Here is a 46,589-nt window from a genome sequence, read left to right as displayed (position 1 = left end):
GACTCTTCATCGAACGTCGTTCGATTATTCGCCGCGAGCGGGAATCCCGGGTGCACTGCGCTTACCTGAGCGGTTGCCCTTCGGCCAGCGCTCTCGCTCAAAAGGGCCGAAAGACTTTTTTATCCCGCACTTACGTCTGGTAACGATCATCCCCTCCCCCTTGCTGGAGCTCCCCCTGTGCAGCACCTATACTGCGGTCATGCTTTAACCATCCCTCTAAAGCTTATGACAACCCAAACGCTTACCCGTCAATGGCGTCTGCCTGGCGCCATCGTGGCAGTGATGCTGTTGCTGGCCGCAGCATTCGCTCTGCATACACACTGGAACGCCTTTATCCAGTGGTGTCTGGCAGCCCAGATCACGCTGCACCGCTATCTGGTGATGTATCTGCTGCAACTGAATAACCATCAGTATGCCGGGGGAATGTGGCTGCTGATCGGTTCGTTCTTTTATGGCGTGTTACATGCGGTTGGACCAGGCCACGGAAAGTTTATCGTCACAACCTACCTCAGTACCAACCAGGAGAGCCAAACCGCCGCGCGCGTCGTCCCTTTTCTTGGCAGTCTGATGCAGGGCGTGAGTGCGATCCTTTTTGTCTTTATCCTCGCAGTAGGTTTTAACCTCGCAGCCGGCGATCTCAGTGAGAGCCGCTGGTATGTCGAGAAAATCAGCGCAGTCATGATTGGCGGGTTTGGCGTCTGGCTAATCGTCAAAGCGATAAAAAACATCAAACCGCAGAGAATGAAAATCACTGCCATAAGGTCTCTGCATCATACGCATGATAACGGCTGCGGCTGCGGGAATCACGGCGTGGGAATCAGTATGCAAGGCGACTGGAAAACGCGGCTGGGCGTCATACTTGCCATTGGCGCTCGGCCCTGTAGTGGCGCAATCATGATTTTGCTCTTTTCAAACGCGCTGGGCATTGTGAGCTGGGGGATCGCGGCAGTCATGACCATGGCCTTCGGTACCGCTTTGTCGATTATGGGGCTGTCGCTGGCAGTGCGCTATGCCCGTAACCGAACTGCCGCCTTTTTCGGTCAGGAGAGCGGCAACATGCCATGGCTGCTGCCAGCGCTGAACATTGCCGGAGGCCTGGCGCTGATTTTGTTTGCCGTGGTGTTGTTCCTGACAGTCGTTCCGGTCAGCCCTGGCGGTGATTATATTGCGGCGGGTTGCTGATACAAAAAGCCCGGTACGCGACCGGGCTGTATCTGTTACTCGTTAATCCGTGGGTGCTGATCGACAAGGCGTGAGCGTTTCGCCTGTAGTTCAGCAATTTCCGCATCAATATCTTCGATTTTCTGTTCGATATTATCGTGATGCTCGCGCAGAATTTCTTTCGCCTCCTGAATATCGGAAGCCGCAGGCGTCGCACCTTTTAATGGACGGTTCGCCGTCTCCTTCATCGTAATACCTGTAATCAGGCCAATTATCGCAACCACCATCAGATAATAAGCTGGCATCATCAGGTTCTGAGTACTTTCCACCAACCAGGCGGCCAGCGTCGGGGTCAGACCCGCAATCAGTACCGAAATGTTAAATGCGCTGGCGAGTGCACTATAACGAATATGGGTCGGGAACATCGCCGGCAAGGTCGATGCCATCACGCCAATGAAACAGTTGAGGATCACGGCCAGCATCAGCAGCCCCGCGAAAATCAGCCCCGTCACGTTGCTGTTGATCAAGATAAACGCCGGGATAGACAGCACAAACAGCGCCACACTCCCCAGAATAACAAACGGACGGCGGCCAAAACGGTCGCTGAGTAAGCCCATGACAGGCTGCACAAACAGCATACCGACCATAATCGCGATAATAATCAGCACGCCATGGTCTTCTGAATAGTTCAGGTTATGCGAGAGATAGCTCGGCATGTACGTCAGCAACATGTAATAGGTCACGTTGGTCGCAATGACCATACCGATACAGATCAGCAAACTACGCCAGTGCTTTGTCGCAATCTCTTTGAAAGAGACTTTGGGACCGTTTTGTAGGCCTTCGCGGTCGCCCTGCTCCAGTTTATCCACATGCTGTTGAAACGCAGGGGTCTCTTCCAGCGCATGACGTAAATAAAGACCAATTATCCCCAGTGGCAATGCCAGAAAGAAGGGAATACGCCAGCCCCAGCTGAGGAAATTTTCTTCACCAACGACCGTAGATATCAGCACGACAACACCCGCACCGATAACGAAGCCCGCGATAGACCCAAAATCAAGCCAGCTGCCGAGAAAGCCGCGTCGACGATCCGGGGAGTATTCCGCTACAAAAATTGATGCGCCAGTGTATTCTCCGCCCACAGAGAACCCTTGTGCCATTTTACACAGCAAGAGCAGGACAGGCGCCCAAATACCAATAGAAGCATACGAGGGAATAAGCCCAATACAGAATGTACTGACGGACATAATCACTATGGTGATAGCGAGGATTTTTTGCCGTCCATATTTATCGCCAAGCATCCCGAAAAACAAACCACCCAGCGGGCGAATAAGAAACGGGACGGAGAAAGTTGCCAGTGCGGCAATCATCTGCACGCCAGGATCGGCATCTGGAAAAAACACTTTACCCAGCGCGTAAGCCACGAAGCCATATACGCCAAAATCAAACCATTCCATCGCGTTACCGAGCGAAGCGGCAGTTATCGCTTTTCGCAACTTACCGTCATCAATGATGGTTACATCGCGCAGTGTAATAGGTTTAACTTTCTTCCTTTTTAACATGATGTCCTCTTTTGACTTTCGCCCTGAACCGCGCAATAGATTGCCAAAGCAGGCGTGCGCGTATTAAGCCGTACATACCGACTTACCTTGTTCAAGCGTAGCAGGTTTACTTACACTGGCTGGTTACAGCCTGTACAACCGAACCTGTTGACGCCTGGCAGGGCGTTGTTTAACCGCCTTTTACCCTAACAGGGTTTAAAAACGTGATCAACTTCACACAAAATTACCGTGTGATGACAAACACAATTTTAGCAATCCGCATCGCTTTTCTCCGAAACTGCGTTTTACTTAACGAGAAAATGCGTTTTTAGCTTATAGAATGTCCGCAGTCGTTATTCATAAACATACGCCATAACCCCCGTGATTATTATTCTGCTAGCTGTATCCATTCACCTTTTTACAGAAAGTATGTAACGCAAAGTTATTTAATTGTTCACATATAAATCTTTACACAGAATATGTGATGAAGATAACTAAAACACTGTTTTATTTTCATTGAATCATTATTCCAATGATCGCATCATACGCCCAGACACAAAACAGATAAGGATAGTGACGGTGCTTCCAGGAAAGGATTAACAGCGCCGGGTATTGAACAAAGTCGAACCATGAGCGTTTAACTTCTTGAATATCAAGTTTTTACTTTCTCGTTCATAGCACATGATGAGATATGAGGATTCATAATGAAAATCAAATCCACCATTGAACGCATCCCCGGTGGGATGATGTTAATACCTTTGCTGCTCGGGGCAATTTTAAATACGCTGGCACCCAATACAGGCGCTTATTTCGGCTCTTTTACCAAAGGCATGATCACGGGTACGGTACCTATTCTCGCCGTTTGGTTCTTCTGTATCGGCGCATCAATTGATTTACGCGCCACCGGCACTGTCTTACGCAAATCAGGTACTCTGGTACTGACAAAAATCGCCGTTGCCTGGGTTGTGGCGATGATCGCCGCCACGTTTATTCCGGAAGGTGGTATTCAGACCGGTTTCTTCGCCGGGATCTCTGTCCTGGCTATCGTTTCGGCGATGGATATGACCAACGGCGGCCTGTATGCCAGCCTGATGAACCAGTACGGCACGAAAGAAGAATCTGGCGCATTCGTGTTGATGTCGCTGGAATCCGGCCCACTGATGACCATGGTCATTCTGGGATCTGCGGGCCTGGCATCCTTTGAACCGCACCACTTTATCGGGGCTGTACTGCCGTTTCTGATTGGCTTTGCGCTGGGTAACCTCGATCACGACCTGCGTGCGTTCTTTAGTAAAGCCACACCGGTACTGATCCCGTTCTTTGGCTTCGCGCTGGGTAATACCATCAACCTGAAAGTCATCCTTGATACCGGTCTGCTGGGCATCGTACTGGGTATCGCGGTTATCATCATCACAGGTATCCCGCTGATTATTGCCGACAAAGTCATTGGCGGTGGTAATGGTACGGCAGGTGTTGCCGCCTCTTCTGCGGCAGGGGCAGCGGTAGCAAATCCGGTGATCATTGCCCAAATCAACCCGGCGTTTGAACCGGTAGCCGCCTCCGCAACGGCGCTGGTGGCAGCGAGCGTGATTGTGACGGCGATTCTGGTCCCCATCATCACCGCACTCTACGCCAGACGGTTTGGCGAAGTTCCTGAGGTGACAAAAGCGGTAGACAAACCCGCCGCCTCGCTCAATCATTAAAAAAAGTCCCCGACGTTATACGCCGGGGGCTTCTCTTTACCTGTTTGTAGCTATGTCCTGCAATTAGCCATCAACATTGGTTAATTGCAGGGCACATCTTTTTAATCACCGAAAATCTCATCCACCATGGCACTGGCTAAGCGCGACGCCGAACATAATCTTGGCATTCCTAACGCTACCGTCTGCCAGCTTTGGGTCACCGACCAGCAAATGGGGTGACGCTCCGCATCGCACCAGTCGCCAAGCCAGCCCAACAGATCTTTATAATCCATCAGGCCCGGTGTCGCCGGTGTTGTCAGCCACTGGTGATAAAAATGACGGGTGGCAGGCGCAGCATTAATACCCTGCGCCAGAAAATCGGAAGCCATCGCGCGCAGGTTATCTTTCAGCATAGAAGCCACCTCACTACTCGCCAGGCGACAGGCATCGCCAAAAGCGCCCCAGCGCAACTCTTCCAGCGCGACATAGCAGCGGCCCGCCATCGACCAGCCGTTGTAATTCCCGGCCCGCCAGCGGGTAAAAATTTGCTCGCTGTGATTTCCCGCCTGTACCGTTAAGCCACGCTGGCCGAGCGCTTTCTCTTTCCAGTTTGCTCGCTGGCTAAAATGCTCAATTAATTCATCGTATTGCTGTTGATTACCCGCCGTATTGAGCGCGGAACGACGCTGCTCCGCCTGCTGCAGTGCGACCAGGCGCTGGGTGATACGCGTTAGCGCGAGATGGCCGGGATCGAGCATACTGGCGAGCTTTTCCGCCAGCCCCAGACGTAACGAGTCATTCTCATTTAATACGCCGGACATGGCCCACGGACGCAGTTGGGTTTGCGCCATCACTTCCTGGGTCAGTCTTTCACGAAACAACTGCTGTTGGGGCACAATCTGACTCTGGCGAGGCGCATCAGCACCCTGCACTAAATCCACAATGAACTTCGGATGAATGCACTCAAGCGTTCGCCCTGGCCCTTCCAGTAGTCGATTTTTCATAATTACTCTGCTGCGAATAGTGTTTGTATATCATCGCGTAAAAGACGTGCATCTTCCTGAATCCAGTTTGCAGTCTTGATGCAGTGCTTCAGGTGCTGCCGCAATGCTAACACTGACGATTCGTTTTGCTGACGAATCGCCAGACTGTCACGCAAACTATCTTGTAGCCCTGCCAGGCTGAGTGAGAACTCGGCAAAGAACGTAGCCATACCCGCCGTAACAGAAACATCGACCTGTGCGGCCAAAGCTTTACGAATTTGTTCACAAAAATTAGCAACATGCTGGATAAGCTTGTTATGCAATGACGCCACATCAATAACATAGCGTGTCCGGGTCACCACGTAATCATCCCATCCCCAGCTCGGATTATTTAACCAGCGCGAAACCGTTTCACGTACGCTTCCGCTACGCGGCGCCTGTCCTGCCGGGGTATCTTCCGGCGCGATGGCATTGGTAAAAAGCTGGCGGGTATTAAAATTCAGCGTGCTTGCCTGGAAGGCCGGGAAACTGATACGCGCCCGGAAACCGGCATGGCTGAGCTCTTCTTTAATGCGCATCTCAATCGGTCGCATCGCATCATTGAGTGAGCGGGCCAGGGTGTTTTCCAGTTGGTCAAAACGCATCGCCAGTTCGCGACTGATCTTCTCCTGCGCGGTGACAAAAATCGCTTCGCAGGAGGAGCGCATTTTGCTCAGGACAATCTGCGCCTGTCCCTCATCTTCCAGCACCAGTTGGCCTGGCGAAAATCCTGAATCAAGACGCAGGTCGGCCTGACTTTCGCTGGCCATCTCCATCATCTTGCCGTCGCGAAACCAGGCGTTAATGGCTTCAACAATTTCCAGTTGCTGGCTATGAATGAAGATATCCGCCGCCGCCAGCGCTTCATCCACCTCATGATCAATCTCATCGCTGACGCGCTCCTGACAACTTTTCAGTAGCGTCATATCTTCTTCAAGGCGTGTGATGTTGTGCTCAAGGTTCTCAAACGCAACCGTCAGCCCCTGGTAGCGGAAATCCAGATATTCCCGGGCGCTCTGTGCGTAATTAAGCAGCTTATGCGACGCCGAACGCAGCGCATACAGCGACGCGTTGGCGTGCGCAGCATGCAGCAACTTGCGAATAGGCTGCTCAAACAGCGAGTCTTCCCACAACAGGTCGGCGGCGTGATGAATATGCTCAACATCATCCAGGTCGGCCATTCGCCATCGTCTTCCCAGCGCCGCTTCGGCAAAATCCTGTACCCAACGCTGCTCTTCCGGGTCGGGTAATTTTCCCTGCTGTTTGATTTCATGGCGGGCGCGGTTCGCCAGATAGCCCCACATCGAAGAGACGGGGAAAATCTGCGTTGGATTGATATACCCTTTCATTAACGTCCCGGCGATCAGCGCCCGTACCTGCTCTTCGTCATCGCTATTACGGTCTTTCTGATCGAATTTATTAACCAGCGCATACAGCGGGACAGAGCGCCCAACAGCGGAAATCGCGTGGCGAACCTCTTCATCAGAGATCGACTTAAGCTGGGTGTAATCCATCACCGCCAGTACCGCAGACGCTCGCGCCAGTTGCTCATTAAGCATCTTGTGCAGATGCGGTTGTCCCGCTTCGTTTGGCCCGGGAGTATCAAGAAGCGTCAATTGGCCCAGATCGTTTTCAAGGCCCGCCAGGTGAACAAACTCAACTTCAATAACCGGGATATTCTCTATAGAGGCATAAGCCGAGAAGGGAAAATCAACATCCAGCGCTTTCGACAGACGCACCAGGTCGTTAAGACTTTTTAAACAATGGAAAATGGGCTGTGCGCCCAGATAATGTTTGTCGAACGCATCTCCTTTAGCGATGCGTTCGAGCAGGGCGCTCATGTCCTTATCAATTTCGAGCTTTTGCGCCAGCTTTTCACGGTCATATGTATAAAGCCGCGTCTGGAGTTGCTGGGTCAGCGCATCAATTGGCCCGACATGAGCGAAATGCAGTACAGGCTCTTTCTGGCCCGGTGTGTGGCGAATCAGCGTCGGTAGTGCCGTCATAGGACGGTTGCGATTAGGCAAAACCTCAGTGCCCACAATCGCGTTGATTGTGGTCGATTTACCCGCTTTCATCGTCCCGACAATCGCTAATACCATCTCCAGTCGGGTGATTTTCCGTAATTCGTTATGCAGAGTGGCTTGCTGCGTCTCAATGCCGCGAGCACTAAAATGTAATGGCAGTACATTTGCGTTATCTGCTTTGCCGGAAGCCGCCTCATCAAGCGTTGCAATCGGCAGGGTTTTGAGCGCCTGCAGATTATGCAAGGAGAGCTGTAACAACCTCTCTGCTTCCTGGCTTAATTCGAAAATTGTCTGTGTGTGCATGATAAAAGTCTTTCCTTAACGCAAATTTCTTACTTTTATTAAGCCGCGATGTTTATATTTGTGAAGTTTCGGCTTTTATAATTACGTGTGGAAAATATCTTATAGAAGATAAATGCCTGATGGGAATCAGGAAAAATGTAATTTCTCGGTAGAGACTGACAGAGCGCGCCGTCCCGGACATAAAATGCCTGGGAGATAGAGAGCGTAGCTCATTTTCAAGAACGACCAGGATATATCGTCATTTATTTACCCCCCCAATTTGCGAGGTAATTAACTGTCTTCGGTAGAAGACGCTGCAGACATGGCTGTTTGCTGATTATTAGCACCGGTTGCGTCATCTCACCTTATCTGAATTGGCAATGGGTAGCAATTTCCCGGCGAAAATATTCTAAATAACATACATAAGCATTTTCCCTTAATCACCAGGGCTTAGCATCGCTTAAGGGAATGACAGGTTATGTCACCTGCATCACCTTTTTTATGTTTTCCTGAAAAAAAGAATAGCAACAGTAATTATACGGACATGATGTATAATCGCGGGCTTTTATGGCATAAACCGCCTTTTTCGCTGGCCTGTTTCCAGCATCATATGTAATTTTTTTGAGGATACCCCCATGCAACTGCCAAACTGCCCGAAATGCAATTCCGAATACGCTTATGAAGATAATGGCATGTTCATCTGCCCGGAATGCGCCCATGAATGGAACGACAACGAAGCAGTTGCCGAAAGTGACGAGCTGATTGTCAAAGATGCCAACGGCAATTTACTGGCCGACGGCGACAGCGTCACTGTTATTAAGGATCTGAAAGTAAAAGGGAGTTCTTCCATGCTGAAAATCGGCACGAAAGTGAAGAATATCCGTCTGGTCGAAGGCGATCATAACATTGACTGCAAAATCGACGGATTTGGCCCAATGAAGTTGAAATCCGAATTCGTGAAAAAGAGCTGATTTCCGTTCAACAGGCCTTTAGAACTCCTCTTCCAGTCGGCGCTCTTCGTCGTCCAGTTGGCGACGCTCCTGATCGAGCTGGCGCTGACGGTCATCTAACTGGCGGCGCCTGTCTTCAAGCTGCCTGCGCCGATCTTCATAGCGTCTGCTCTGTTCGTCACTACGGCGGCGATCGTCATCATACTGACGATCATCATCGTTACGGCTATCGCTGGGGTGATAGGCGTCATTGATGGCCCGCTGAATATTGCCGATGGCGTCATCGACAACATCAGCGTGGGCCATATGGCTGGTTATAGAGAGTGCGCTGATAAACAGCAGGGTTGCGTAACGTTTCATAAAGCCAGTCTCAATAGTGGGCTGGCTTTACGTTAATCAAGCGCCATTCTCACGAGTAGCGGAGGAATCTCAAACTACGTCGGGTAACAGTTTACAAACCATAGCGGTCAATGATCTGCCGATGGCGCTGTTCATCCAGCCCGCCTTTAGCGGCGACGCTAAGCCAGTGCACCGGATGCGGCCAGTCACGTGTGAGCGTGAGCAACATGCTGTCCACTTCCTGCGGCTGCATTGATAGCGGCGTAGCCAGATTAAAGTACACGCCAGGCAGCGGCTCCTCAGGATGTTCGCGATCGGTTACTTCATAATCGGCCTCGCTACTCACCCAAACTTGCCCGCCGAATTCGCGCACTTTATTCTCAAACTGACTAAACATCTCCTCACCGGGGTAAACGCCATCAACAAACCATGATGGGGCATATCCCCCCTCTTCGATGATTTCGACAACATCATAGAGACCGATAAAATATTCCCGCTCGGCTTCATCTTCCGGAGGGGTATTGAGCAGTTCGACATCAAAGACCACGCTGTCGCCTAAATGCTGCTGCGCTTTCGGCCACGCCGGCTGGAAGACTCTGGCTGTTGCTGGCCCGGTACGCTGAGCAAGATAGTAAACATAGTCGTGCTCTTCCCGGAAACGTAGCCGCACGGCTCCCCAGTTTTCCTCGATGGGGCCGTCTTCGCTTTCGAATTTCATTCCCAGCTTCGTTCCGGCCTCACGCACCAGCGCCCACTCTCCCTGAATACTCGCCGCGGTGATCAGATCCCACAGAACATTGTTAGTCTCTTGTTCTTGCGCCTCAAGCATTGCAATAGCACGCTCAAGACGTGGGATAGCACGCTCGCTGGCGCGCAGTTTCATTGCCGCACGGCTCGCCATCAACAGCGGTGCGACCTTACTGCTGCCTTCTGGCGTATTGAGCATCGACTCACTCAGGGTTTCCAGCGCCGCCCAATCTTCATTGCCAAAGGCGACCTGCATTTCGAACCAGTACGCGACATGCGGAAGCGTCTCGCGATAGTCCTTAGCGAGGGTTAAAATCTCATCGAACCGCCGCGTACGTAGCAGCACGCCCAGTAACTCGAACAGCAGAGGAGACTCACTCTGCGGATGACGTAACCGCCAGGTTTGCAACAGTGCGATGGCTTCATCAGCGGCATGGCAAGCCTCCAGTGCAGATGACGCCAGCGAAACCAGTTGTTCATTATCAGGCAACTGCATGGCCGCCAGTTTCAGCCATTCCGCTTCCTGTTCCGGGTCACGCCCCTCGTTTTGTTTACTGCGCTCTTCAAGCCACTCATACAGTTCATGTGCAGGAACCGGGAGCAGCACCTCTTGTTCTTTGCCAGCAATCTCGCGTTCAAGTTCCGCCAGAGCGCGATCGGCCCCCATCTGTTTACGTAAACGTGGCAAACAGGCTTTTGCCTGCCCTAACGCCCGGCGGGCAATCCAGGTCGCATTGCGTGCCAGCGCCAGGCGAATGTGCACTATGGCGGTATCTATTGCTGCCCTCCAGGCCTGCCTGGCGATACGCTGTTCAAGGATTTGCTGTAACGACACGCCCGTCTGCCAGTTGTTAAAAGACGCATCATGGCGGCAAAGCTGGTCAATGATCCTCACCCAGCGGACAACGCCGCGCGTTTGCAGTTGCTTCCAGTGGATCAGACTGTTGCAGGCCTCATCCAGTCTCCCCATACAGGCATATGCCTCAGCGCGGATCATCGTTCGCGTCAGCCGTATCTGTTCGGCGCAACCTTCCAGTTCTTCAGGCTCGCAGAGGGGTTCAATCACCGCCAGCGCTTCTTCATAGCGCCCTAAATAAATCAACGCTTCAGCTTCGTTTTCTTGCAGGCCAGTGACATCAGGTTCCCCTGCATCACGCACTTTCTTTATCTGTCCCCGAATGTAATCCAGCGCCTGCTGCGTCTCGCCTTTATCGACCATGGCGCAGAATTGCTCGTCCGACAAACACTGGAAACAGCTCCACAAGGGCGTAATACGCTCCATCGTTTCCTGACACACGGCAATACGTTCATCCGCCCAGCCCGGGCCGTCGATATTGCCGTAGCAATCGCTGAGATCCTGAGTAACACAAACGGATTGAGGGCACTCAATAGCATCCGGTTGATGGGCACGCTCAAAGAAGGTCACCGCATCACCCAGCGCGGTCTCGCCCTCTCCCATGCCCAGCCGGTGGCGCATCTCCCAGTGGCCAATAAACACATCAAGCCAGGGATTCCCTGCCGTTTTCTTAAATGACCGTGCTTCCGGCAGTAACGCTTCGCTCACATCAGGCTTAACGTCACAAATGGCGTTAATTAATTTATTCAAATGATCGGTAATATAGGGTTGGCCTGCAGCATGAAGATCCCTTTCATATTGGTTGTACCATTGCCATATATCCATTTTATTATTCCCCTTTATTTGCAAGAAATTGAGTCATTATTATCTGGTTAATATTATCTAGCGCCTGATGAAAATCATTAGGGCCCGAACGTTGCAGCTGAAAAGATAAAATGACCTTCAGGCTTTTCAATAACTGACAGGCGACATCGGTGTGTTTTCCGTTTTGCCAGGAAGCAGAAAGCGCCTTGATGGTCGGATTATTAAAATTAATATAGAGCTGTTTATCGGACTGCTCGCTGATCCGTTGAGTAAACTGCCGTGCCAGCATCAGTGCCGCAGTACTCATTCGTCGATCGGCATCATCCTGTTCCAGCCGCTGTTTCAATTCGACTTCGCGATTCGGCACTACCACAAAGGGGAGCACTGCGGGCTCAAAGCGTGAAATAACGCACTCTTCATCATCAGCCAGTTGCTCACGCCACCACTGTTCTTCTTGCTGGCTAATTTCATGGCAGGAGAACAATGACTGATTGCCGCCCGAGGTGCCAATTTCAATGAGCCGCGCTGAATAGAGCGTTGCCCAACGGCGAAGAAACGGTATAACGGCATAGCGATGCCCCAGCGCAACGGGCCGCCCGGAGAGACGAAATAACATCTCTTCAAAGGAGCTCTCTTCTCCCGGCATCACCAGTAGCGTATTTTGCTGGCGCAGATGGCTGACCGGAATATCACCTTTAGATGTCGGGATGAGCAGGTCATCTTTGAGCAGATCAAACAGCCTTTCGTCGCAAATCGCCGCCCCTAACAAGGCTTCGTTATGACGTAGCAGCACACGCCGCCAGATTGCCGGCTGGTTTTTAGCCAGCTCGCCCAGACCTTTAATTAGCCCCTCGGCTAACGCATGCTGCGTGGCGAAATAGGCGTCATCACGCTGTAAATCTTCCCGATTCGCCGTGGGCGTCAGGATATTGGACTCCACCACACCGCCAACAAAACCGGCCCACAGCGGCAACAGGTCATGCGCCTGATCGTCAAGCAGCATGCCGCGCAAAAAGAGCGAAAGATTACGGTTATCGCTGGTGCCGTAGGTCGCGCCATCCTGAATCCAGAGAATGCCGACCACATCGCTTTTGCCAGAAGGGGTGATATCAATGGTGCAAATAGGGGTAAAAGTACGTTCAAAACGGCTGGCAAACTCAATGTTCTGCTTCTGACGAAGCCCCGGATGGAGGATGACCGCCGAGTCGTGGTCCCTGCGCCAGGGTGGTGAAAGATGGTTGACCGCCGTCTCCGATTGACCCACAAACAGCGGTTCACGCATCAACACGCAGTAGCGGCCAAGCAACGTTTCCAGCAACGGATTATCCGCCAGGTAGCTGAACTCATCTTTAAGGCTGAGAGTGACCGTAAAGCCGGGCTCTCTGGGGAGGGCAGATTCTATTCGGTACGTTTCTCCATTATCGGAACGATAAACCCAACCTTCCTGCGGCGTTTTCCAGGAGGTGGTATGGACAGTAACCTGCTCTGCCAGCACGAAGGAAGATAAGAAGCCCAGCCCGAACATACCGATGAGACCGGTGTCATCATCTTCCTGACGCAACTGCCGCGTATAGCCTATTCCGACCGTGGCCAGGAATTCATGGATTTCATGTTTTGTCAGACCCGCGCCCGAGTCATAAATCGTAATCGTTTTATTCTGCGGGTTGCCGGTAACACGAATTTCAGGCGTGAAGGCAGAATTAATTTCCTCCAGCCTGCGCCGGACTATCGCATCATGCGCATTTTGCACAAGCTCACGTAACGCGACAATTGGCGTTGAGTAAAGGTGTTTACTTAACACCTGCATAAGGCCATGCAGATTTACCGCTGTATCATGCTGCTCAATGGCGACGATCTTATTATCCATAATTTTTTCAGATCTCTGATTTTTCAATTACATTGCAAACAGGTAAGTATAGGTGCACCTACAAAAAATTCGCGTCTACATATTATTATTTTCGTCCAGGGAGAATAAGCCGATAAAAATCTTAAAGGCTATTGATTAATAGAATATGAATAATTGCGCAAGATATTGTTTACTCCGTAACGTCGCGCAACATATATCAGTGAGATGACAAGGTTATTATTTGCTGGCACAGGGCATAACGAAATGGAATAGAATTCCGCTATCTGCTCTCTTCGTATTATCGGCTGCTAAAGCCAGTCAATCGAAGTGAGAAAACATGCGAGATCGTTTCCCCGCAACAGGCCGCGTCAGTGACGACTGCCCATAGCCTCCGTGTTCAGAAACGCATCCACATTTCGTATTGCTGCTCTGTTGCTTCAATGGCCGTAGTCGCTTTACGCCGCAATCCGTCGCAACGCCTGTGCCAGTTGCACTCGGGTAAAAGGTTTTCGTAATAGCTCAACGTCAGGTAACGCCGGATTATGCGCCGGACGTAAATCCTGGCCGCTAATCAGTAATAACGGCAAATGCGGGTAGTGCTGACGGGCAAAATTAATCACCTCCGCGCCGCTCATCTGTCCTGGCAACATCAGATCGCTAATCAGCATGCCAATATCCTCCGACGCTGCCAGCAACGCCAGCGCCTGTTCTCCGCACTCCGCCTCCAGTGTTAAGTACCCCAGCCCATGTAACTGTTCACAGAGGGTCTGTCGTACATCCGCCTCATCTTCCAGCACCAGGATTAATTTATCAGTGCGGTCAGCTTCCTGAGCCGGCAACTGCTCAACCGGGCTGACGACCTGCACCGACGCGCGAGGGAGCTGCAAACGCACTGTGGTTCCCTGACCTGGCGCGCTATCAATAGCCACCCGTCCACCGGACTGGCGCACAAAGCCGTATACCATCGACAGCCCCAGGCCACTGCCGCTGCCGGTCTGCTTGGTGGTGAAGAACGGCTCGAAAACGCGCGCCTTCACTTCTTGTGACATACCGCAACCGCGATCGATGACTTCCAGCGCAACCATATCCTGCCTGCGGCCGTCGCTGCGCGTCACACGCTGATTCCAGGTACGGATCTTGATTGTGCCTTTTTGCCCTTCCATCGCATCGCGCGCGTTCATCACCAGATTGATAATGGCGTTTTCCAGTTGACCAACGTCGATCCATGCAGGCCAGGCAGGCTGCTGAGCTTCAATCTCCAGCGTCAGCGTGGCAGGAAGAGAGTGACGCATCAGTTCGCTTAAATTCTCCAGCAGCGGCTGCATCTCTACGGCATGGGGGTGCAGAGATTGCTTGCGTGAAAAGGCCAGCAAACGCTGGGTCAGCATCGCTCCGCGCTCGGCTGCTTTCAGTGCGCGGGAAATACGCGGTGCATCCGGCGATTGCGGGTTCACCAGCTCCAGACTACCAATAATGACCGCCAGTAAGTTATTGAAATCATGCGCCAGCCCGCCCGTAAGCTGACCAACGGCTTTCATTTTCTGGCTGTGCAGCAACGCCTCTTCCAGCCCCTTACGCTCCGTTCTGTCCAGGACCACATTGACCATCCCGCGCCCCGGCACCGGGCTAAATCGCAGCTCAATGGTGCGGTTATCCGCCAGGCGAAGCTCCTGTGGTTTCGGCATGGGTCGCGCCAGGTTCTCCTGCACATGGTCCGGTAGCTCACTCACCTCACGCAGCAGGCTCTGATAGTGCTGCCCGCGTTGCAGCGCATCGGCAGAGAGGCCAAGCAGCAACGGGTATTGCGGGTTCCACACGACCAGGCACCCCTGACTGTCGAACAGGGCAAACCCGTCACGCATGGCATGGAAAGTGGTCTCCAGCTGGGTGCTCTTCTCTTTGAGCAGCTTTGAGGTGTGTTCAAGCGAGGCGGTATTACGGGCGAACACGTTAAAGGCACGCGCCAGTTCGCCCAGCTCATCGCGCCGTTGCAGCGCCGGAACGGGGACATCCGGCTCACCGCGCGCCAGACGGGACATCGCACGGGAAATTGCCGTTAAATTCGACCCCAGATTACGGTAGATATACCAGCCAGCAAACCCGGTAATCACCAACGCCAGCAGGGCAAAAGCGCTGATAAAGATAATGATCGAGCGCATTTCACTGTGACTTTGCGCGGTCCGCTGCTCAGAGGCTTGCGCCACCTGGGCAACGTACTGATTGATATCGGTATTAAGAATGGCGACCAGTGCTTTGATATGAAACATAAACCAGCTTATCGCCAGATCGCTCTCATCCAGTTGCGCCGCCAGAGGGCCGAGTTTTGCCAGCTCATTGTTGTAATCCTGCAGAATGCCATTCACCACCGGGTTGTCAGTATGGTCTGGCAACTGCGCGCGGATCTCCGTCAGTTGCTGTATCGTCGGGCGCGGCGAGGGGGTGCGAATGGCAGCGGCCAGCAGCCGATCCATTTCGCCGAGTAAACGGGGATCGCCGATGGCGATGCCATCACGCAGGTTAATTTCCTGCAAATGGCGCAGATAACTTTGGTTCTGATACAACGAACTGAGTAGCGCATTACGTTCAAGATGGCGGCGCTGGCCACGCTCCAGCATCTGCGTCACGCTCTGTTCCAGTTCATTGCTGCGCCAGGTAATGCGCTCCACCAGTTGTGGTTCCAGTTGGGCCAGCGGTGCACGGGCCAGTTGCTCCAGCGAGTGTTGCAACGCCATCTGGGTCGCCTTAAGCCGTTCCGCCTCGCTTTTATATTCCAGCGCCCCCACAACCTGCGAAAGGCGTACCGCCGCCGTAGCGACATTCGCCGTATCACGCGCAAGGTTCATGCTACCGGTCATGTCATCCAGCGTCTGTTGCTGTACCTGCTCCTGGATTTGACTGGCATGGCGAAATCCCAGGACTGCAACGCCGCAAACCATCAGGGTCACGGCCATCACCAGCAAATTGAAGAACAGTAACCGCCCGCGCGCGCTGGCGAAAAACGAGTTGTGCCGATAGGGCATAGCGGGCTCCGTTGTCTTTTTCCCCTCACCGTCTCCCTCATGAGGAAAAGGGGCGGTTCAGTGCGGTCCGGTTTTCCCCCTCTCCCTTCCAGGGTGAGGGTGAAGGAAGTTATGTTGCGTAACTGTGATCTGTATTAACTATTCAGCAATATGACAAATATGAACGGCGACTGACATTTTGCATTTATTTTGCCGTGATGGACTGGCGCAATCGAAACCCTTGCAGGAGCAAGCCATGAGCAAGACGCCGGTTCTGGAGATGCGCAATATTGCCAAAGCGTTTGGCAAGTTTTATGCGCTCAAAGGGGTGGATCTGACGGTATATCCTGGCGAAATCCACGCTCTGATGGGAGAAAACGGCGCGGGTAAAAGCACCCTGATGAAGATCCTCGCGGGGGCATACACCGCCACCAGCGGCGAGATTTTAATTGATGGACAGCCCTTTAATATCAAAGGGCCAAAAGACGCGCTGGCGGCTGGCATCACGCTGATATATCAGGAGATGCAGTTAGCCCCTAATCTGACCGTCGCCGAAAACATCTTTCTCGGCAGTGAGATTTCCCGCGGTGGGCTGATTCAGCGCCGGGATATGGTTGCCCAGGCGCAAACTGTGATTGACCGCCTCGGCGCTCAGTTCAAAGCCAGCGACCTGGTGATGAAACTCACCATCGCCGAGCAGCAGCAGGTTGAAATCGCCCGCGCCCTGCACCGTAACAGCCGTATCCTGGTGATGGATGAACCTACCGCCGCCCTCTCCTCCCGTGAAACTCATCGCCTGTTCGAACTGATCATGCGCCTGCGCGATGAGGGGATGGCGATCATCTATATCAGCCACCGCATGGCAGAGGTGTATGAGCTTTCCGACCGGGTCAGCGTCCTGCGTGACGGTCAGTATGTCGGCAGCCTGACCCGCGACAAACTCAACGCCTCAGAGCTGGTACGCATGATGGTGGGCCGCCCGCTCAGCGATCTCTTCAATAAAGAACGCGATATTCCACGGGGCGACGTCCGTCTCAACATTCATCACCTCACCGACGGCAAAAAAATCCAGCCGGTCAGCCTGCAGGTACGCGCCGGAGAGATCGTCGGCCTCGCCGGACTGGTGGGCGCAGGTCGCTCAGAACTCGCACAACTGATTTTTGGCGTGCGTAAAGCCACCGGTGGAGTGATTGAAATCGATGGCGAACCGGTCGTGATCCACTCCCCGCGAGCCGCCATTGATTTAGGCATCGGTTTCCTTACCGAAAACCGCAAAGAACAAGGGCTGTTTCTGGAGCTGGCCGCTCAGGAAAATATCACCATGGCGACCATTGAGCGCGATGCAAGTTACGGTCTGCTCGACCGAAAAAAAGCGCAATCTATCTCCGATGACGCCATCAAGTTACTCAATATCCGCGTGCCCCATTCGCAGGTGCGGGCGGGCGGTCTTTCCGGCGGCAATCAGCAAAAACTGTTGATATCCCGCTGGGTCGCCATCGGGCCGCGCATTCTGATCCTTGATGAGCCAACGCGCGGTGTCGATGTCGGCGCCAAGAGCGAAATCTATCGCATCATGAGCCAGATGGCCCGCAAAGGGGTCGCCATCCTGATGATTTCCAGCGAATTACCTGAGGTGGTCGGCATGAGCGATCGGGTGTATGTGATGCATGAAGGCAGCATCGCTGGCGAGCTGGAAGGCGAGCTTATTACCCAGGAAAACATTATGCAGCTTGCAACCGGTATGAACGAATCCCATCACCAGGCGGTACACCATGACTGAATCGAAAGAGACCTCTGCCACCACGCCACAACAGGTGGCGAAATCGGCCTCGGCGAAAAAAATGCTGATGGGCGATCTGATGCAAACGGTCGGGATTTTGCCAATCTTGATCCTGATCGTTGCCGTATTTGGCTTTATTGCCCCCAACTTTTTTACGGAAAGCAACCTGCTGAATATCACCCGCCAGGCCTCGATTAATATCGTGCTGGCGGCGGGGATGACCTTCATCATTTTGACCGGCGGCATTGACCTGTCAGTCGGGTCCATTCTCGGCACCACGGCGGTGGCGGCGATGGTGGTGTCGTTGATCCCGGAACTGGCTTTCCTTTCCGTCCCTGCCGCACTGATGCTCGGTCTGGTGCTGGGGTTGTTTAACGGCGTACTGGTCGCTTTTGCCGGGCTTCCGCCGTTTATCGTCACGCTTGGCACCTATACGGCGCTACGCGGCGCGGCTTATCTGCTGGCAGATGGTACCACGGTCATCAACTCCAGTATCGGGTTCGAGTGGATAGGCAATAACTATCTCGGCCCGATCCCCTGGCTGGTGGTGATTGCGCTGGCGGTGATTGTGGTCTGCTGGTTCATTCTTCGCCGTACTACTCTGGGCGTACACATTTATGCCGTCGGCGGCAACATGCAGGCGGCGCGTCTTACCGGTATCAAAGTGTGGCTGGTACTGCTGTTTGTTTATGGCATGAGCGGTCTGCTTTCCGGCCTTGGCGGGGTGATGAGCGCCTCTCGTCTGTACAGCGCCAACGGTAACCTTGGCATGGGCTATGAGCTTGACGCCATCGCGGCGGTCATCCTCGGCGGCACCAGTTTTGTCGGCGGCATCGGCACCATCACCGGTACGCTGGTCGGGGCGTTGATTATCGCCACCCTGAACAATGGTATGACACTGATGGGCGTTTCTTACTTCTGGCAACTGGTGATCAAAGGGGCGGTGATCATCATTGCAGTGCTGATAGACAAATACCGTACCCGACATCATCAAAGTGCATAACAACAAGATTTCCCTGAAAACCCTACGTGAGGAAAGAATATGCGTTTGAAGCCGTTAGTCACTGCGCTCTGTGCTGGCGCACTGCTTGCCGCAGCGCCATTTGTACAGGCCAAAGAATTGAAATCGATCGGGGTAACGGTAGGCGACCTCGCCAACCCGTTCTTCGTGCAAATCACCAAAGGGGCGGAGCTGGAAGCGCGTAAACTGGCGGGCGATAAGGTGAAAGTGACGCTGGTTTCCAGCGGCTACGACCTTGGTCAACAGGTGGCGCAGATCGATAACTTTATCGCTGCCAAAGTCGACATGATTATCCTCAACGCCGCTGATTCGAAAGGCATCGGGCCTGCCGTAAAACGTGCGAAAGACGCCGGTATCGTGGTCGTCGCCGTTGACGTTGCGGCGGAAGGGGCAGATGCCACGATTACCTCGGATAACACCCAGGCCGGGGAGATGGCCTGTAAGTACATTACCGACCGTCTGAAAGGTAAAGGCAATGTGGTCATCATCAACGGACCGCCGGTCTCTGCGGTGCAAAACCGTGTGGAGGGCTGCCAGACCGAATTCAAGCGCCACCCGGATATCAAAGTGCTGTCCTATAACCAGAACGCCAAAGGCAGTCGCGAAGGGGGTCTGGAAGTTATGACCTCGCTGCTGGCCGCCAATCCGAAGATCGACGGCGTGTTTGCGATTAACGATCCGACCGCGATCGGTGCCGATCTGGCCGCCAAACAGGCACAACGTAACGAGTTCTTTATCGTTGGCGTGGACGGCAGCCCGGACGGTGAAGAGGCGCTGAAACGCGAGAACTCGCTGTTTGTCGCGACCCCGGCGCAAGACCCGCAGGTGATGGCAGCAAAAGCGGTGGAAATCGGCTATGACATTCTACAGGGGAAACCCGCCCCGAAAGAGCCAGTGCTGATCCCGGTGACGATGATCGACAAGAAAAACGTCGGCACCTATAAGGGCTGGACAGTTAAATAAGTGCGGATTAACCCCTTGCCCTCTCCCGAAGGGGCGAGGGCAAGGGGCAAAACGCACTATGAAGCCACAGGAGATCGGCATGAAACGCTCCGAAATCAATGAAATCCTCGGCCATACCCGGCAATTCTTTTCTATGCATGATGTCCACTTGCCGCCCTTCGCCAGTTTTCCTCCGACCAAATGGCAGCAGCTTGATCACGACAGCTGGCGCGAAGTCTTCGATTTAAAGCTGGGCTGGGATGTCACCGCTTTCGGCGGTGATAATTTTTACACCCAGGGACTTACGCTTTTCACCCTGCGCAATGGCTCTCCTGATGGCACCCCTTACGCCAAATGCTATGCGGAGAAAATCATGCATGTGCGCGACGGGCAGGTAACCCCCATGCATTTTCACTGGCGCAAACGCGAAGACATTATTAATCGCGGCGGTGGCAATTTGATTATCGAGCTGTGGAACGCCGGAGCAAGTAAAGAGACGGCCTGGACCGATGTGAGCGTGGTTATTGACGGGTGTATCCAGACACATTCAGCGGGCAGCCAGTTACGCCTCTCACCAGGGGAAAGCATTTGCCTGCCGCCCGGTCTGTATCACAGCTTTTGGGGCGAATCCGGTTTCGGCGATGTGCTGGTCGGCGAAGTGTCGTCAGTCAACGATGATGAACACGATAACCACTTCCTGCATCCGGTGGATCGCTTTAACGACATTCTGGAAGACGAACCCGCGCAGTTAGTGCTGTGCAATGAATATGGTTTGTTCCTGAGCTAAGGAGAATACGATGGCTTTGATTTCGCTTGCCCAGGGTCTGGCGCACGCCCGTGAACATCAGTACGCGCTGGGCGCGTTCAACGTGCTCGACTCCCACTTTTTACGCGCGCTGTTTGCTGCGGCGAAACAGGAGCGATCGCCCTTTATCATCAATATCGCCGAGGTGCATTTCAAATATGTCTCCCTCGAATCGCTGGTGGAAGCGGTGAAATACGAAGCCGCACACCATGACATTCCGGTGGTACTTAACCTCGATCACGGCCTGCATTTTGAATCCGTGGTGCGCGCGTTAAGGTTGGGCTTTACCTCGGTGATGTTTGATGGCTCGACGCTGGAATATGAAGAGAATATTCGCCAGACCCGGGAAGTGGTGAAGATGTGCCATGCGGTGGGCGTCTCGGTGGAGGCAGAACTCGGTGCCGTTGGCGGTGATGAAGGTGGCGCATTGTATGGCCATGCGGATGAAGCCTGGTTTACCGACCCGGCCAAAGCGCGTGACTTTGTCGACCGGACGGGTATCGACACCCTCGCCGTCGCCATTGGTAACGCTCATGGCAAATACAGAGGGGAGCCGAAGCTCGATTTTGCCCGCCTGGAGGCGATTCGTCAGCAAACCGGCCTGCCGCTGGTGCTCCACGGCGGCTCTGGTATCAGTGACGCGGATTTCCGCCGTGCTATCGGGCTTGGCATTCATAAAATCAATTTTTATACCGGGATGTCGCAAGCGGCGCTGGACGCTATTGAAGCCCGCATGGCCAACCGCCAGCCTGTCTACGACGAATTTGCTCAGCTCTTGCTGAGTGTGGAACAGGCCATCACCGACACCGTTGCCGGTCAGATGCGTGTCTTTGGCAGCGCGGGGCAACTGTGATGGAACGAAAAGGAGTTATCGCCGCCGGAAACATGCTGGTCGATCATGTGCACCAGATAGTGCAATGGCCGGAGCGTGGCTGGTTAGCCGAGATCACGCAAAGCGAGCGTTCAACCGGCGGAGCGCCGCTCAATGTCCTGCTGACCCTGGCAAAAATGCGCACGGGCATGCCGCTACAGGCGGTGGGTTTAGTGGGCGAAGACAGCGACGGGGATTACATTATGGCGATGCTCGACCAGTATCATGTGAATCGCCAGCATGTGCAGCGCACCAATTCTGCCCCGACCTCTATGTCGCAGGTTATGACCGATCCAACCGGACAACGCACCTTCTTCCACTCCCCCGGCGCAAATCGTCTTCTGGATCTTCCGGCATTCGACAGCCTGGACAAGAGTATGAAAATCTTCCATCTCGGCTATCTGTTGCTGCTCGACAGCCTCGACCTGCCGGATGAAGAGTTTGGTACCCGTAGCGCCCGCCTGCTGGCGAAGATGCGCGAACAGGGTTACGAAACATCGCTCGATCTGGTCTCCCGCAAGGGCGATCCGCGCTATCAGCCGCTGGTAATGCCCTGCCTGCCGCATCTGGATTATCTGGTTATCAACGAGATGGAGGCGGGGGAATTCAGCGGGCTGGAAATGCGCCGGCCTGACGATTCGCCGCATATCGCCAATATCGCCGCGGCCGCCTCGCAGCTACTCGCCGCCGGGGTACGACAGCGTGTGGTGATTCACTGCCCGGAAGGGGCATGGGGCGAAGAACCTGGCCGTGAGGGACAGTGGATAGCGACACGGATGCTCACGCAGGGGGAGATTATCGGTAGCGTTGGCGCGGGTGATGCATTTTGCGCCGGGCTGCTCTACGGCTGCCATGAGCGCTGGCCGCTGCCGCAAAGTATTCAACTGGCTCACGCCTGCGCCCGTGCCAGCCTGCTTTGCGCGAATGCCATAGACGGGGCGAAATCGCTGGAAGAGTTAAAACAAGAGATCGACGGCGCGCCGTAGCGCCGCGTTACAGTGCAGACTGGAAATAGCGCTGCGGCGATGCGCCCAGTTTCTTTTTGAACATAGTGATAAACGCGCTGGGACTGGTATAGCCAAGCTCATTTGCCAGCTGGTTAACCGCCACGCCGCGCGCCAGGCTGCATACCGCTTCCAGCAGACGAACCTGCTGGCGCCATTCGGTGAAGCCCAGCGCGGTCTCTTTGCGGAACAATCGGGCGAGCGTACGTTCGCTGGCACCCACCTGTGTGCTCCACCAGGCGAGCGTTGCCGCATGTCCTGGCTCACTGCATAAAGCTTTGCAGACCTTTTGCAGACGCCGCTCCTGTGGCAACGTCAGGTGGCATAACGTGGCGGGGGCCAGACGCTGGAACTCATTACTCAGCAAACCGAAAATTAGCTGCTGGCGCGTCGTATCTATCTCGCCTGCGCTACCGGCTGCCATCAATGCCTGCATCAGCGGCGTCACGCTCAGCCCTTTACAGGCCTGCGGGTAGCCGCGCGAAGCCTGCGGCGAAAAATAGATATTCCAGCTGATAACCTTATCTACCGCTTCCAGCCCGTGAGGCATGTCGCCTGGGATCCACAACCCTCTGCCGGGAAACAGCACCCATACTTCCTGCCCGGTACGCACTTTAGCGACCCCTTGCAGCGGCGCGATAAACTGCCCCTGTTCATGAGCATGGAACGGCTCTTCGCTTCCTGAGTTATACTGGAGTTGCCGTAGCCCCTGAATGCCGTATGGCGCGGCATCCCGCTCATCGGGTAAGACGCCTTTTTCGGCGTACTGCGTCGTCGTTTTTCCCCGCACCTGTCCGATCCTCTCAATTTTTCACTGCTGTAGCGTATACAGACAACTTTTGTCCGGTATTAAACATTCAGCCTCAAAGCTTCGCCATTCTGCCATAAGGCCACTTCTTTTTTAAAGTTGAATAATTATCATTTCCACTGAATTCTAATAACACTCGGAAAGACCATGAAACACACACGTTGGTTGTTGAAGGATAAGCCGCTGAAAACGCTAATGTGCGTCATTATTGCGGGATACGGTGGACAGGCAGTCGCTGCGGATAACGGACAGGAAACGAAAAAAGAAGAGACGGTCATCGTCACGGCAGTCAGTACGCAGGGGAATGATGATGAAGTCACGGCAGTGGCGCATGATGCAGGCGCGGCAACCAAAAGCACGACACCGATAAGCCGGACGCCGCAAAGCGTATCGGTTATCACCCAGGCGCAGATGGCCTCGCAGGCGGTAAAAACCGTCACCCAGGCGCTGCGCTATATGGCGGGCGTTGTGGCGGAGTCCTCCGGTTCGGACAGCCGTTTTGACACCATCAACGTGCGTGGTTTCGAGGCCGACGAATATCTGGATGGTCTGCGCCTGCCGCGTAACTACTGGAGCCGTCCGGGCTGGGATCCGTACCTGCTTTCCCGCATTGAAGTGGTCAAAGGGCCAACATCAGTGCTTTATGGTCAGACAAGCCCTGGCGGGGTCGTTAACCTCGTGAGTAAAAAACCGCAGAGTCAACCTGAGGGGGAAGTTTACATCAGCGGCGGTAATTACAATCAGTTTGGCACCGGTTTCGATGTCACCGGCCCGCTGACTGATGACAAAACGCTGTTGGGGCGTATTGGCGGCACTTACTTTAAGACTCAGACGCAGGTCGATAATACCCGCTATGAACACTACGACATTGCCCCTTCCCTGACCTGGCAGCCGGATGATAAAACCCATCTGACGGTGCTTGCGCAACTACGTAAAGACCCGGACACCGGTTTCTTTAACCTGCTCCCGACTTCCGGCACATTAACGACTAACCCGAACGGTAAAATCCCGACCAGCTTCTACGGTGGCCAGCCGGACGTCGATAAATACGAACGTAAACAGGCAAGCATCGGTTATCAGTTCGATCACCAGTTCAACGATAACGTCACTGTGCGCCAGAATGTGCGCTATATCAGCGCCAGTTCGTTGTACAACATGGTTTATCCCTGGGGTACGGTCAGCAATGCGCCGGAAGTGCACCGTTTGAGTATGCACAACCGCGAAACCATGACCAATCTTGCGCTGGATAATCAGGCACAGTTCAGGCTGAGCACCGGGCCTGTCGCGCATACGCTACTGACCGGCGTGGATTACAACCACACTTCCCAACGCTCCCGTTCCGGTTCTGGGGTGGCGAGTGACCTGAACTATCTCGAACCGGACTACAGCACCCCGGTCACGCTGCCGGACTTCACCTCTTCCAGCAAATCAACGGTCGATCAGACCGGTGTCTATTTGCAGGATCAGGCGGAATGGAACAACTGGCTGTTGAGCCTTGGCGGGCGCTATGACTATGCGAAAAGTGATGCGCACAATCTGGTGAACAACACCCGCTCCGGCACCGACGACCACGCTAAAACCGGGCGCGCCGGGCTGCTGTACCACTTTGATAACGGTCTGGCCCCCTACATCAGCTACTCCACCTCGTTTATGCCCACCAGCGGCACAACCTATGCGGGCAACGCCTTTAAACCGACCAAAGGTAAACAGAGCGAAGTGGGGCTGAAATACGATCCGGTGGGCCTGGATGCGCTGTTCACGCTGGCGCTGTATGACCTGAAACAGACCAATGTCGCCACCGCCGACCCGGATCATGCTAATTACAGCGTGCAAACCGGTGAGATCCGCTCACGCGGTATTGAAGTGGAAGGCAAAATTAATATTACGCCGGAGTGGTTAGTGCTGAGCTCTTACGCCCTGACCTCCCCGGAAGTGACCGAGGCGAACGACGCCACGAAAGGGAAAAAACCGATTGGGATTTCCCGTAATACGGCCCGTCTGTGGAGTGAATACGCCTTCCGGGGTGGGGTGCTGGATGGCTTCTCGGTTGGTGGCGGCGCGCGTTATATCGGCACCAGCTACGCCAACACCACCAACACGATGAAAGTCCCGGCGGTCACCATTTACGATGCGCGTCTGGCTTACCAGTGGCATCAATGGGGCGTCGCGCTGAATGCGGCTAACCTGGGGAATAAAACCTATCTGGCGACCTGTCAGAACACCGGATGCTGGTATGGAACCAGGCGCCAGTATGTCGCGACGCTGAACTATCAATGGTAAACGGCATGCTCTCACGCCGTCGTTTATTACAGGGATTACTGGCGGTGCCGTTTATCGGCATCGCCAGTGCTGCGGTACCGCGACGCGTGGCAATTCTTGACTGGGGGCTGGCAGAACTGGCGCTGGCGCTCGGCGTCACGCCAGTTGCCGTTTCCGCGCCAGACTGGTATCGCAAGCTTATCAATATGCCTGCGATGTCCACTGACGTGGTGGACATCGGGCTGCTTTTCCAGCCCAACCTGGAAGCGCTGTACGCCCTGCGTCCGGATACTATTCTCGTCACGCCGCAGCATGCCCTGCTTAAGCCGATCCTTGAACGTATTGCTCCTGTGGTAACGCTGCCGGTTAACGGGCTGGCGGGCTATACGGCGGCGACAAAACAGATGGCAGCCTTATTCGATCGTAAGCCGCAGGCCGATGCGCTCATCCAGCACCTGCAACAGCAAATGGCGCAGACCCGCGATATTGCGGTGAGTATTTCATGTCCGCTGTTTCTGGCCTTTACGGTCAATTCACTGCATGTTCGCCTGCTCGGCGAAGGCTGCGTACCGGGGGATGTGCTGGCCGGATGTGGCATCAGGAACGCCTGGCGCGAGCCATTTCCTCCCGGCGGTGAATCACTGGTCGAACTCACGCAAATTGCCCAAACCGATGCCCGTCTGTTGCTTCTTACCGCAGATGACGACGAACGCCGTGCCGCGCAGTCCTGGCAGACCAGTCCGCTCTGGCAACGTCTGCCGCTCACCTCGGGCAACCGCCTGCGGCTGGCGCCGACGCATTTCAGCTCTGCGGGCGCGCTGGTCACCGCCAGCCGCTTTGCGGCCATGCTCGGGGTACTGTTAACAGGATGGGACCATGATTAAAACCCTCACCTCCCGTCGCGGCTGGTTGCTGATCCTGCTGCTCTGGAGCGCTGCCACTGGCCTTGCGCTACAAAATATTCTCCAGCAGGGCGGCTTCGGGGAATTGTTCACTCCCGACACCCACGCCATACCCGCTATTTTGCTGCAGACCCTTTGGGCGCCACGCCAGTGTATGGCGCTCCTTGCCGGAGCAACGCTGGGTGTCTGCGGCTGGTTGATGCAGCGGGTGCTACGCAATCCGCTCGCTGAACCCACCACCCTCGGCATGACCTCCGGCGCAACGTTGGCAATGGGGCTGGCATCGCTCTGGTTCCCTGCCTCATTGCTGACCTTTCGTACCGGCATTGTCATCCTCGGTGAAGTGGGCGCGCTGGCCTGCGTGTTGTTACTGGCGTGGCGTCAGCGGCTGTCGCCACTGGTGATGATCCAGGCAGGGATGATGATCAACCTGTGGTGTGGCGCGGTCACCATGCTGATTGCGGTAGTGAATGACCGCTTCTTGCTGGCGGCGATGATGTGGACCGGCGGCTCGTTGGCTCAGGAAGGCTGGCAATCTTTTTTCCATCTTCTCCCCTGGCTCGGCGGCGGGCTGCTGGCGCTGCTACTGATGTCGCGGCAGCTCGAACTGCTGCAACTGCCGGAAACCATGGTCAGTAGCCTCGGCGCCTCCCCTTTTCGTATTCGTGCCGTCGTCATGTCTCTGGCATTGCTGATGAGCGCGATGGTGATCAATGCGGTCGGTGTTATCAGTTTCGTCGGGCTTGCCGCACCGCATCTGGCCAGGCTTTGCGGCGCGCGCACATCGCGAGAGACCCTGTGGCAAACCGCACTCATCGGCGCAGGCCTGCTGTGGTTTACCGATCTGTGCGCTTCACGCATCGCCATTTTTAACGGCCAGCTTCTGCCTGCCGGGATGCTCACCGCCCTGACCGGCGGGCCGTTGCTGATCCTGCTCGCCCGGCGTGCCCGGACGCATATGATTGACACCGCCCCGCTCCCCATCGCGACCCCATCGGTTTTCACCGGGCGCCGTGCGTTTGGCTGGGCGTTGGTGGCGCTGATTATCGCTACGGTGGTTTCGCTGTTTTTCGGGCGCAGCCTGGATAGCTGGCATCTGGCCACGCCGCAAGAACTGGATGTGCTGCTGCCGCTGCGCCTGCCCAGACTGCTGGCCGCTATCTGCGCCGGCGCGCTACTGGCGGGCGCAGGCGTGCTGATGCAGCGCGTGAGCGGCAATCCTCTCGCCAGCCCCGAAGTCCTGGGGATCGGCGGCGGCGCGGTGCTCGGCATTACCGTAGTGGTTGTCCTCTTTCCCACCAGTGGCAACGGCATGTTGCTGCTCAGCAGTACGCTGGGGGCACTGATAAGTCTGGGTATAACCCTGCGGAACAGTCAGCAAAGCGCCTTTAACCCCCAGCGCGTTCTGTTAAATGGCCTGGCGCTCAATGCCCTGTGCCAGGCGGTGGTCAATGTGATCATGCTGCATCACCTGGAAACCAGCGCCAAATTACTACCGCTGATGAGCGGTACTACTTATTACGTCAGTGCCCCCATTGCCGGGGTGTTGCTGGTTGTCACCCTGATGCTACTGGCGATTGCCCCTCTTTTGCGCCGCTGGCTGGTGCTGTTACCCATGGGCGGCGTGGCGGCTTCATTAGGCCTTGGTGTTCCCAAAGCGCGTATCGCGGTGCTGTCGCTGGCGGCGCTGATGACCGGCTTTGCCACGCTGTTAGTCGGGCCGGTGTCGTTCGTGGGCCTGCTGGGGCCACATCTGGCCCGGCGGCTGGGGGTGAAAGATCCGTTGGCCCAGCTTTTTACTGCCGCGCTGCTCTCCGCACTGGTAATGGTGACGGCAGACTGGCTGGGGCGTAACGCGCTCTACCCCCGACAGCTCCCGGTAGGGCTGCTGGCGTCGCTTATCGGCGTGCCGTTATTAATCTGGCCGCTGTTACGCAACCGGGATTCCGGGTCGCATTGATAGGTTGTGAGCAAAAAATAAGGAAGAGACCATGTCGGTATTTTTAACGCTATTTCGTCTGGTGGGCGGCTGGCTGTTACTGGCCGTCGTCACCGGGCTGGTCAGCGGGTTTAGCAATGCGTCATTACTGGCGATGATCAACCACAGTCTGAGCCTCTCCGGGACGCAGGCGTGGCTTAACGCCGGCGCGCACTTTTCGCTGCTGGCGCTGTTGATGTTGACTACGCGTATTGTCTCCCAGACCACATTTATGTCTTTGGGGCAGAAGGTGAAAGCGCGTCTGCGCAACGAGCTTATCCAGCGCATCAGCAAGACCCCCTGGCTGAAAATGGAAAAGACCGGTATGGCGCGCACCCTGTCGGTCTTTACTCAGGATCTGGACACGCTGGTGGTGTTCTTTGTCAGCCTGCCAAATCTGTTTATTTATGGGGCGATGATTGCAGGCTGCCTGATTTATCTCGCCATGCTGTCGATGACGGTTTTCGCCCTGGCGCTGGCGGCGATTATCCTTGGTAGCGTGGGATATCAGGTAGCTCATGGCCGGGCGCTGGGCCTTTTGCGCCGTTCGCGCCAGCGTGAAGATACCCTGATGCAACAGTGCAAGACCCTGTTTGACGGCGGGCGGGAGTACCGTCTTAACGCCCGGCGCCTGCGCCAGTTTGTTGATGGCGAACTGGCGGACAATATTGAGGCCGTGCGCAAAGAGCGGACTCACGGCTATGTGTTGTATGGGCTGGCGACAAACTGGGGTAGCGTGCTGTTTTTTTCGTTTATCGGCATCGTCATCTATGCGCTGCGCGGGCCGCTGACGCTGGAATCCACCGTTATCACCGGTTACACCATGGTTTTTTTGTATATGATTGTCCCGGTCGAAGGCGTGCTCTCCGCCCTGCCCGCTATCGCCAGTGCACGCATCGCCCTGCAGCGGGTCCGGCAGTTGAGTGACGAATTAGAACCGGAGGCGCCACAGCGCATCGAGAAAGCGGGTGTATTCAGTAGCCTGTCGTTAACAGAGGTGTGTTATCAATACGAAGGCAGCGACGGCGAGCGCTTTACGCTTGGCCCGCTTAGCCTGCATTTTCAGCCCGGCGAACTGGTCTTCCTGGTCGGGGGTAATGGCAGCGGCAAAACCACGTTCGCTAACCTGCTGGTTGGGCTTTATCCACCGGACAGCGGCGAGATTAGCCTTAACGGTGAGCGCATCGGTCCGGACAGACAAGCACTGTATCGCCAGCAGTTCTCGGTGGTCTTTAGCGACTTTTTCCTCTTCGGCGATGTGGCGTTCGCCAATGCCCGCACACCGGAAGAAGTGGACAGATTGCTGCATCTGCTGCGGCTGAACCACAAAGTCAGCTTCCGCGACGGGCGCTTTTCCACAACTTCACTCTCCCAGGGGCAGCGTAAGCGGCTGGCGCTGCTACAAGCCTGGATTGAGCAGCGTCCCTTTTACGTCTTTGATGAATGGGCTGCGGATCAGGACCCTGAATTTAAAGAGGTGTTTTACCGTGAACTGTTGCCTGCGCTGAAAGCGGAGGGGAAAACCATTCTGGCCATTACCCATGATGACCGCTATTTTCACCTGGCCGATCGCATCATTAAGCTGGAAGAAGGGCGGCAGGTTCCCGTACACCAGGCGGCATAGCACCGCTACGCCGCCTGCTCGCTGTGAACGACATCTGCGGCAAAAACATAGCCCAGTCCGCGTATCGTTTTGATTAATGCGGGTTGATGCGGATTGGTCTCAATCTTACGGCGCAGGCGCATAATCAATACATCAATAGTACGGTCAAATACTTCTATGCTTTCACTGTGGGTCAACTCCAGCAGTTGTTCCCGGCTCAGTACCCGCCGCGCGTTTTGTACCAGCGCCAGTAACAGGCTGTATTCCCCCTGGGTTAAATCGACGGTTTGCTGACGGGGGTCGCTAAGCTGACAGCGTGCGGGATCAAGATGCCAGCCATTGAAAGCATAACCGGCCATTTTCACCGTCTGCACATCTGCCGCCAGCGCGCCCGTGCGGCGCATCACTGCTTTTACCCGCGCCACCAGCACACGTGGGGTAAAGGGTTTGCCAATATAGTCATCGGCCCCCATTTCCAGCCCCACCACGACATCCGATTCGCTGCCCAGCCCCGTTAGCATAATCACCGGCAGCTCAGGACGCTGTTTCTGCAGTTGTGTCAGCACCATCAGGCCGTTGATGTCCGGCAGGACCATATCGAGTAACACCAGCGCAATCTCAGGATGTCGCGCCGCAGCGGCGATCGCATCCAGCCCGTTATGACACACATGTACCGTAAAGACATGTTCGCTCAACACATCCCTGAGCAGCTCGCAGACCGCCACATCGTCATCCACTACCAGAATCGCAGGTTTCATTGTCCGCATCCGTCAGGAAAAGTGACTCGTTGCTTTATTTTATTTGGCGGAACCATAAAGGCAGTGAATTAATGCTGTTTTTATAATCGCGGTCACATCCCCTCGTCTTCGACACGTCAAATTTGACGATGGCCTGCCCTTCGTCAGTATTTTGACCAATATTCAGACGTAAAATCAGGCAATACCCACAAAAGAAGCATGGCATAAAAGATGCATAATGGGTCGAGTGAGCGCGCAAAGCGCGATCTTTCTTAACTGGAGCGATAGCGATGAAAAAAGTCGTCACGGTTTGTCCGTATTGCGCCTCAGGTTGCAAAATTAACCTGGTGGTGGATAACGGAAAAATCGTTCGGGCGGAGGCTGCGCAAGGAAAGACCAACCAGGGTACCCTGTGTCTGAAAGGCTACTATGGCTGGGATTTTATTAACGATACACAAATCCTTACGCCTCGTCTGAAAACCCCAATGATCCGTCGCCAGCGTGGCGGCAAACTGGAAGCCGTCTCCTGGGATGAAGCCCTGGATTACGTTGCCACTCGCCTGAGCGCCATTAAAGAGAAGTATGGCCCGGATGCGATTCAGACAACCGGTTCGTCCCGTGGTACGGGGAACGAAACCAACTACATAATGCAAAAATTTGCGCGCGCCGTTATTGGTACCAATAACGTGGACTGCTGCGCACGCGTCTGACACGGCCCATCGGTTGCAGGTCTGCACCAGTCGGTCGGCAATGGCGCAATGAGTAATGCCATTAACGAAATCGATAACACGGATCTCGTGTTTATCTTTGGCTATAACCCGGCGGATTCGCACCCTATCGTGGCTAACCACGTGATTCGGGCGAAACAGAACGGAGCCAAAATCATCGTCTGCGATCCGCGTAAAATCGAAACCGCGCGTATTGCTGATATGCACGTTGCCCTGAAAAACGGCTCGAATATCGCGCTGTTAAATGCATTCGGGCATGTGATTATTGAAGAAAACCTGTATGACCAGGCGTTTGTGGCCTCGCGTACCCAGGGTTTTGAAGAGTACAAAAAAATCGTCGAAGGCTATACGCCGGAGTCGGTAGAAGATATCACTGGCGTTTGCGCGGCGGATATCCGTAAAGCTGCCCGCATGTATGCCGGTGCGAAAAACGCCACAATCCTGTGGGGCATGGGCGTAACCCAGTTCTATCAGGGCGTGGAGACGGTACGTTCACTGACCAGTCTCGCCATGCTGACGGGCAATTTGGGCAAACCGCATGTTGGGGTGAACCCGGTACGCGGGCAGAACAACGTCCAGGGCGCCTGCGATATGGGTGCGTTGCCGGATACCTTCCCCGGCTACCAGTTCGTCAAAGAACAGGCTCACCGCGATAAATTCGCCAAAGCCTGGGGCGTCGCCGACCTGCCTGCGCATACCGGCTATCGCATCAGCGAGCTGCCGCACCGCGCGGCGCATGGTGAAGTACGCGCCGCTTACATCATGGGGGAAGATCCGCTGCAGACCGATGCAGAGCTCTCCGCCGTGCGTAAAGCGTTTGAGGATCTTGAGTTAGTCATCGTACAGGATATCTTTATGACCAAAACCGCCTCGGCGGCGGACGTCATATTGCCATCCACCTCCTGGGGTGAGCATGAAGGCGTGTACACGGCGGCTGACCGTGGCTTCCAGCGTTTCTTTAAAGCGGTGGAACCGAAGTGGGATCTGAAAACGGACTGGCAGATTATCAGTGAGATAGCCACCCGCATGGGCTATCCGATGCATTACAACAACACGCAGGAAATCTGGGACGAGTTGCGTCATCTCTGCCCGGATTTCTACGGCGCCACCTACGAGAAAATGGGTGAGCTGGGCTACATTCAGTGGCCGTGTCGTGATCCGTCGGATGCCGATCAGGGGACATCGTATCTCTTTAAAGAGAAGTTCGACACCGATACCGGGCTTGCGAAATTCTTCACCTGCGACTGGGTCGCGCCAATCGACAAACTCAACGACGAGTTCCCGATGGTGCTTTCCACCGTGCGTGAAGTGGGTCACTACTCTTGCCGTTCAATGACCGGCAATTGTGCGGCGCTGTCGGCGCTGGCGGATGAACCCGGCTATGCGCAAATCAACACCGCCGATGCCGCGCGCCTCGGTATTGAAGATGAAGCGCTGGTATGGGTGAACTCGCGTAAAGGCCGGATTATCACCCGTGCGCAGGTCAGTGATCGCCCGAATAAAGGCGCGGTGTACATGACCTACCAGTGGTGGATTGGAGCCTGTAACGAGCTGGTGACGGAGAACCTGAGTCCGATTACCAAAACGCCAGAGTACAAGTACTGCGCGGTAAATGTTGAACGTATTCCCGACCAGCGTGCTGCCGAGCAGTATGTTATTGACGAATACAACAAACTGAAATCGCGTCTGCGCGAAAGCGCACTCGGCTAATATTGGCGCAAAAAAACGGGGTGTGATTATCACACCCCGTTTTATCTTTGTTATTTATTACATAACCATTATTTAATTATGGTTTTAAATTGAGCAGCGCTGAAATAACCGGCAAAATATTCTCTTCAAACGCGACGCGTTCAGGTTCGTGCTTTTCACTTAAGAAATCATCAGAAATGGGAATATCGCCACCGCCATGCTCACTCTTGCGGCTCAGGGCATAGTGAAATGTTCTCATCTCTCCCACGCGCGAAATGCTATAGATCTCAGTAAAGCGGCCAAGATGTTTTTCCGGGAGAAATGGGGCTTTCTTCGTTATTCGCCCGGTCGCGACATCAAAAATGAGTACTTCTGCATTTTTAAGGGTGTAGATAAGCCCGTAGCCGGTCAGAACAGCGCCGAAAAGCAGAAACACGATGACCGATTGTAATGTTCTGCCATGCATGTACGCCCAAATAAGAGTGCCGACCAGCAGGGCAATTCCGGCAATAACAAATACCAGTGCGCTGCCAACTTTCCACGGGCGATATACCAGACGCCGGTCATTTAATTCCACCGGCAAAGAGGCTGGCATCATGCATCTCCTCGCTGGCGGATGCCAAGAAAGTTTTCCGTCTCTTCCATCATGGCCTGCGGCGCTTTCTGACCGGGACCAAACTGCCTAATTGGCATTTTTGAGGTTTTCCCGTCAACGTTAAAGACCACATTCACAATGCTGTTACGAATAAGACCGAAAAAGCGGGACTGACGAATCAGCTCAAGGCCGGCGAAATTATCCAGCGACTGGTTGTACGTCGTTTTACCACCGCCATTCTGGATATAAAAAATGCGTTTATCTAAATCGAATACCATCTTGATACGCAGTGTTGCCAGCATCACCCCGGCAATGGCAAATAAAACTAGCGCGACAATAATACCGCGCAGTGATGATTCATGTTGGAAATAAGCATAAACACCCATAGCAGCAAACGCGATCGCCAGGGCTATTTTCAATCCCTTTTGATTTTTAACAATATAGCGATTGCCTTCGTGTAGATAAAAGTCTGACATTCCTGAACTCTCCTTATCATCAGGGTAACGTTTAACGCGTGCTAATATCCGCGACAGAAGTATTATGGCTACAATTATTTAATCTGCTATAAAAAAATCGCCCCGCAATTTAGGGGGCGAAAGTCAGTATGCCTATATTACATGGCATTGCAGGGGTATTACCCGGCGACCAGTTCAATGCGATTGCCGTCCGGGTCAGCCATCACCGCTTCGTAAAAGCCATCGCCGGTCCATCTTGCCGGGCTTAGCAAACGCCCGTGAGCCTGCGCTTTTTGCGCCATCTCATCCACATCTTTAACGCTGCCGACAGTCATCGCAATATGGGCCCAGCCGACAAACTCCGGGTTAGCAGGCGCATCATCAAGCTCAGGCAAGGCCATCAGTTCTATGGTCGGTCCCTCACTCAGGGATATAAAGTGCGAGGCGAATCCGGGACGGTTTTTACTGAGATAGCGTTCATTGCTCTGCCCGCCGAACACTTCCTGCCAGAAAGCGACCTGCGCATCGAGGTTGCGTGTCCAGAGAGCGACATGTGCAATTTTCATCTTTTATCTCCAAAGTGGGTTATGCCCGGTTGCAGCGTTGACAAGGCGGTTAACAATGCCGGATTATGCTCATTATTGCTCGATGATATTTGAATAAAGAGGCTTTATGCTCGATTATGCAGCTTTTCCGCAACAGCGACAAGCACGTATTCGCCAGCTTTTGCAGGAAAACGGACGCGTTGTCTGTGCAGAACTGGCCAGCCAGATGAAGGTGTCTGAACATACTATTCGCAGAGATTTACAAGAACTTAGTAATTCCGGTGTGTGCAAAAAAGTCTACGGCGGCGCGGTACTACAGTTGCCGGAAGCCGGGAATTTTCACAGTCGGAAAGGGAAAAACAGTTCAGAAAAGGACAAGATCGCGCAGCAATGCGCAGCGCTGGTAAAGCCAGACACCTGTATTTTTATTGATGCCGGCACCACCAATCTGGCCATCGCCAGAGCGCTGCCTGCCGATATCCGCATCACAGCGGTGACAAACTCGCCTGAAATCGCCGTAGAACTCATGACACGCTCCCACAGCGAAGTGATCCTCCTTGGTGGGCAGATTCATCAGGCTACAGGAGGGTGCGTCGGCAGCGGCGCCGTTGCGCAGATTCAGGAGATGTTATTCGATCAGGTGTTTATTGGCGGCTGCGCCATGGATCCGGACGTTGGGCTGACGGGGTTTGATTTCGCCGACTGCGAATTTAAAAAAGCGGTGCTGAAACAGAGTAACCAGACAATAGTCGCCCTGACGGCAGATAAACTGCCCGCTGTGGCGCGCTACGTAGTAGCACGGACTCAGGCCCTTGACGTGATAATCGTTGAGGCGAAGATCAGCGATGCATTACGTAGCGTATTAAAGGAACACCACGTTACGGTCATCACTGCCTGAAACAAAAAGCGCCGCCTTCCGGAAGGAAAGCGGCGTGACGATTACAGATCGGCCGTTTTGTCGAACTTCCCGAGCATTTCACGCTCGTAAGCGACAGCTTTTTTGCGGTCGAACTTATGCTCCCACTTGGCGATAACCAGCACCGCCAGCGCATTACCCACAACGTTCAGGGCGGTACGCGCCATATCAAGGATACGGTCAACACCGGCAATAAAGGCCAGACCTTCCAGCGGAATCCCCACACTGCCCAGCGTTGCCAGCAACACCACGAACGAAACCCCCGGCACGCCGGCAATGCCTTTCGAGGTGACCATCAGCGTCAGCACCAGAATGATCTCCTGGCCCAGCGACAGCTCGATACCGTAAAGCTGCGCAATAAAGATGGCCGCAATACTCTGGTACAGCGTAGAGCCGTCAAGGTTAAAGGAGTAACCGGTCGGCACCACGAAGCTGGTGATTGACGCTGGCGCGCCATAGGCTTCCATCTTCTCGATGATACGCGGCAGCACGCTTTCTGAACTTGCGGTGGAATAGGCCAGGATCAGCTCATCTTTCAGAATACGGATTAGCGTCCAGATGCTGAGTTTGCACATCCTTGCCACGCACCCCAGCACCACCAGCGCAAAGAACACCACCGCAAAATAGACCAGCACCACCAGTTTCGCCAGCGGCCACAGGGAAGCAAAACCGAAGTTCGCGACCGTCACGGAGATCAGCGCAAAGACGCCGACCGGTGCGTAACGCATCACCATATGGGTCACTTTGAACATGGTTTCAGAAATAGAACGGAATACCGTAACCAGCGGTTCGCGGTGCGTTGCAGGCAGTGAAGAAAGCCCCAGACCAAACAGTACCGAGAAGAAAATAATCGGCAGCATTTCGCCCTTCGCCATCGATGACACGATGTTCGTCGGCACCAGAGACAGAATCGTATTCATCAAGCCATGCGCGTGGCTTTGTACTTCTGCCGTGGTGTTCTGATATTTCGAAATATCCACCGCCGCGAGTTGCGACATATCAATGCCCGCCCCCGGCTGGAAGACATTCGCCAGCGTAATGCCCAGCACAATGGCCACCGTGGTGATCACTTCGAAATAAATAATGGTCTTGGCACCAATACGCCCTAATTGTTTCGCATCACCAACACCGGCAATACCTACCACCAGCGTGGAGATAACAATCGGCACAACAATCATTTTGATCAAATGAATAAAGATATCGCCTGCCGGAGACAGGAGATTCGCAATCAGCCATTCGCGGCTGTCGCTGTGATAATGCAAGTAACTGCCCAGAAGAATACCCAGCACAAGGGCCAGCAAAATCTGCCAGGCCAGGCTGACTTTAAAACTTTTCATAACTCGAGACATCCTCAATGAAGCGACCTTCCCGGTGGGGAACGACTCATACGGAAAGGGTATGGTTAGCGTCACACGCTCTTGCGGGGTTTTTTAACGCGCATTATCAGTACCATTTGCAGGGTGTAGGGCGCAACCCTTTACCAGAAGGGGGATTGACTGAATTTATGCATAAAAACGCTTTTTTATGCCATTTATCATACATAACCATTTGTTATGAAAAAACTTTTTTTCAGCCATTTTTTGATAATTAATCCCGGCAATTATTTTGCTTCAAAGAATCATTTGTTCAGTTTTCATACTGTTCAATCAATGCGTGATCTATAGCGCAAATAATAAACAAACCAGGCAAAGCCCCTATAATTAACGTTTATTTGACATATTATTAACATCCTACAAGGAGAGCAAATGCCATGAGCCAAATCCATAAACACGATATTCCCGCAAATATTGCGGAACGTTGCCTGATTAATCCGGAGCAGTACGAGGCTAAATATCAGCAATCCATTACCGACCCGGATACCTTCTGGGGCGAACAAGGCAAAATCCTTGACTGGATTAAACCCTATCAGAAAGTGAAAAACACCTCCTTTGCTCCGGGTAATGTCTCCATTAAATGGTACGAAGACGGTACGCTGAACCTCGCGGCCAACTGTCTTGACCGCCATCTTGCCGAACGTGGCGACCAGACGGCCATCATCTGGGAAGGCGACGACGCCAGCCAGAGTAAACAGATTACCTACCGCCAGTTGCATGCGGACGTCTGCCGCTTTGCCAACGTCCTGACAGATCTGGGTATTAAAAAAGGCGACGTGGTAGCTATCTATATGCCCATGGTACCGGAAGCCGCGGTCGCGATGCTGGCCTGTGCGCGGATCGGGGCAGTCCACTCGGTAATTTTCGGTGGCTTCTCGCCGGAAGCCGTTGCCGGACGCATTGTTGATTCCAGCTCCCGTCTGGTGATCACCGCCGATGAAGGGGTGCGTGCCGGGCGTAGCATCCCACTGAAAAAGAACGTCGATGACGCGCTGAAAAACCCGAATGTAAAAACCGTTGAGCATGTCGTGGTACTTAAACGTACCGGCGGCAACATCGACTGGCATGAGGGCCGCGACCTGTGGTGGGATGCTCTCACCGCCAATGCCAGTGCGGAACACCAGCCTGTTGAAGTCAATGCCGAAGACCCGCTGTTTATCCTCTATACCTCCGGTTCCACAGGCAAACCCAAAGGCGTACTGCACACCACCGGCGGCTACCTGGTTTACGCAGCCACTACCTTTAAATATGTTTTCGATTATCACGACGGTGACGTCTACTGGTGTACCGCCGATGTCGGTTGGGTCACCGGCCACAGCTACCTGCTGTACGGACCACTGGCCTGCGGCGCGATCACCCTGATGTTCGAAGGGGTGCCGAACTGGCCAACGCCCGCACGTATGAGCCAGGTCGTCGACAAACACAAGGTCAATATTCTCTATACCGCGCCAACGGCCATCCGTGCGCTGATGGCGGAAGGTGACAAAGCGATTGACGGTACAGATCGCTCTTCGCTGCGGATTCTTGGCTCCGTGGGCGAGCCCATCAACCCGGAAGCCTGGGAGTGGTACTGGAAGAAGATCGGCAACGAGAAGTGTCCGGTCATGGACACCTGGTGGCAGACCGAGACCGGGGGCTTTATGATCACCCCGCTACCGGGTGCGATACAGCTTAAAGCAGGCTCCGCGACCCGTCCGTTCTTTGGCGTACAGCCTGCGCTGGTGGATAACGAAGGTCATCCGCAGGAAGGGGCCACTGAGGGTAACCTGGTGATCACCGACTCCTGGCCGGGCCAGGCGCGTACTCTGTTTGGCGACCACGAACGTTTCGAGCAGACCTACTTCTCCACTTTCAAGAACATGTACTTTAGTGGCGACGGCGCGCGCCGCGATGAAGATGGCTATTACTGGATAACTGGTCGCGTGGACGACGTGCTTAACGTTTCCGGCCACCGTCTGGGGACCGCAGAGATTGAATCGGCGCTGGTATCCCACCCGAAAATCGCCGAAGCCGCGGTGGTGGGCATCCCACATAACATTAAAGGTCAGGCCATCTACGCTTACGTCACCCTGAACTATGGCGAAGAGCCGACCCCTGCGCTCTATACCGAGGTGCGTAACTGGGTGCGTAAAGAGATTGGCCCGCTGGCTACGCCGGATGTCCTTCACTGGACCGACTCTCTGCCAAAAACCCGCTCCGGCAAAATCATGCGCCGCATTCTGCGCAAAATTGCCGCCGGGGATACCAGCAATTTCGGCGATACCTCGACCCTCGCGGATCCAGGCGTCGTAGAGAAACTGCTCGAAGAGAAGCAGGCTATCACCATGCCATCGTAACAACTACCCTCACCCTGCCCCTCTCCCTGAAAGGGAGAGGGAATAATAAAAACCCTCCCCAAAGGATTTCGCGTTACAGGAAGGCGGCCAACGCGCACAACCCCAGGAGCACAGGAAACTATGTGACTGGGGCGACAAATCTGTCCGGAACAGATTTGAACGTTACTTGTAACTGCCCCGTCAGGGGCGAGGCTCAGGGATGGGCTGAGTAACAAGTGCGGCCAACGAACCTGTGGCGTGAAAGACGAAGGGGATACCTCTGGAGAGTTCTGTGATGAATGACACCATTTATCAACGGATAGAAAACAATGCGCATTACAGGGAGCTCGTCGAAAAGCGGCAACGGTTTGCCTTCATTCTTTCCATCATCATGCTGATTATCTATGTCGGTTTTATCCTGCTGATCGCGTTTGCGCCGGGCTGGCTCGGTACGCCGATCTCCGCAGGCAGTAGCGTCACCCGAGGTATTCCAATCGGTATTGGTGTGATTGTGGTTTCGTTTGTACTGACCGGCGTATACGTCTGGCGGGCAAATGGTGAGTTTGATCGTCTGACAAAAACCGTTCTGCAAGAGGTAAAAGCATCATGAAGCGTGTTCTGACGGCGCTCGCCGCCACACTGCCTTTTACGGCCAATGCCGCCGATGCCATTACCGGCGCGGTCCAACGCCAGCCAACCAACTGGCAGGCGATCATCATGTTCCTGATATTCGTGGCACTGACGCTCTATATTACTTACTGGGCGTCAAAACGCGTACGCTCGCGCAACGATTACTATACGGCAGGTGGCAATATTACAGGTTTCCAGAATGGCCTGGCGATTGCCGGTGACTTTATGTCAGCCGCATCGTTCCTCGGCATCTCTGCACTGGTCTATACCTCCGGCTACGACGGACTGATTTACTCGCTGGGCTTCCTCGTCGGCTGGCCAATTATTCTGTTCCTGATTGCCGAACGCCTGCGTAACCTGGGGCGCTATACCTTTGCCGACGTTGCCTCATATCGCCTCAAGCAAGGGCCGATTCGTACCCTCTCCGCCTGCGGTTCGCTGGTGGTGGTAGCCCTGTATCTCATCGCGCAGATGGTCGGCGCCGGTAAACTTATCGAACTGTTGTTTGGCCTCAACTACCACGTTGCGGTAGTCCTGGTCGGCGTGCTGATGGTGATGTATGTCCTGTTTGGCGGCATGCTCGCCACCACCTGGGTACAGATCATCAAAGCCGTATTGCTGCTGTTTGGCGCAAGCTTTATGGCCTTTATGGTGATGAAACACGTCGGTTTTAGCTTCAATAGCCTGTTTAGTGAAGCGATGGCGGTTCACACGAAGGGAGAAGCCATTATGCGTCCGGGCGGTCTGGTTAAAGATCCGATCTCCGCACTGTCACTGGGCCTGGGGCTGATGTTTGGTACAGCAGGCTTGCCGCATATCCTGATGCGTTTCTTTACTGTGTCAGATGCGCGCGAAGCCCGTAAGAGCGTGTTCTACGCCACGGGTTTTATGGGGTATTTCTATATCCTGACCTTTATCATTGGCTTTGGCGCTATCATGCTGGTCGGGGCAAACCCGGCATTTAAAGATGCGGCGGGCGCGCTGATTGGCGGCAATAACATGGCGGCGGTGCATCTGGCGGATGCGGTCGGCGGCAACCTGTTCCTCGGCTTTATCTCTGCCGTGGCCTTCGCCACCATTCTGGCGGTGGTCGCCGGGCTGACGCTTGCGGGCGCCTCGGCGGTGTCTCACGATCTGTATGCAAACGTCATTCGTAAAGATGCCACCGAACGTCAGGAGCTGAAAGTGTCGAAAATCACCGTGCTGGTGCTCGGTGTGGTCGCCATTCTGCTGGGGATTCTCTTTGAAAAACAGAATATTGCCTTTATGGTGGGACTGGCGTTCTCCATCGCGGCGAGCTGTAACTTCCCTATCATTCTGCTCTCCATGTACTGGTCAAAACTGACCACCCGAGGCGCAATGATTGGCGGCTGGCTGGGTCTGCTGACGGCGGTGATTTTGATGATCCTCGGCCCGACCATTTGGGTACAAATTCTCGGACACGCGCAGGCTATTTTCCCGTATGAATACCCGGCGCTGTTCTCTATTGCCGTCGCCTTTATCGGTATCTGGATCTTCTCAATTACCGACAACACGCAAGAAGGCATTCGTGAGCGCGAACAGTTCCGTGCGCAGTTCATCCGTTCACAAACGGGTATCGGCATCGCCCAGGGCCGTGCGCACTAAACCCCTTTGCCCCGGTCACCCATGACCGGGGCAACATCACACTTTTTCCGGCGCCGCTCAGATGGGGTAATTCCGTTAATAACGGCGTCAGCATTAGCGAATTGAAATGGTTTCAGAAATCCGGCGCGCTTTTTTCATCAAGAGCAAACTGCGGAAATATACGCTTAAGACTATCGCCAGCGGGTCGGCTTCGATTCGTCGTCAGGAATGAAATCGCAGGAATTGCCCTCTAAGGGGAAGACAAACCCGGTTTTCACTGCCACCACGTTTTTCTCACGTAGCGCCTGCTGGAACTGCTGAAACTGAATGAGCGCATCTCGCTTTTGTTCAGGGCGTAACGTGTTTGACGCCATCCACAATAAGCAACACGGGGGTATAGTGGCGGCCAGCCTGTGCGTACATCGTTTTCCCGGTCACGATAACCTCTTTGCCCAGACGGGGTGCCAGGTCGGCATAACCGATTTTCGCCTTGTCTATCAACACCAACTGTACAAGCGGAACGTTTTCGCTCTCACCATTCACATCGCATTCAAACGGCTGATCCAACTGCAGATAATCGTAAGTAACGGCTTCGTCGCCCTCTTTAATACTTTCGTAATTCGGCGCTCCGGGCCGGGTCTGCTGTATTAATGTCCCTTGTAAGGCCACCTGTTGGTTTTCATCGGGGCAATACGCCAGGACGGACTGGCTGAGCAGAAGGGCTGATAACCACAGTAATTTCACGCTGAGTATCCTTTCACGGGTGAGGTGAGTGAATCATCAGTGTAAGGAGTAGCAAAAAGAAATAACATCTCAGGCAAAAAAATCAAAACAGCACTATCGCCACCAGCGGTGCGGCTAATACCGTCACCACACCGGAGAGCATCATCACCAGACTGGCAACCACCCCCTCCTGTTGGCCAAGCTCATAGGAGCGTGCCGTTCCCGCTCCGTGAGACGCCGCGCCAAACCCTGCGCCTTTTGCCATCCCTTCGCGAATAGAGAGACGCAAAAAGAGCACATCGCCCACCGCCATACCAAATACTCCGGTAATCACCACAAACAACGCGACCAGGTCCGGCTGCCCGCCTAACGGCCCTGCCGCCGCCAGCGCAAACGGCGTCGTCACCGAACGCACCGCCAGACTGCGCTGAATTTCATCCGGCAGAGTAAATAAACGCGCCAGCCAGACCGAGCTGGTTACCGCGACCAGCGTAGCGGTGATAACGCCAGCAGAAAGCGACATCCAGTGGCGACGAATGACAGCGAGATTGTCATAGACCGGTACGGCAAATGCGATAGTCGCCGGGCCTAACAGCCAAAGCAGCCAGTGAGATTCACCGATATAACGCTGCCAGGAGATATGCCCGAACACCAGGATCAGTACCAACACTATCGGGGTGAAGACTAACGGCATTAACGGGAGCTTATGAAATCGGCGATACAGACGTTTATTGAGAAAATAGATAACCAGCGTCATGACAAGACAGAGCACACTCAGGGCGAAATCACTCATGATTCAGCCTGCTGATTTCGAAGCGATAAACCTTATCAACCACCCAGGCCGTGGCCCCCAGCACCATCAAGGTACTCAGGGCAATGACGGCAAAGATACGCCAGCCTTCCACCATCAAAAGCTGTGCGTAATTCACCACAGCCACAACGGCAGGCACAAAGAACAGCAGCATTTCGGCAAGCAGCCAGCGCGCGCCGGCTCTCACCCAGCTAAGGGGAACCACCCGACATAAAATCAGCGCCAGCATCAGGATCATGCCAACCAGGTTAGCGGGAAGGGGAAGATGCAGCCACTGCACCAGATATTGCGCCACGATAAACAGCCCGGCATAGAGAACAACCTGAACCGGAACCTGCAGTCGACGCACAATGGCAGGCGTAATACGACCTAACGCCATATCCATAGATAATTCTCGCGGAAATGAGACAGAGAGCACAGTATAGGGAGCCGCTACGCCATACTGAAATGAATTAAACTCATCGCAGGCATAGTTTAAAGGAATAATTATGGACATCAGAACGCTGCGCTATTTTGTGGAAGTCGTGCGTCAGCAAAGTTTCACTCGCGCAGCGGAACGGTTGTTCGTCACTCAGCCGACGATCAGTAAGATGCTGAAAAACCTCGAAGATGAGTTGAACTGTACGCTACTGATTCGCGACGGGCGCAAATTACTCCTCACCGATACCGGGCGTGTGGTGTTCGAACGCGGGCTGGCTATCCTTGCCGAGTTTCGCCAGCTTGAGGCGGAGCTTGATGATATCAACCACTTAAATAAAGGCCTGCTGCGCCTCGGGATCCCGCCGATGGTCGGAATGCTGATGGCCGGGCCGATAGGCCTGTTTCGCCAGCGCTATCCCGGCGTCGAGCTGAAAATCTCCGAGTTTGGCGGCCTGACTGTCCAGCAGGCGGTCATTAACGGCGAACTGGACCTGGCGATGACCGCCCTGCCCGTCGAGGAGGATAGCGGTCTTTCCACACTACCGCTATTCAGCCATCCCCTCTGTGTGCTGGTGCCGCGCTCCGGCGACTGGCTGAACGCCCATTCGATAACCCCTGAACAGTTGGCCGGGCACCCGTTGCTCATCTATAACGAAGATTTCGCCCTCAGCCGCCAGCTTATGCAGCTTTTTAACGAGCATGGGGTGAAACCACGGATCGCCGTACGCAGCGGGCAGTGGGATTTCCTGGCCGCGATGGTACAGGCAGGGGTGGGGATTGCGATTTTGCCAGAGCCTATTTGCCAGCGGCTGGATAAACAGACGCTGCGTTGGGTCCCGCTGGAGAGCGATTTACGCTGGCATCTTGGGATGATTTGGCGTGAAGGCAGCTATTTATCCCGCAGTGCACAGGCCTGGCTGCAGTGTTGTGAAGGGTTCTGGGTGAATCCGGATACAGCGCGCGGTGAAGGAAAGTGATGGCAGTCGCGGATGCGGCGTAACCGCCTTAAGCGGCTACATTTTCAAAATATGCACGATAACGATCCCCTCTCCCCTGCGGGGAGAGGGATTAAGGTAAGGAGAACTTACTTCTTCTCGATCAACAGCGCTTCCAGCAAATCGAGATCGTGTAGCATCTTCTGTAATGTCTCATTGCTGATTTGCCGTGTTGCGCGCAGGTGGTAAAGCTCCGCACGCTCCGAACGCAGGGCCGCCAGACGGAAACGACGTTCAAGATTCTCTTCCAGCAGCGAACTTTCCGCATTATTGCGCCCATCTGCCCGACGACGCAGATTACCAATCACCCTGGAGCTCACTTCCGTGAGCAATTGGTTATCAATGTTCTCTTCCGCATCGGCCGCCAGACGCTCTTCCATTTTCTGAATCGCGACAATCGCCACCTCAGCAATCATCGCTCGCGCAAGACGCTCTTCTTTATGCTGCTGCGAGTGATCGCGCACTTCAATATGCTGCAACAGAGAAGGCAGCGCCACAACGCCTACAAACAGCGAAAACAGAATGACTCCGGCGGCGAGGAACACCAGTTCATAACGGGCCGGAAAACCACTGCCATCGGGTAAAAACAGCGGGATAGACAGCACACCAGCCAGAGTAATTGCGCCGCGCACGCCCGCGAAAGAGGCAATCAACAGCTCCCGTGTACTCCAGGAACCGAACTCCATCGGCTTTTTGTGTAAAAAGCGCAGACTGAACCTTTTCATCGTCCACAGCCAGCCAAAACGCACCAGCATTAGCGCGCCGTAAATCAGCACGATGTCGGTAAACAGCATCCAGGTTTCCACGTTCGGATCGGCTTCTGCGGCTGCCAGAGAAGATTCAAGAATCCCCGGCAACTGCAGACCTAACAACAGGAACACCATGCCGTTAAAGACAAACTCCAGCATCGCCCAGGTACTGTTGGCACGCAGGCGCATAGCGAGCGGCGCAGTGCGCATCACGCCGGAGCGGGTGATTGTCATACCGGCGGCCACCGCGGCGAGGATACCGGAAAAACCAATATGTTCTGCAATCAGATAGGAGGCGAACGGCAGCAGGAACAGCAGAACGATTTGTGTGGCGGGCTCATCACCCCCCCAGCGGCTGAGAAAGCGCAGCGAGCGGCCATACAGCCAGCTCACCACGAACCCGGCGAGAATGCCGCCAAGTGCCACTTTGACGAACTCCAGCGTCGCTCCACCGATGGTGAACACCATCGTACCCATCGCAACCGACACGGCGAATTTCAGCGAGACCAGGCCGGATGCGTCGTTCATCAACGCTTCACCCTGCAAAATCCCCATGATCTTCTTCGGGATGCGCCCTTCCCCGACAATGCCAGACAGCGCCACCGCATCGGTGGGCGACAGCACCGCCGCCAGGGCAAAAGCCGGAACCAGGGGAATACCCGGCACCAGCCAGTAAATCAGAAAACCTATCCCAACGACGGTGACTACGACCAGCGCCAGCGCCAGTCCTAAAATTTCCCGGCCATGTTCAAGGAATTCGCGCGTGGGCGTTTTCCAGCCATCGGCAAACAGCAATGGCGGAATAAACAGGACGAGGAACAGCTCCGGATCGAACTCCACATGCAGCCCAAACGTAGGGAAAGCCAGTAGCGCACCAATGGCGATTTGCATAAGCGGGAGGGGGATTTGAAATGGCATTACACGTGTGACTACGCCCGAGAGCGAAACCACTAAGGTCATGATGAGAATGGTAAAAAAGATTTCCATGCGTTCCCTGTTTGCGATGTTTTTATTTAAGCGTCATGCCTTGATGATAGAACATTCAGCTTAACGCAAAGGAAACAGGATGTGCGCAAA

The 46,589-nt window shown here is 54.4% G+C and carries 37 protein-coding genes; 20 read left to right on the top strand and 17 right to left on the bottom strand.

The annotated features are described in order from the left end of the window. A partial coding sequence (locus AAIG39_RS22820) for a hypothetical protein (protein WP_343194787.1) occupies positions 1 to 208 on the top strand: 208 nt, incomplete at its 5' end. A 17-nt stretch (positions 209 to 225) separates the two neighbouring features. Beyond that, complete coding sequence (locus AAIG39_RS22815; RefSeq protein ID WP_343194786.1) at positions 226 to 1,182, top strand: nickel/cobalt transporter; 957 nt, start codon at positions 226 to 228, stop codon at positions 1,180 to 1,182. A gap of 35 nt (positions 1,183 to 1,217) precedes the next feature. Here the strand turns inward: AAIG39_RS22815 and proP are convergent, their stop codons facing one another. Beyond that, entirely contained in the window at positions 1,218 to 2,720 is a 1,503-nt protein-coding gene (gene proP, locus AAIG39_RS22810) for a glycine betaine/L-proline transporter ProP (protein ID WP_090080849.1), read from the bottom strand. A 683-nt stretch (positions 2,721 to 3,403) separates the two neighbouring features. On the opposite strand from proP, the gene kdgT reads away from it, so the two are divergent. Then, a complete protein-coding gene (gene kdgT / locus AAIG39_RS22805) occupies positions 3,404 to 4,402 on the top strand; it encodes a 2-keto-3-deoxygluconate transporter (RefSeq protein WP_090080847.1) in 999 nt (332 codons plus the stop codon). 101 nt (positions 4,403 to 4,503) lie between these two features. On the opposite strand, the gene AAIG39_RS22800 is transcribed toward kdgT, so the two are convergent. Both AAIG39_RS22800 and crfC read right to left on the bottom strand, forming a co-directional pair. Further along, complete coding sequence (locus AAIG39_RS22800) at positions 4,504 to 5,385, bottom strand: diguanylate cyclase regulator RdcB family protein (protein WP_343194785.1); 882 nt, start codon at positions 5,383 to 5,385, stop codon at positions 4,504 to 4,506. A gap of 2 nt (positions 5,386 to 5,387) precedes the next feature. Then, the gene (gene crfC, locus AAIG39_RS22795) at positions 5,388 to 7,733 is read right to left on the bottom strand and encodes a clamp-binding protein CrfC (RefSeq protein ID WP_343194784.1); all 2,346 of its coding nucleotides are present in this window, start codon (positions 7,731 to 7,733) and stop codon (positions 5,388 to 5,390) included. Between the two features lie 614 nt (positions 7,734 to 8,347). Here crfC and AAIG39_RS22790 point away from each other — a divergent pair. Then, entirely contained in the window at positions 8,348 to 8,683 is a 336-nt protein-coding gene (locus tag AAIG39_RS22790) for a zinc ribbon domain-containing protein YjdM (protein WP_090080838.1), read from the top strand. A gap of 18 nt (positions 8,684 to 8,701) precedes the next feature. Here the strand turns inward: AAIG39_RS22790 and yjdP are convergent, their stop codons facing one another. The 4 genes from yjdP to AAIG39_RS22770 form a co-directional block, all read right to left on the bottom strand. Next, positions 8,702 to 9,022 carry a DDRRRQL repeat protein YjdP gene (gene yjdP / locus AAIG39_RS22785; RefSeq protein WP_090080836.1) on the bottom strand — a complete coding sequence of 107 codons (321 nt, stop codon included), beginning with the start codon at positions 9,020 to 9,022 and terminating at the stop codon, positions 8,702 to 8,704. A 91-nt stretch (positions 9,023 to 9,113) separates the two neighbouring features. Next, on the bottom strand, positions 9,114 to 11,429 hold the full coding sequence (locus AAIG39_RS22780) for an ATP-binding protein (RefSeq protein ID WP_343194783.1): 2,316 nt from the start codon (positions 11,427 to 11,429) through the stop codon (positions 9,114 to 9,116). Between the two features lie 4 nt (positions 11,430 to 11,433). Next, complete coding sequence (locus tag AAIG39_RS22775) at positions 11,434 to 13,275, bottom strand: ATP-binding protein (RefSeq protein WP_343194782.1); 1,842 nt, start codon at positions 13,273 to 13,275, stop codon at positions 11,434 to 11,436. Between the two features lie 434 nt (positions 13,276 to 13,709). Further along, the gene (locus AAIG39_RS22770; RefSeq protein ID WP_343194781.1) at positions 13,710 to 16,274 is read right to left on the bottom strand and encodes an ATP-binding protein; all 2,565 of its coding nucleotides are present in this window, start codon (positions 16,272 to 16,274) and stop codon (positions 13,710 to 13,712) included. A 235-nt stretch (positions 16,275 to 16,509) separates the two neighbouring features. Between AAIG39_RS22770 and AAIG39_RS22765 the strand changes: the two genes are divergently transcribed. From AAIG39_RS22765 to AAIG39_RS22740, 6 genes are all read left to right on the top strand, one after another. Beyond that, complete coding sequence (locus AAIG39_RS22765; RefSeq protein WP_090080824.1) at positions 16,510 to 18,033, top strand: sugar ABC transporter ATP-binding protein; 1,524 nt, start codon at positions 16,510 to 16,512, stop codon at positions 18,031 to 18,033. Further along, positions 18,026 to 19,036 (top strand): ABC transporter permease subunit, encoded by a 1,011-nt coding sequence (locus AAIG39_RS22760; RefSeq protein WP_039077869.1) that lies wholly within the window; start codon positions 18,026 to 18,028, stop codon positions 19,034 to 19,036. The genes AAIG39_RS22765 and AAIG39_RS22760 overlap by 8 nt, the downstream gene beginning before the upstream one ends. Before the next feature lie 39 nt (positions 19,037 to 19,075). Then, a complete protein-coding gene (locus AAIG39_RS22755; RefSeq protein WP_090080822.1) occupies positions 19,076 to 20,017 on the top strand; it encodes an ABC transporter substrate-binding protein in 942 nt (313 codons plus the stop codon). A gap of 79 nt (positions 20,018 to 20,096) precedes the next feature. Beyond that, positions 20,097 to 20,783 (top strand): D-lyxose/D-mannose isomerase, encoded by a 687-nt coding sequence (locus tag AAIG39_RS22750; protein ID WP_249569798.1) that lies wholly within the window; start codon positions 20,097 to 20,099, stop codon positions 20,781 to 20,783. A gap of 10 nt (positions 20,784 to 20,793) precedes the next feature. Next, positions 20,794 to 21,654, top strand: coding sequence for a ketose 1,6-bisphosphate aldolase (locus AAIG39_RS22745; RefSeq protein WP_249569801.1), 861 nt, complete (start codon positions 20,794 to 20,796; stop codon positions 21,652 to 21,654). Further along, the gene (locus AAIG39_RS22740) at positions 21,651 to 22,658 is read left to right on the top strand and encodes a carbohydrate kinase family protein (protein WP_343194780.1); all 1,008 of its coding nucleotides are present in this window, start codon (positions 21,651 to 21,653) and stop codon (positions 22,656 to 22,658) included. Before AAIG39_RS22745 ends, AAIG39_RS22740 begins: the two co-directional genes overlap by 4 nt. Positions 22,659 to 22,665: 7 nt before the next feature. Here the strand turns inward: AAIG39_RS22740 and AAIG39_RS22735 are convergent, their stop codons facing one another. Further along, positions 22,666 to 23,466, bottom strand: a complete 801-nt coding sequence (locus tag AAIG39_RS22735) for an AraC family transcriptional regulator (RefSeq protein ID WP_090080813.1) — start codon at positions 23,464 to 23,466, stop codon at positions 22,666 to 22,668. A 165-nt stretch (positions 23,467 to 23,631) separates the two neighbouring features. On the opposite strand from AAIG39_RS22735, the gene AAIG39_RS22730 reads away from it, so the two are divergent. The 4 genes from AAIG39_RS22730 to AAIG39_RS22715 are packed head-to-tail and all read left to right on the top strand — an operon-like array spanning position 23,632 to position 30,247. After that, positions 23,632 to 25,764 (top strand): TonB-dependent siderophore receptor, encoded by a 2,133-nt coding sequence (locus AAIG39_RS22730; RefSeq protein WP_343194779.1) that lies wholly within the window; start codon positions 23,632 to 23,634, stop codon positions 25,762 to 25,764. Next, a complete protein-coding gene (locus tag AAIG39_RS22725) occupies positions 25,710 to 26,627 on the top strand; it encodes an iron-siderophore ABC transporter substrate-binding protein (protein WP_343194778.1) in 918 nt (305 codons plus the stop codon). Before AAIG39_RS22730 ends, AAIG39_RS22725 begins: the two co-directional genes overlap by 55 nt. Then, on the top strand, positions 26,620 to 28,605 hold the full coding sequence (gene fhuB, locus AAIG39_RS22720) for a Fe(3+)-hydroxamate ABC transporter permease FhuB (RefSeq protein WP_343194777.1): 1,986 nt from the start codon (positions 26,620 to 26,622) through the stop codon (positions 28,603 to 28,605). The genes AAIG39_RS22725 and fhuB overlap by 8 nt, the downstream gene beginning before the upstream one ends. A gap of 31 nt (positions 28,606 to 28,636) precedes the next feature. Further along, on the top strand, positions 28,637 to 30,247 hold the full coding sequence (locus AAIG39_RS22715; protein ID WP_090080806.1) for a cyclic peptide export ABC transporter: 1,611 nt from the start codon (positions 28,637 to 28,639) through the stop codon (positions 30,245 to 30,247). Positions 30,248 to 30,252: 5 nt separating this feature from the next. On the opposite strand, the gene AAIG39_RS22710 is transcribed toward AAIG39_RS22715, so the two are convergent. Then, entirely contained in the window at positions 30,253 to 30,984 is a 732-nt protein-coding gene (locus AAIG39_RS22710) for a response regulator (RefSeq protein WP_090080803.1), read from the bottom strand. A 269-nt stretch (positions 30,985 to 31,253) separates the two neighbouring features. Here AAIG39_RS22710 and fdhF point away from each other — a divergent pair, with 269 nt between their 5' ends. After that, entirely contained in the window at positions 31,254 to 33,401 is a 2,148-nt protein-coding gene (gene fdhF, locus AAIG39_RS22705) for a formate dehydrogenase subunit alpha (RefSeq protein WP_090080800.1), read from the top strand. A gap of 76 nt (positions 33,402 to 33,477) precedes the next feature. Here the strand turns inward: fdhF and AAIG39_RS22700 are convergent, their stop codons facing one another. From AAIG39_RS22700 to AAIG39_RS22690, 3 genes are all read right to left on the bottom strand, one after another. Beyond that, positions 33,478 to 33,978, bottom strand: coding sequence for a hypothetical protein (locus AAIG39_RS22700; RefSeq protein ID WP_343194776.1), 501 nt, complete (start codon positions 33,976 to 33,978; stop codon positions 33,478 to 33,480). Then, the gene (locus tag AAIG39_RS22695) at positions 33,975 to 34,451 is read right to left on the bottom strand and encodes a hypothetical protein (protein WP_090080795.1); all 477 of its coding nucleotides are present in this window, start codon (positions 34,449 to 34,451) and stop codon (positions 33,975 to 33,977) included. The genes AAIG39_RS22700 and AAIG39_RS22695 overlap by 4 nt, the downstream gene beginning before the upstream one ends. Positions 34,452 to 34,609: 158 nt before the next feature. Then, the gene (locus AAIG39_RS22690; RefSeq protein ID WP_343194775.1) at positions 34,610 to 34,996 is read right to left on the bottom strand and encodes a VOC family protein; all 387 of its coding nucleotides are present in this window, start codon (positions 34,994 to 34,996) and stop codon (positions 34,610 to 34,612) included. A 106-nt stretch (positions 34,997 to 35,102) separates the two neighbouring features. Here AAIG39_RS22690 and AAIG39_RS22685 point away from each other — a divergent pair, with 106 nt between their 5' ends. After that, complete coding sequence (locus tag AAIG39_RS22685; protein ID WP_343194774.1) at positions 35,103 to 35,873, top strand: DeoR/GlpR family DNA-binding transcription regulator; 771 nt, start codon at positions 35,103 to 35,105, stop codon at positions 35,871 to 35,873. 41 nt (positions 35,874 to 35,914) lie between these two features. Here the strand turns inward: AAIG39_RS22685 and gltP are convergent, their stop codons facing one another. Continuing rightward, complete coding sequence (gene gltP / locus AAIG39_RS22680) at positions 35,915 to 37,228, bottom strand: glutamate/aspartate:proton symporter GltP (protein ID WP_249569823.1); 1,314 nt, start codon at positions 37,226 to 37,228, stop codon at positions 35,915 to 35,917. A 413-nt stretch (positions 37,229 to 37,641) separates the two neighbouring features. Between gltP and acs the strand changes: the two genes are divergently transcribed. The 3 genes from acs to actP all read left to right on the top strand — a co-directional run bounded on the left by acs (position 37,642) and on the right by actP (position 41,835). Next, the gene (acs, locus tag AAIG39_RS22675; RefSeq protein ID WP_343194773.1) at positions 37,642 to 39,600 is read left to right on the top strand and encodes an acetate--CoA ligase; all 1,959 of its coding nucleotides are present in this window, start codon (positions 37,642 to 37,644) and stop codon (positions 39,598 to 39,600) included. Between the two features lie 274 nt (positions 39,601 to 39,874). Continuing rightward, a complete protein-coding gene (locus AAIG39_RS22670) occupies positions 39,875 to 40,189 on the top strand; it encodes a DUF485 domain-containing protein (protein WP_090080784.1) in 315 nt (104 codons plus the stop codon). Then, positions 40,186 to 41,835 carry a cation/acetate symporter ActP gene (actP, locus tag AAIG39_RS22665; RefSeq protein ID WP_343194772.1) on the top strand — a complete coding sequence of 550 codons (1,650 nt, stop codon included), beginning with the start codon at positions 40,186 to 40,188 and terminating at the stop codon, positions 41,833 to 41,835. The genes AAIG39_RS22670 and actP overlap by 4 nt, the downstream gene beginning before the upstream one ends. Positions 41,836 to 42,162: 327 nt before the next feature. Here the strand turns inward: actP and AAIG39_RS22660 are convergent, their stop codons facing one another. The 3 genes from AAIG39_RS22660 to AAIG39_RS22650 form a co-directional block, all read right to left on the bottom strand. Next, positions 42,163 to 42,558, bottom strand: coding sequence for a DUF4431 domain-containing protein (locus tag AAIG39_RS22660; RefSeq protein ID WP_343194771.1), 396 nt, complete (start codon positions 42,556 to 42,558; stop codon positions 42,163 to 42,165). Between the two features lie 82 nt (positions 42,559 to 42,640). Further along, a complete protein-coding gene (locus AAIG39_RS22655) occupies positions 42,641 to 43,330 on the bottom strand; it encodes an LrgB family protein (protein ID WP_343194770.1) in 690 nt (229 codons plus the stop codon). Continuing rightward, positions 43,323 to 43,733: a CidA/LrgA family protein gene (locus AAIG39_RS22650; RefSeq protein ID WP_090081806.1), complete on the bottom strand. Its 411-nt coding sequence runs from the start codon at positions 43,731 to 43,733 to the stop codon at positions 43,323 to 43,325. Before AAIG39_RS22650 ends, AAIG39_RS22655 begins: the two co-directional genes overlap by 8 nt. A 103-nt stretch (positions 43,734 to 43,836) precedes the next feature. On the opposite strand from AAIG39_RS22650, the gene AAIG39_RS22645 reads away from it, so the two are divergent. Then, entirely contained in the window at positions 43,837 to 44,745 is a 909-nt protein-coding gene (locus AAIG39_RS22645; RefSeq protein WP_090080775.1) for a LysR family transcriptional regulator, read from the top strand. Between the two features lie 107 nt (positions 44,746 to 44,852). Here AAIG39_RS22645 and AAIG39_RS22640 read toward each other — a convergent pair whose 3' ends face one another. After that, positions 44,853 to 46,499: a Na+/H+ antiporter gene (locus AAIG39_RS22640; protein WP_090080772.1), complete on the bottom strand. Its 1,647-nt coding sequence runs from the start codon at positions 46,497 to 46,499 to the stop codon at positions 44,853 to 44,855. Positions 46,500 to 46,589 lie beyond the last annotated feature (90 nt).

The organism is Phytobacter palmae (genome assembly GCF_039409775.1).
GTDB lineage: Bacteria > Pseudomonadota > Gammaproteobacteria > Enterobacterales > Enterobacteriaceae > Phytobacter > Phytobacter palmae.
The sequence above is the reverse complement of the archived record's forward strand: the minus strand, read 5'-3'. Positions and strand labels throughout refer to the sequence as shown.

What these genes read in the sequence shown, in the direction of transcription:
- acs (WP_343194773.1), top strand. Translation starts at nt 37,642, where the DNA reads ATGAGCCAAATCCATAAACACGATATTCCCGCAAATATTGCGGAACGT.
- proP (WP_090080849.1), bottom strand. Translation starts at nt 2,720, where the DNA reads ATGTTAAAAAGGAAGAAAGTTAAACCTATTACACTGCGCGATGTAACC.
- AAIG39_RS22670 (WP_090080784.1), top strand. Translation starts at nt 39,875, where the DNA reads ATGAATGACACCATTTATCAACGGATAGAAAACAATGCGCATTACAGG.
- AAIG39_RS22800 (WP_343194785.1), bottom strand. Translation starts at nt 5,385, where the DNA reads ATGAAAAATCGACTACTGGAAGGGCCAGGGCGAACGCTTGAGTGCATT.
- AAIG39_RS22655 (WP_343194770.1), bottom strand. Translation starts at nt 43,330, where the DNA reads ATGAGTGATTTCGCCCTGAGTGTGCTCTGTCTTGTCATGACGCTGGTT.
- AAIG39_RS22685 (WP_343194774.1), top strand. Translation starts at nt 35,103, where the DNA reads ATGCTCGATTATGCAGCTTTTCCGCAACAGCGACAAGCACGTATTCGC.
- AAIG39_RS22730 (WP_343194779.1), top strand. Translation starts at nt 23,632, where the DNA reads ATGAAACACACACGTTGGTTGTTGAAGGATAAGCCGCTGAAAACGCTA.
- actP (WP_343194772.1), top strand. Translation starts at nt 40,186, where the DNA reads ATGAAGCGTGTTCTGACGGCGCTCGCCGCCACACTGCCTTTTACGGCC.
- AAIG39_RS22640 (WP_090080772.1), bottom strand. Translation starts at nt 46,499, where the DNA reads ATGGAAATCTTTTTTACCATTCTCATCATGACCTTAGTGGTTTCGCTC.
- AAIG39_RS22715 (WP_090080806.1), top strand. Translation starts at nt 28,637, where the DNA reads ATGTCGGTATTTTTAACGCTATTTCGTCTGGTGGGCGGCTGGCTGTTA.
- AAIG39_RS22770 (WP_343194781.1), bottom strand. Translation starts at nt 16,274, where the DNA reads ATGCCCTATCGGCACAACTCGTTTTTCGCCAGCGCGCGCGGGCGGTTA.
- AAIG39_RS22815 (WP_343194786.1), top strand. Translation starts at nt 226, where the DNA reads ATGACAACCCAAACGCTTACCCGTCAATGGCGTCTGCCTGGCGCCATC.
- AAIG39_RS22645 (WP_090080775.1), top strand. Translation starts at nt 43,837, where the DNA reads ATGGACATCAGAACGCTGCGCTATTTTGTGGAAGTCGTGCGTCAGCAA.
- AAIG39_RS22790 (WP_090080838.1), top strand. Translation starts at nt 8,348, where the DNA reads ATGCAACTGCCAAACTGCCCGAAATGCAATTCCGAATACGCTTATGAA.
- AAIG39_RS22775 (WP_343194782.1), bottom strand. Translation starts at nt 13,275, where the DNA reads ATGGATAATAAGATCGTCGCCATTGAGCAGCATGATACAGCGGTAAAT.
- yjdP (WP_090080836.1), bottom strand. Translation starts at nt 9,022, where the DNA reads ATGAAACGTTACGCAACCCTGCTGTTTATCAGCGCACTCTCTATAACC.
- AAIG39_RS22695 (WP_090080795.1), bottom strand. Translation starts at nt 34,451, where the DNA reads ATGTCAGACTTTTATCTACACGAAGGCAATCGCTATATTGTTAAAAAT.
- fhuB (WP_343194777.1), top strand. Translation starts at nt 26,620, where the DNA reads ATGATTAAAACCCTCACCTCCCGTCGCGGCTGGTTGCTGATCCTGCTG.
- AAIG39_RS22700 (WP_343194776.1), bottom strand. Translation starts at nt 33,978, where the DNA reads ATGATGCCAGCCTCTTTGCCGGTGGAATTAAATGACCGGCGTCTGGTA.
- AAIG39_RS22780 (WP_343194783.1), bottom strand. Translation starts at nt 11,429, where the DNA reads ATGGATATATGGCAATGGTACAACCAATATGAAAGGGATCTTCATGCT.
- kdgT (WP_090080847.1), top strand. Translation starts at nt 3,404, where the DNA reads ATGAAAATCAAATCCACCATTGAACGCATCCCCGGTGGGATGATGTTA.
- AAIG39_RS22750 (WP_249569798.1), top strand. Translation starts at nt 20,097, where the DNA reads ATGAAACGCTCCGAAATCAATGAAATCCTCGGCCATACCCGGCAATTC.
- AAIG39_RS22690 (WP_343194775.1), bottom strand. Translation starts at nt 34,996, where the DNA reads ATGAAAATTGCACATGTCGCTCTCTGGACACGCAACCTCGATGCGCAG.
- AAIG39_RS22725 (WP_343194778.1), top strand. Translation starts at nt 25,710, where the DNA reads ATGCTGGTATGGAACCAGGCGCCAGTATGTCGCGACGCTGAACTATCA.
- AAIG39_RS22760 (WP_039077869.1), top strand. Translation starts at nt 18,026, where the DNA reads ATGACTGAATCGAAAGAGACCTCTGCCACCACGCCACAACAGGTGGCG.
- crfC (WP_343194784.1), bottom strand. Translation starts at nt 7,733, where the DNA reads ATGCACACACAGACAATTTTCGAATTAAGCCAGGAAGCAGAGAGGTTG.
- AAIG39_RS22745 (WP_249569801.1), top strand. Translation starts at nt 20,794, where the DNA reads ATGGCTTTGATTTCGCTTGCCCAGGGTCTGGCGCACGCCCGTGAACAT.
- AAIG39_RS22755 (WP_090080822.1), top strand. Translation starts at nt 19,076, where the DNA reads ATGCGTTTGAAGCCGTTAGTCACTGCGCTCTGTGCTGGCGCACTGCTT.
- gltP (WP_249569823.1), bottom strand. Translation starts at nt 37,228, where the DNA reads ATGAAAAGTTTTAAAGTCAGCCTGGCCTGGCAGATTTTGCTGGCCCTT.
- AAIG39_RS22650 (WP_090081806.1), bottom strand. Translation starts at nt 43,733, where the DNA reads ATGGATATGGCGTTAGGTCGTATTACGCCTGCCATTGTGCGTCGACTG.
- AAIG39_RS22710 (WP_090080803.1), bottom strand. Translation starts at nt 30,984, where the DNA reads ATGAAACCTGCGATTCTGGTAGTGGATGACGATGTGGCGGTCTGCGAG.
- AAIG39_RS22765 (WP_090080824.1), top strand. Translation starts at nt 16,510, where the DNA reads ATGAGCAAGACGCCGGTTCTGGAGATGCGCAATATTGCCAAAGCGTTT.